General features: G+C 66.0%; 47 protein-coding genes and 1 pseudogene. 25 read left to right on the top strand and 23 right to left on the bottom strand.

Annotated features, from left to right (window positions below; genetic code table 11):
• Positions 1-91: 91 nt before the first annotated feature.
• Together AB0F70_RS13425 and AB0F70_RS13420 are read right to left on the bottom strand one after the other, a co-directional pair.
• Complete coding sequence (locus tag AB0F70_RS13425) at positions 92-973, bottom strand: LLM class flavin-dependent oxidoreductase (RefSeq protein ID WP_357448659.1); 882 nt, start codon at positions 971-973, stop codon at positions 92-94.
• Between the two features lie 71 nt (positions 974-1,044).
• Positions 1,045-1,500: an Lrp/AsnC family transcriptional regulator gene (locus AB0F70_RS13420; RefSeq protein ID WP_357448656.1), complete on the bottom strand. Its 456-nt coding sequence runs from the start codon at positions 1,498-1,500 to the stop codon at positions 1,045-1,047.
• A 64-nt stretch (positions 1,501-1,564) separates the two neighbouring features.
• On the opposite strand from AB0F70_RS13420, the gene AB0F70_RS13415 reads away from it, so the two are divergent.
• The 4 genes from AB0F70_RS13415 (at position 1,565) to AB0F70_RS13400 (ending at position 5,960) form a co-directional block, all read left to right on the top strand.
• Positions 1,565-2,482, top strand: a complete 918-nt coding sequence (locus AB0F70_RS13415; RefSeq protein ID WP_357448654.1) for an SMP-30/gluconolactonase/LRE family protein — start codon at positions 1,565-1,567, stop codon at positions 2,480-2,482.
• A 52-nt stretch (positions 2,483-2,534) separates the two neighbouring features.
• Positions 2,535-2,954: a ribonuclease HI gene (gene rnhA / locus AB0F70_RS13410; RefSeq protein ID WP_357448667.1), complete on the top strand. Its 420-nt coding sequence runs from the start codon at positions 2,535-2,537 to the stop codon at positions 2,952-2,954.
• Positions 2,955-3,057: 103 nt separating this feature from the next.
• Positions 3,058-4,461: a dihydrolipoyl dehydrogenase gene (lpdA, locus tag AB0F70_RS13405; RefSeq protein WP_357448652.1), complete on the top strand. Its 1,404-nt coding sequence runs from the start codon at positions 3,058-3,060 to the stop codon at positions 4,459-4,461.
• 191 nt (positions 4,462-4,652) lie between these two features.
• Positions 4,653-5,960: a site-specific integrase gene (locus AB0F70_RS13400; protein ID WP_357448650.1), complete on the top strand. Its 1,308-nt coding sequence runs from the start codon at positions 4,653-4,655 to the stop codon at positions 5,958-5,960.
• An 82-nt stretch (positions 5,961-6,042) separates the two neighbouring features.
• Here AB0F70_RS13400 and AB0F70_RS13395 read toward each other — a convergent pair whose 3' ends face one another.
• A complete protein-coding gene (locus tag AB0F70_RS13395; RefSeq protein ID WP_357448648.1) occupies positions 6,043-6,255 on the bottom strand; it encodes a helix-turn-helix domain-containing protein in 213 nt (70 codons plus the stop codon).
• Positions 6,256-6,758: 503 nt separating this feature from the next.
• On the opposite strand from AB0F70_RS13395, the gene AB0F70_RS13390 reads away from it, so the two are divergent.
• Complete coding sequence (locus tag AB0F70_RS13390) at positions 6,759-7,070, top strand: hypothetical protein (RefSeq protein ID WP_357448646.1); 312 nt, start codon at positions 6,759-6,761, stop codon at positions 7,068-7,070.
• Between the two features lie 117 nt (positions 7,071-7,187).
• On the opposite strand, the gene AB0F70_RS13385 is transcribed toward AB0F70_RS13390, so the two are convergent.
• Complete coding sequence (locus AB0F70_RS13385; RefSeq protein ID WP_357448644.1) at positions 7,188-8,141, bottom strand: hypothetical protein; 954 nt, start codon at positions 8,139-8,141, stop codon at positions 7,188-7,190.
• Positions 8,142-8,765: 624 nt separating this feature from the next.
• Here AB0F70_RS13385 and AB0F70_RS13380 point away from each other — a divergent pair.
• Positions 8,766-9,251 (top strand): hypothetical protein, encoded by a 486-nt coding sequence (locus tag AB0F70_RS13380; protein ID WP_357448642.1) that lies wholly within the window; start codon positions 8,766-8,768, stop codon positions 9,249-9,251.
• 72 nt (positions 9,252-9,323) lie between these two features.
• On the opposite strand, the gene AB0F70_RS13375 is transcribed toward AB0F70_RS13380, so the two are convergent.
• Positions 9,324-9,479: a hypothetical protein gene (locus AB0F70_RS13375; protein WP_357448640.1), complete on the bottom strand. Its 156-nt coding sequence runs from the start codon at positions 9,477-9,479 to the stop codon at positions 9,324-9,326.
• Between the two features lie 59 nt (positions 9,480-9,538).
• Between AB0F70_RS13375 and AB0F70_RS13370 the strand changes: the two genes are divergently transcribed.
• The 3 genes from AB0F70_RS13370 (at position 9,539) to AB0F70_RS13360 (ending at position 11,174) form a co-directional block, all read left to right on the top strand.
• Positions 9,539-9,718 carry a hypothetical protein gene (locus AB0F70_RS13370; protein ID WP_357448638.1) on the top strand — a complete coding sequence of 60 codons (180 nt, stop codon included), beginning with the start codon at positions 9,539-9,541 and terminating at the stop codon, positions 9,716-9,718.
• Between the two features lie 46 nt (positions 9,719-9,764).
• Positions 9,765-10,121: a hypothetical protein gene (locus AB0F70_RS13365; RefSeq protein ID WP_357448636.1), complete on the top strand. Its 357-nt coding sequence runs from the start codon at positions 9,765-9,767 to the stop codon at positions 10,119-10,121.
• A gap of 438 nt (positions 10,122-10,559) precedes the next feature.
• The gene (locus AB0F70_RS13360; RefSeq protein WP_357448634.1) at positions 10,560-11,174 is read left to right on the top strand and encodes a hypothetical protein; all 615 of its coding nucleotides are present in this window, start codon (positions 10,560-10,562) and stop codon (positions 11,172-11,174) included.
• 230 nt (positions 11,175-11,404) lie between these two features.
• On the opposite strand, the gene AB0F70_RS13355 is transcribed toward AB0F70_RS13360, so the two are convergent.
• Positions 11,405-12,547: a ParB N-terminal domain-containing protein gene (locus AB0F70_RS13355; protein WP_357448632.1), complete on the bottom strand. Its 1,143-nt coding sequence runs from the start codon at positions 12,545-12,547 to the stop codon at positions 11,405-11,407.
• On the bottom strand, positions 12,540-13,607 hold the full coding sequence (locus tag AB0F70_RS13350; RefSeq protein WP_357448630.1) for a hypothetical protein: 1,068 nt from the start codon (positions 13,605-13,607) through the stop codon (positions 12,540-12,542). The genes AB0F70_RS13355 and AB0F70_RS13350 overlap by 8 nt, the downstream gene beginning before the upstream one ends.
• A 421-nt stretch (positions 13,608-14,028) precedes the next feature.
• Here AB0F70_RS13350 and AB0F70_RS13345 point away from each other — a divergent pair, with 421 nt between their 5' ends.
• Both AB0F70_RS13345 and AB0F70_RS13340 read left to right on the top strand, forming a co-directional pair.
• A complete protein-coding gene (locus AB0F70_RS13345) occupies positions 14,029-14,520 on the top strand; it encodes a GNAT family N-acetyltransferase (RefSeq protein WP_357448628.1) in 492 nt (163 codons plus the stop codon).
• 343 nt (positions 14,521-14,863) lie between these two features.
• On the top strand, positions 14,864-15,151 hold the full coding sequence (locus AB0F70_RS13340) for a DUF1330 domain-containing protein (RefSeq protein ID WP_357448625.1): 288 nt from the start codon (positions 14,864-14,866) through the stop codon (positions 15,149-15,151).
• A 123-nt stretch (positions 15,152-15,274) separates the two neighbouring features.
• Here AB0F70_RS13340 and AB0F70_RS13335 read toward each other — a convergent pair.
• Positions 15,275-15,367 (bottom strand): annotated as a pseudogene (locus tag AB0F70_RS13335) (DALR anticodon-binding domain-containing protein); the annotation flags it as partial.
• Positions 15,368-15,382: 15 nt separating this feature from the next.
• Positions 15,383-16,603, bottom strand: coding sequence for a helix-turn-helix domain-containing protein (locus AB0F70_RS13330; RefSeq protein ID WP_357448623.1), 1,221 nt, complete (start codon positions 16,601-16,603; stop codon positions 15,383-15,385).
• A 311-nt stretch (positions 16,604-16,914) separates the two neighbouring features.
• Between AB0F70_RS13330 and AB0F70_RS13325 the strand changes: the two genes are divergently transcribed.
• The 3 genes from AB0F70_RS13325 to AB0F70_RS13315 are packed head-to-tail and all read left to right on the top strand — an operon-like array spanning position 16,915 to position 18,715.
• The gene (locus AB0F70_RS13325; RefSeq protein ID WP_357448621.1) at positions 16,915-17,226 is read left to right on the top strand and encodes a hypothetical protein; all 312 of its coding nucleotides are present in this window, start codon (positions 16,915-16,917) and stop codon (positions 17,224-17,226) included.
• 32 nt (positions 17,227-17,258) lie between these two features.
• Entirely contained in the window at positions 17,259-18,386 is a 1,128-nt protein-coding gene (locus AB0F70_RS13320; RefSeq protein ID WP_357448619.1) for an HAD family hydrolase, read from the top strand.
• Complete coding sequence (locus AB0F70_RS13315) at positions 18,383-18,715, top strand: hypothetical protein (RefSeq protein ID WP_357448617.1); 333 nt, start codon at positions 18,383-18,385, stop codon at positions 18,713-18,715. The genes AB0F70_RS13320 and AB0F70_RS13315 overlap by 4 nt, the downstream gene beginning before the upstream one ends.
• Here the strand turns inward: AB0F70_RS13315 and AB0F70_RS13310 are convergent.
• From AB0F70_RS13310 to AB0F70_RS13275, 8 genes are read right to left on the bottom strand one after another with little or no spacing between them, the layout of a single operon-like run.
• On the bottom strand, positions 18,702-19,688 hold the full coding sequence (locus AB0F70_RS13310; RefSeq protein WP_357448615.1) for an alcohol dehydrogenase catalytic domain-containing protein: 987 nt from the start codon (positions 19,686-19,688) through the stop codon (positions 18,702-18,704). The two genes, AB0F70_RS13315 and AB0F70_RS13310, sit on opposite strands and share 14 nt — an antisense overlap.
• Positions 19,685-20,395: an HAD family hydrolase gene (locus AB0F70_RS13305; protein WP_357448613.1), complete on the bottom strand. Its 711-nt coding sequence runs from the start codon at positions 20,393-20,395 to the stop codon at positions 19,685-19,687. The genes AB0F70_RS13310 and AB0F70_RS13305 overlap by 4 nt, the downstream gene beginning before the upstream one ends.
• A gap of 4 nt (positions 20,396-20,399) precedes the next feature.
• A complete protein-coding gene (gene tyrS, locus AB0F70_RS13300; protein ID WP_357448611.1) occupies positions 20,400-21,875 on the bottom strand; it encodes a tyrosine--tRNA ligase in 1,476 nt (491 codons plus the stop codon).
• An 11-nt stretch (positions 21,876-21,886) separates the two neighbouring features.
• A complete protein-coding gene (locus AB0F70_RS13295; RefSeq protein WP_357448609.1) occupies positions 21,887-22,918 on the bottom strand; it encodes a hypothetical protein in 1,032 nt (343 codons plus the stop codon).
• The gene (locus AB0F70_RS13290; protein ID WP_357448607.1) at positions 22,915-23,682 is read right to left on the bottom strand and encodes a glycosyltransferase family A protein; all 768 of its coding nucleotides are present in this window, start codon (positions 23,680-23,682) and stop codon (positions 22,915-22,917) included. Before AB0F70_RS13290 ends, AB0F70_RS13295 begins: the two co-directional genes overlap by 4 nt.
• Positions 23,679-24,743 carry a hypothetical protein gene (locus AB0F70_RS13285; RefSeq protein ID WP_357448605.1) on the bottom strand — a complete coding sequence of 355 codons (1,065 nt, stop codon included), beginning with the start codon at positions 24,741-24,743 and terminating at the stop codon, positions 23,679-23,681. The genes AB0F70_RS13290 and AB0F70_RS13285 overlap by 4 nt, the downstream gene beginning before the upstream one ends.
• Positions 24,740-25,411 (bottom strand): methyltransferase domain-containing protein, encoded by a 672-nt coding sequence (locus tag AB0F70_RS13280; RefSeq protein ID WP_357448603.1) that lies wholly within the window; start codon positions 25,409-25,411, stop codon positions 24,740-24,742. The genes AB0F70_RS13285 and AB0F70_RS13280 overlap by 4 nt, the downstream gene beginning before the upstream one ends.
• Before the next feature lie 2 nt (positions 25,412-25,413).
• On the bottom strand, positions 25,414-26,493 hold the full coding sequence (locus tag AB0F70_RS13275) for a hypothetical protein (RefSeq protein ID WP_357448601.1): 1,080 nt from the start codon (positions 26,491-26,493) through the stop codon (positions 25,414-25,416).
• Positions 26,494-26,760: 267 nt separating this feature from the next.
• Between AB0F70_RS13275 and AB0F70_RS13270 the strand changes: the two genes are divergently transcribed.
• The 7 genes from AB0F70_RS13270 (at position 26,761) to AB0F70_RS13240 (ending at position 32,478) form a co-directional block, all read left to right on the top strand.
• Complete coding sequence (locus AB0F70_RS13270; protein WP_357448599.1) at positions 26,761-27,945, top strand: helix-turn-helix transcriptional regulator; 1,185 nt, start codon at positions 26,761-26,763, stop codon at positions 27,943-27,945.
• Entirely contained in the window at positions 27,942-28,790 is an 849-nt protein-coding gene (locus tag AB0F70_RS13265) for a competence/damage-inducible protein A (protein WP_357448596.1), read from the top strand. The genes AB0F70_RS13270 and AB0F70_RS13265 overlap by 4 nt, the downstream gene beginning before the upstream one ends.
• Positions 28,791-28,955: 165 nt before the next feature.
• Positions 28,956-29,846 (top strand): aminoglycoside phosphotransferase family protein, encoded by an 891-nt coding sequence (locus AB0F70_RS13260; RefSeq protein WP_357448594.1) that lies wholly within the window; start codon positions 28,956-28,958, stop codon positions 29,844-29,846.
• A 240-nt stretch (positions 29,847-30,086) separates the two neighbouring features.
• Positions 30,087-30,857, top strand: a complete 771-nt coding sequence (locus AB0F70_RS13255) for a sulfotransferase (RefSeq protein ID WP_357448592.1) — start codon at positions 30,087-30,089, stop codon at positions 30,855-30,857.
• Positions 30,858-30,973: 116 nt separating this feature from the next.
• Entirely contained in the window at positions 30,974-31,315 is a 342-nt protein-coding gene (locus tag AB0F70_RS13250; protein WP_357448590.1) for a hypothetical protein, read from the top strand.
• Between the two features lie 140 nt (positions 31,316-31,455).
• Positions 31,456-31,887, top strand: a complete 432-nt coding sequence (locus AB0F70_RS13245; protein WP_357448588.1) for a hypothetical protein — start codon at positions 31,456-31,458, stop codon at positions 31,885-31,887.
• A gap of 219 nt (positions 31,888-32,106) precedes the next feature.
• Positions 32,107-32,478, top strand: coding sequence for a hypothetical protein (locus AB0F70_RS13240; RefSeq protein ID WP_357448586.1), 372 nt, complete (start codon positions 32,107-32,109; stop codon positions 32,476-32,478).
• A 22-nt stretch (positions 32,479-32,500) separates the two neighbouring features.
• On the opposite strand, the gene AB0F70_RS13235 is transcribed toward AB0F70_RS13240, so the two are convergent.
• From AB0F70_RS13235 to AB0F70_RS13215, 5 genes are read right to left on the bottom strand one after another with little or no spacing between them, the layout of a single operon-like run.
• On the bottom strand, positions 32,501-32,929 hold the full coding sequence (locus AB0F70_RS13235; RefSeq protein WP_357448584.1) for a very short patch repair endonuclease: 429 nt from the start codon (positions 32,927-32,929) through the stop codon (positions 32,501-32,503).
• Between the two features lie 9 nt (positions 32,930-32,938).
• Positions 32,939-33,157: a hypothetical protein gene (locus AB0F70_RS13230; protein ID WP_357448582.1), complete on the bottom strand. Its 219-nt coding sequence runs from the start codon at positions 33,155-33,157 to the stop codon at positions 32,939-32,941.
• 23 nt (positions 33,158-33,180) lie between these two features.
• Positions 33,181-38,139: an FtsK/SpoIIIE domain-containing protein gene (locus AB0F70_RS13225; RefSeq protein WP_357448580.1), complete on the bottom strand. Its 4,959-nt coding sequence runs from the start codon at positions 38,137-38,139 to the stop codon at positions 33,181-33,183.
• Complete coding sequence (locus AB0F70_RS13220) at positions 38,136-39,482, bottom strand: hypothetical protein (protein ID WP_357448578.1); 1,347 nt, start codon at positions 39,480-39,482, stop codon at positions 38,136-38,138. Before AB0F70_RS13220 ends, AB0F70_RS13225 begins: the two co-directional genes overlap by 4 nt.
• Entirely contained in the window at positions 39,482-41,263 is a 1,782-nt protein-coding gene (locus AB0F70_RS13215) for a hypothetical protein (protein ID WP_357448576.1), read from the bottom strand. Before AB0F70_RS13215 ends, AB0F70_RS13220 begins: the two co-directional genes overlap by 1 nt.
• Positions 41,264-41,465: 202 nt before the next feature.
• On the opposite strand from AB0F70_RS13215, the gene AB0F70_RS13210 reads away from it, so the two are divergent.
• Together AB0F70_RS13210 and AB0F70_RS13205 are read left to right on the top strand one after the other, a co-directional pair.
• Entirely contained in the window at positions 41,466-42,632 is a 1,167-nt protein-coding gene (locus AB0F70_RS13210) for a DNA cytosine methyltransferase (protein ID WP_357448574.1), read from the top strand.
• 441 nt (positions 42,633-43,073) lie between these two features.
• Positions 43,074-45,110 carry an ATP-binding protein gene (locus AB0F70_RS13205; RefSeq protein ID WP_357448572.1) on the top strand — a complete coding sequence of 679 codons (2,037 nt, stop codon included), beginning with the start codon at positions 43,074-43,076 and terminating at the stop codon, positions 45,108-45,110.
• A 137-nt stretch (positions 45,111-45,247) separates the two neighbouring features.
• Here the strand turns inward: AB0F70_RS13205 and AB0F70_RS13200 are convergent, their stop codons facing one another.
• The gene (locus tag AB0F70_RS13200; protein WP_357448570.1) at positions 45,248-47,824 is read right to left on the bottom strand and encodes an AIPR family protein; all 2,577 of its coding nucleotides are present in this window, start codon (positions 47,822-47,824) and stop codon (positions 45,248-45,250) included.
• Positions 47,825-48,263: 439 nt separating this feature from the next.
• On the opposite strand from AB0F70_RS13200, the gene AB0F70_RS13195 reads away from it, so the two are divergent.
• Entirely contained in the window at positions 48,264-51,896 is a 3,633-nt protein-coding gene (locus AB0F70_RS13195; protein WP_357448568.1) for an AAA domain-containing protein, read from the top strand.
• Positions 51,893-53,386 carry a hypothetical protein gene (locus AB0F70_RS13190; RefSeq protein WP_357448566.1) on the top strand — a complete coding sequence of 498 codons (1,494 nt, stop codon included), beginning with the start codon at positions 51,893-51,895 and terminating at the stop codon, positions 53,384-53,386. Before AB0F70_RS13195 ends, AB0F70_RS13190 begins: the two co-directional genes overlap by 4 nt.
• Positions 53,387-53,890: the final 504 nt, after the last annotated feature.

The following is a 53,890-nucleotide window of genomic DNA, read 5'->3' as shown; positions in this document are numbered from 1 at the left end:
CATCTCGTCGGACAGGTCATGGCGTCGCGCATCGCTCACGACCCCGCATCATGCCGAACCAGCAGGTCAGGACCACAATCCCAAACAGGCCCTAGATGGCTGGCGGGCCCTGGCGCACCTTCTCCAGGAGCAGCTCCGGTGTGACCGTGGCCGGGTCCCACCACGAGTCGATCCACCAGGTGACGCCCGCGTCGGCCATCACGCGGGCCTGCTCGGCGGCCTCGGCAGGATCGGGCGAGAGCTTGCCCTGCAGGACTACCTCGAACGGCCGGTCGCTCCGGGCGCCCTCCGTGCCGTCCCCCTCGGTCCCATCCGACCGGTGCGCCGTGAGCCAGTCGGTCAGACCGGTGATGTGCTCCGGCGTCAGATCGTCCGTCGTGCCGCGCAGCTGCGGGACGATCCCGTCCCAGCGCAGCGTGCGCCTCAGGTTCTTGGCGGGCGGCCGCTCGGCGTCCCAGACGCCGACCGGCCACACCGGGATCCGGCCGTTCACCGGCTGCTCGGGGAAGCGGAACGGGCCGGTGGTGATGTGTTCCCCGTGGAACTCGAAGCCCTCTCCGGACCAGGACTGCTCGAGCCAGGCCAGCGTCTCGTCCAGCAGCGCTGCCCGCTCCTTCAGGCCCTTCGCCTGATCCGGAGCAGAGGTGAAGCCACGGTCGTCGGCCACCCCGACACCCACGGGCAGGACCAGGCGACCGCCGGACAGGCGGTCCACGGTGAGTGCGCGCTGCGCGAGCTCCCACGGGCGGTGTCGCGGTACGGCGAACACCATCGCGCCGAGCGTGATGCGCTCCGTCACCGTGGCAGCGGCGGCGAGCACGGCGAACGGGTCGTAGACCGGCATCGCCCACTCGCCGTCCAGGCTGATCGCGTCCCAGGTGAAGAAGCCGTCCCAACCATGCTCCTCGCTCTCGCGCGCCAGAGCGATGTGCTGGTCGATCGTGCCGAAGCTGCTGATGAATCCGAACTTCATACCGTTCCTCCGGGTGGCCGAGGTGCTTGTCCGACGTCACCGATCACGCTACGCCGCGCCTCTGACACTCCTCAGACCGGGTGGGGCGCGATGTGGACGGGGCGCTCGAAGAACGTCTCCAGGACCACTATCGCGTCGGTCCCGGTGACACCGTCGACGCCGAAGATCCGGCGTAGTGCCTGCTGCAGCTCTTCGGTGGACGCGGTGCGCACCTTCACGAGGACCGAGGCCGAACCGGCGACGATGTGCGCCTCCTCGATCTCCGCGATCTGGGCGAGCGCCTCGCGGGTGGACGGGTCGCCCATCCAGGCGTTCGCGTCGACCATGACAAAGGCGAGCACGCCGCGGCCGACGGCACTGGGGTCGATCTCGATGGTCGTCCGGCGGATCACCCCGCGTTCTCGGAGCTTGCGCACGCGGTCGTGAGCAGCCCCGGCGGAGAGGCCCACGGCCTTGCCCAGTGCTGTGTACGGCATGCCCGCGTCCTGCTGCAGCAGCTTCAGGAGCTCCCGGTCGACGTCATCCATGGCAGGGACTATACCGATGGCGCTCGCTGTACAGGAATCGGCTGTTTGATCTACTCTCCGAACTGTGTTCACCTCTGAGAGGGTTTCTGCCGAGTTTGTCGTTCTGGACGAGCGGTTCGCCGGATGTGACGGCGACTTCGTCGTCAAGCGGCACTTCTCCGACGCGCGGAAGACCGAGGGCCCCGCGTACTTCGCGGGCGGGCAGTACCTCGTCTTCAGCGACATCCCGAACGACCGGCTGCTGCGCTACGACGAGACGACGGGCGCCGTCGGCGTCCTGCGGCACGGCTCCGGATACGCCAACGGGAACACCGTGGACCGGCAGGGACGCCTCGTCACCTGCGAGCAGGGCAACCGGCGCGTGACGCGTACCGAGCACGACGGCTCGGTGACCGTCCTGGCCGACAGCTACCGCGGCAAGCGGCTGAACAGCCCGAACGACGTCGTGGTGCGCGCGGACGGTTCGGTGTGGTTCACGGACCCCACCTACGGCATCACCGGGGACTACGAGGGCAACGCGGGTGACTCCGACTTCGGCGGCGCCTGCTACGTGTTCCGCATCGACCCCGTCGACGGGGAGGTCACCATCGTCGCGGACGGCTTCGTCCGGCCCAACGGGCTGGCGTTCTCGCCGGACGAGCAGCGGCTGTTCGTCGTCGACACCCGTCAGGACCCGAGCCACATCCGCGTCTTCGACGTCACGGACGACGGGCGCCTGACCGGCGGCGCGATCCACGCCACGTGCGACGCCGGCCGCTTCGACGGGATGCGTCTCGACACCGAGGGCCGCATCTGGGCCGCCGCCTGGGACGGCGTGCACTGCTTCGCTCCCGACGGCGACCTGATCGGCAAGCTGCTCCTGCCCGAGTCGGTAGCGAACCTCACCTTCGGCGGGCAGAAGCGGAACCACCTCTACATCACGGCGGGCACCTCGCTGTACTCGCTGCGGGTCACCTTCAACGGTGCCTCGTACCCCCGCTGACCACCGGCGAAGCTAGGGTTGCGCCGTGACGCAGACGCAACCCGTGGTGGAGATGTGGACCGATGGCGCCTGCAAGGGCAACCCCGGCCTGGGCGGCTGGGGTGCGCTCCTGAAGGCGGGGGAGCACTCCAAGGAGCTGTTCGGCGGGGAGAAGCTCACCACGAACAACCGCATGGAGCTCAAGGCAGTGGTCGAGGCCCTGCGGGCGCTCAAGCAGCCGAGCGAGGTCACCATCCACGTCGACTCGTCGTACGTGATGAACGGTATGAAGACCTGGATCGTGGGCTGGAAGCGCAACGGGTGGAAGACCGCGAGCAAGCAGCCGGTGAAGAACGTCGACCTGTGGCAGGAGCTCGACGCCGAGGTCGCCAAGCACACGGTGCGCTGGGTCTGGGTCAAGGGCCACGCCGGCGACCCGGGCAACGAGGCGGCGGACGTGCTGGCGAACAAGGGCGTCGACAGCGTGCGCTGACGGCCTGCGCCGACGGCCTGCGCTGATGGGCTGCCGGAAGCCGTAGTGGTAACGAGACCGATGTCACGTCACCACGATTCGCGCACCCTAATACCCTTGTCCCATGGCTTCCCACTACGACGTCGTACTCCTCGGTGCGGGCCCTGGCGGCTACGTCGCCGCGATCCGCGCTGCCCAGCTCGGTAAGTCCGTTGCGATCATCGAGGAGAAGTATTGGGGTGGTGTCTGCCTCAACGTGGGCTGCATCCCTTCCAAGGCTCTGCTCCGCAACGCCGAGCTGGCCCACATCTTCAACCACCAGAAGGACCTCTTCGGCATGACCGGGGACGTCACCTTCGACTTCGGCAAGGCGTTCGACCGCTCGCGTGACGTGGCCGGCGGCCGCGTCAAGGGCGTCCACTTCCTGATGAAGAAGAACAAGATCGCGGAGCTCGACGGCCGCGGCACGTTCCGCGACGCGAACACCATCGAGGTGGCCCTCAACAAGGGCGGCACCGAGACCGTGACCTTCGACAACGCGATCATCGCCACCGGCTCCGAGGTGCGCCTGCTGCCCGGCGTCGAGCTGTCCTCGAACATCGTGACCTACGAGGAGCAGATCCTCACGCGGGAGCTGCCCAAGTCGATCGCGATCGTCGGCGCCGGCGCCATCGGCATGGAGTTCGGCTACGTCCTGAAGAACTACGGCGTGGACGTCACGATCATCGAGTTCCTCGACCGTGCGCTGCCGAACGAGGACGCCGACGTCTCCAAGGAGATCGCCAAGCAGTACAAGAAGCTGGGCGTCAACCTGCTGACCTCGACCGCGGTCCAGACCGTCAAGGACGACGGTTCGTCGGTCACCGTCACCTACAAGGGCGTCAAGGACGACAAGCCCGGCGAGCTCGTCGTCGACAAGGTCCTCATGGCGGTCGGCTTCGCGCCCAACGTCAGCGGGTTCGGCCTCGAGAACACGGGTGTGCAGCTCACCGAGCGCGGCGCCATCGCCATCGACGACCACATGCGCACCAACGTGCCGCACATCTACGCCATCGGTGACGTCACCGCCAAGCTCATGCTGGCGCACGTCGCCGAGGCGCAGGGCGTCGTCGCGTCGGAGACCATCGCCGGGGCCGAGACCCAGACCCTCGGCGACTACCGCATGATGCCGCGTGCGACCTTCTGCTCCCCGCAGGTCGCGTCCTTCGGCCTCACCGAGCAGCAGGCTCGCGACGAGGGCTACGACGTCAAGGTGTCGTCCTTCCCGACGATGGCCAACGGCAAGGCGCACGGCCTCGGCGACACCACGGGCTTCGTCAAGCTCGTCGCCGACGCCAAGTACAACGAGATCCTGGGCGCCCACATGATCGGCCCGGACGTCTCCGAGCTGCTGCCGGAGCTGACGCTCGCGCAGAAGTGGGACCTGACCGCTGACGAGGTGGCGCGGAACGTGCACACGCACCCGACGCTGTCGGAGTCGGTGCAGGAGACGGTGCACGGTATTGCTGGGCACATGATCAACTTCTAGTTGGTCGCTCGGCCGCCTCACGGCGGTCGGCCTGGTCAGAGGCTCGGATCCGCGGAATTCCGCGGATCCGGGCCTCTTTGCGTCCTGGGGTGTCGTGGACACCTATGGACGTGAACGGTCCGGAATTGCCGCCACTTATGGCACGGGGGTGGCACGACGACGGACACCAACCAGGAGGTTGACCGATGGGAATGACCAGGAACGATACGACGGCCAGGCAGCGTCGCGAGGCGTGGGGGAGCCTGCGAAAGCTGCCCTCGAAGCGCTGGCAGGCTCGCTACACCGGGCCGGACGACAAGACCTACTCGGCGCGGACCGAGGACGACAAGCCACTGACGTTCCTCACTAAGGGCGACGCTCGCGAGTGGCTCAACGGGGTGCACGCGGCGATCAGCCGAGGGGAGTGGCTTCCGCCCGCCGAGGCTGTCCGGCGGCGTCGGGCCGACGCCGAGGCTGCAGCCGCGCGGGACGTGACGTTCCGCGAGTACAGCGAGCGGTGGCTGGAGCGCATCGCGACCGAGCCCGGCAAGGGCGGCAAGCTCCGCCGGCCGGGGACCGTGCTCGCGTACCGGGGGCGGGTGCGCAACTACCTCATGGCCCCGCTCGGGGAGGTGAAGGTCCGGGAGATCGACACCGAGCGGGTGCGTGCGCTCGTGATCAAGCTCGTCTCCATGCCCTCGGTGCTCAAGGAGGACGCCAAGCACAACGGGATCGCGGGCGACGCCGTCGATGTGCTGAAGATGATCCTCCGGGCGGCGGTGCGTGACGGGCTGCTCGGGAAGATGCCGGACGTGCCGACACCGACCCGGAAGTCCGTGCGGCACGACGACGCCCACACACCCGAGGACGACGTCGCCACGCCTACCCAGGTCGACGCGCTCTACGCGGCCGTGCCGGAGCTCTGGCGGATCGCCGTGCTGTTCGCGGCGTGGTGCCAGCTCCGGCGGGGGGAGGTGCTCGGGCTGCAGCGGCACGACATCGTCTGGAACGGCGACCGGACCGCGGCGACGCTGTTCGTGCGGCGGCAGAAGAACGGGAGCACGGGCAAGCTCACGGATCCGAAGTCGGACAGCGGCCTTCGGTCGATGTCGATCCCGCCGCTCATGATCGAGCGGCTGCGCGAGCACCTCGACCAGAACGTGGGGCGAGCACGGACGTCGCCGGTGGTGCCTGGTGAAGCGCGGGGTAACCAGTACCTGTCGGCGTCGCGATGGAACGGCATCTGGGCGGCCGCTCGGGGCGCGGTGGCGGGACTTCCGGACGGCTACCGGTTCCACGACCTGAGGCACACGGGGCTGACCCGGATCGCGCAGGAGGGGGCGACCCTGGCCGAGCTCATGCGTCGTGGCGGGCACTCCGACGTGACCGTGGTGCTGCGGTACCAGAAGGCGACGATGGCTCGGGACATCGAGCTCGCCGCGCGTATGAGCGTGACAGCGGGGGAGGAGATCCGGCTGGAGATGGAGCGTGCAAAGTCCGAAAGGGACAGGGCTGCTTGATGCTCGAGTGGCTGGACCTCCCTCGGAAGGAGGTCCAGCCGCCGTGGTCGCAAGGTGCGCGCTGCCGCGATCCGTCCGGGGCTTACACCGAACGCGCTGATGGGATCGCGACAACAAGGCTCTGCGTCAGTTCATCGAGGTCGACCCGGATGAGCCGGCCTACTCGGTAGCCAGCGATGGTGCCGTCTGCGATTCGGCGACGCAGCGTTTTGACGGACACGTGAAAGTGCTCGGCGGCGTCGGCCAGCGGGACCAGGTGGGTGGGGCGGGCGGGGGGTGGGCTGGTGTGCGGCATGACGGCTCCTTTCGGGAGTTCCGGCTCTATGCCACAGGTGAGCAGCGAACTCCGGCGACGATGCACCCGGTGAAGTAGCCCGGGCGCGACCGACGGCGCAGCCGTCGACAAGTAATTCGCTCCGGGTGATTGCGCAGGCAGGGGCTGTTCTGCGACTCTGGTCTCACGGCGTAGGGTGCAATAGGTCCAGATCATGACCACTAATGGCCACCATCGCTATCCTTGTCGCGCTCGCTCCCCTCGTTGCTGCCGTGAGCCGTTTGGCGCTCGCATGGCTGGCCCTGCGCGGATCGGAGCCCGCCGATCGACCGGCCATCCTCAGGGCGCTGGCCCTGTGCCTCTACCGCCCCTGGCGAGGCCGACGCCCCTAGCGGGCGACTGCGGGGTGCAGGGAGGTCTTCACCGTCAAATGGTGTCCCAAAGAGCGGCATGGAGACAGGCGGAGCCGCCAGCCGGAGCCTTGCGGAACACACAGACGGGGGCCGACTGGAAGGATCGGCGTTATGAGCGACACGGAGCCCCTGAGGTCGGGCGGTACCCCGCAGCGGCTCGGCTGCCTCGGGCGGTTCGCGATCGTCGCCGCTGGGGTCTTTGTGCTCCTGGCCCTTGGCGTGGTCGGTGAGGCGGTCTGGGAGCGGTACCGACCTATCACCGATGCGGACCTCATGAGCGCGTGCAAACAGATCGTCTCCGACAACGCCACCGACTGGCACACCGGCACACGGACCTACGTCAACGGGATCTGCGAGGACCGGCTCCAAGACCCCACCCTGCGGGAGCAGATACGCAACTACCTCGAGGACAGGCGCAGGTGAGAGCCCGGCCGCACGGCGCCCACAAACTAGACACCCGAACAGGGGCGGGTGCGATGGCGACGCATCAGCCCTGGAAACCGGCCGTCGCGCACCGGCTCGAGCAGCCCGAACGGCGCGCTAGTGAGCACACCATGAGCGGGGCACACACTCGGGCACCGTCGATGGCACCGGAAAGGGCGGCTCATCTAGGCATCCGGGCGGGGGTAGCGGCGGGTCATCTGTCGGCGTCTGGCTCGGCAGGTGGTCGAGAGCCTGCCCTTCGACGACGAAGACGTTGATGTTCTGTTCCACCTCGGCCGGCGCGCCGAAGCCGAGCATGGTTGCCACCCCCACGAGAAGGGTCGCCCACGTGGCGATTTCCATCCGGACCGCGGATGCCCGGCTCCAGCGCCCGTCGGCGCGCTGCTCGTTGAAACCCGCTTTGATCGCGACCAGGTGCCGGTTCATCTCCGCCTGGCCGGCGGCGGTGGCCGTGCCGCCGGCGGGCACGTGCCGGTTGGCTGCCGCCGGGCGGGCGGCGACGCTCGGGCCGCGGGGCGTCTGGGCGACCAGGTCGGCGAGTCCTACGAGCGGGTCGGGAGCGGGCCGGGTGAGCCCGAAGGGATCGCGCACCGAGCCGCCGAGCCGCGCGGTCGAGATGCCCGGCGGCGGCTCCATCGCGACCAACTTCGTCATCAGCGCAGCGTTGCGCTGGGCAAGGCGCGAGGACCGCATCGAGTCCGCGGCGATCTGCTGGCCGAGCGTGTTGAGGACCGGCGCGATCGCGGCCAGCTCGCGCCGGACCGCCTCGACGCCGGGCAGCGCCGCAGCGGCGAGGTACTTCCCGACGATGCCCATGGACCGCGGCATCTCCGCGGCCGCCTGCGACCTCATGAGGCCGTTCAACACCCGGGACACCCGGTCGACCATCGGGCGCAGTGCCAGGTTCAGGAGCCGGCGGTGTTCGACAGCGGCCGCATGCAGGGGGTGGTCGACGTCGCGCAGGATGGCCTCAACCTCGCTGCGGGGCAACTGGCCGATGGCGTTGACCTCGGGGTCGTCGCTGCGCGGCTCGGCATGCAGCCTGTCCATAACAACATCACCGATGGACTGCTGTCCTGCTTCTTCTATCTCTTTCATAATGCCTCCTAATGGCTATAAATGAATACTTGGTGTAACGCGTCTAGTATATCATTAAATATTGGCATGATAGCGGCACTCCGGAATGCGCCTCCGAGTATCGACTAACGCACGTATGGGCTTTGTAGTCTGGTCAATGTCTGGCCAGCGGGCGGGGGTGCGCTCCGCCAGCGGCGTGCCGGTCAAGCTGTCCTACGTGCGGGATCCCGTGGCCGTGCACGGGCGCGACGCACGCCTGAGCGGGGTCCGGCGTTCGCGCGCCGTCCCGCGGCCGCCACTTCGACGTCCTGCCGCCAGGAGACGCTCTTCCGACCGCCACCGCCGCGCACGCCGCGTCCGCGCAGCTCACCGGATAGCGTGCCGCCCATGACTGAGACACCGGACAAGAACAGCAACGACAAGCGCATCCTGCAGATCATCCCCGCCGACGGGTGGGTCGCCGTACGTCGAGTATCGGTTAGGAACAGCGCGGGTTGTATCTGATGCACCTTGCAATGCGGTCGACGCCCTACCTCGCGCGTCGTACGGTGACCTCGACACCGACGCTGAAGGCGCCGCCGAGGCAGGGAACTCACGATGCAGCAGCACGAACACCCGCAGAACCTCACGATTAACGCCGACGGCTCTGAGACCTACGCCGAGACGACCGTCATCGACGGTGATGGGATGCTCACCGGCATGCACTCTGGGAGCACCTGTGTGCACGAGCCCGCGCGGTACACGATCTCGCGCGGCGCGACCCACGACGGGTCACTCGAGTTCCAGCCAGGCACCGCGGGGAGTATCGACGGCGCGAACAACGGATCACTCCACGTCGCGGACGACGCGGTCGTGGAGATCCGCGGGGCGCAGAACGGCTCCACCCACGTCGCGGCCGGCGGGATCGTCCGCGTCGCGCCCACCGGCCGCCTGGCAGGATCGCTGCACGTCGACGGACTGGTCGAGAACCGCGGGGTCCGCGCCGGCACCGTGTACCCCACCGACGCCGACATCCGGGACCTCGACGGCGGCACCGTGAAGCAGCCGCAGATGCGTGACGGGACGGCGCGTTACACCTGGTGACCGGCTAGACGTGACCGGTCAGAGGTGGGGGTCGGTGCGACGCACGGCGTCGACACGCGAGGTGGTGTCGATCTACCACCCCAGCCGCGGCTCGACGAGCTCGGCGAGCGAGCTGATCCCGTGGTACTCGTGCGCGATGTCTAGGGCGAGCAACGGCTCGTGGCGCGCGATCCGGTTGCGCAGGTCGCTGTGGCCCTCGCGGCCTAACTGGCCCCGGATAATCGCCAATTATCTGGGGGAGGCATGCCTTTGAGCCGCAGCCTGCCGCGGACCGCGACGCTGACCGCATGCACGAACCGACCCGATATCCGGGACAAGGAGACGAAGTGCAACTGCGCACCGACGAACAGGTCTGGGCTGTCATGGCCAAGTCAGGGCACCGCAAGCTCGGCTCGCTGGCTCAGTACGTACACGCCTTGGGAGCCGTCGTGGGCGAGATCACCGACCGCAGCCTCGCCCCGCACTGAATCCATGCCTACTGAGACCGGCAAATGGTGCAGGTGGTGTGGCTCGGTGATCGGGTGGAACACCCGTCGTGACGCCAAGTACTGCAAAAGAGCGTGCCGTCAGGCCTACCACCGCCTCAGAACCAGATACGGCGACGCCTTCGAAGAAGCCGTCCTGGCCGTACACGACCGTGCTCTCGTCAGCGCCGACGAGTACTCGGATTTTCCAGAGCCGTTCGCCGAACGGCCGGTGTACTGGGGAACCTCCACGGCGACGGCCAAGTGCCTTCACTGCCGCATCCAGGTCCTCAGCGGAACCGAGGTGATGGTCCTCGGGCCTGGGTCGATCTTCAGGGGAGAGGCAGGTCCCTTCTGCGACGACGACTGCTTGCTCGACTTTGTCTTCAGCCGCCCGCCGGAGTGACCCGATTTGTTACGGCTCTGGCGCGCTGACCTGCAGCAATACGGTTCAAAGTCCGCGCGGTGTCATTGCCCTCATCTAGGATTTCGTCCGGCAGAGTTGATGAGTTTGATCTCACTGCAACCAACTTGTCGAGCACTTCGCAGGCCCCGGTGGAAGCCGGGGCCATAGAGCTCCTCACCAGGGTTGTCGGTGGGCTGTTCTAGACTTCTGCCTGTCGGTGACGGACGCACTCACATGGGTGTAGTTCGCCCCGACAGCACGAAGGGCCAGGCGTTGGCGCGCCCAGCCCAAGTGCGACTTCCGAGCAGGATCACGAGACCGCGCCGCCCAGGACGTCAGAGGTTCTTCTTCCGGAGAACTCTGAACATCCTGCCATGCCTTGATGTGCTGATCTAGTCAGTAGGCGGCACGGTCGTTACCGAAAGTGGGACGACCGCCTTGAGCAACACGTACATCAGCATGTTCACGAAGTACCTCGCAGCCACGCCGGCCGGCGCAGCCAACGTGGGCGGGAGGATCGCCCGCGAATCGGGTGGCTCCTATGCCTACTGGGCCGACTTCTGGCGGCCCCTCCGCAACGCATTCACGGCTGACCGTCGCACGACCCGCGACGGCCAGGCACTGGAAGCCGCCACCGCGAACGTCTCCGACGTCAAGAAGAAGGGGCCGTACGCCGCCGCCGCACGCAACTGGGCCGAGCTGGCTCCCCAGTGGGACGGGCTGGAGCACGAGCAGATGCCCGCCGCGTCGGTGACGATCGGGGGCCTGACCGTGAAGGTCCCTGCCCAGTGCGCCGAGCGTTACCCTGACGGAGAGCTCGAGGTCCTGTACGCCAGGTTCAACCTCGACCAGCTCCCCGACGACGTCGTGCACGGCGTGCTGCGTGTCCTGCAGCGCGCCTTCCCGACCGCGACGTCGATCACGTTCATCGACGTGGCTCGCACTAGGACGTACACGACGCGTGGCCTGGACCTGACCGGTTACGACGCCTGGCTCGACCAGGCTGGGACCGAGCTCGACCAGTACTTCAGGGACGAGAACGAGGCAGCCTGATCGCTCCGCGGGTGAGGTGACTTGGTTTCGGGAACTTCCCGTGGCCCAGTCATCGGCCACCCGGGTTTAAGCAGCCTTATGATTCGGCCCGTCGGCGTCAGCCGGCGGGCCGGATGCATGGACCTAGTGAAAGCCTGAACCTGCATAGCCCGGATGTCTCGCTCGGACGCAGGCCCTGCAGAACCGGTACCGTAGGTCAGCGCGCGGACGCTGTCGAAGGCGCCGGGTGCTCAGCCTTCCCCGGTCTCGGTGAAGTTCGTGGCGTCGAAGAGAGTCTGGTCGCTGTCGTCGCCCGCATTGGGCAACGGCTGGTTCGCCTTCCTCGCCGCTTGCACGCGCCGCCCGAAGGCGTTGGTCTCGGCGAGCACCTCGCGGAATGTAGTCCAGTCCCCCTCGGAGGCGGTGGTGGCGATGACCGTGGGGTCGTACTGCGTTGTCCACCCTTTGAGGCCCGACCAGATCGAGGCCCACCGTCGCAGGCTGGCCGACGGGACAGCGCGTCGCGCGCCGTCGGTGTGACTGTTCACGCGGTCCCCGGCCCTGTCGTTGCCGGACGCGTGGCGGCGGTTCTCGTTCTTCCTGACCGTGGCCAGTAGCTCCTGAACATCCGCGGCGGTCACAGGTTCGATGGTCTGCTGGTCGGGATCACTGGCGGCGAGAGCTGCCCGTACGGCCTCGTACTCGGGATAGACCGCGTTCCCGCCTTCGATCCGTGACAGAGCCTCGGCGGCGAGGCTGCGGATGGGGTCAGGCTGGGTAGCGTCTCGGGTGAGGTCGACGAGCATGCTGAGGCGTTCAAGGGTGTTCTGCGACTTGTGGCCGGTGACGATCAGCGCCGCCTGCTCCCGGACCTTGCCCTGCCTAGCGCGATCCTGCGCGCCCTCCATCGGGCTGTCGGGTCGTGCCGGTGAGGTCCGGTGGACTCCACCGTCGGCGTCTATCTCGCCAGTCTTCTTGGTCTCGTTGCGCCGTGCACCCCCAAACCGGGTCTCGGCCTGACGACGTGCGGCGTCTTCGCGGAGTAGCTCCTTGATCTCGCGGTAGAGGGCTTCCCTCTCCAGCGGTGTGTAGTCCTTGCGTTGGGTGTTCTCGTCGCGTTCGGCCAGCAGAGCCGTGACCGGGTCGGAGATCCCGGAGCGCACCCAGATCTTGATCGACTTCCAGCCCAGGTGCTTGACGGCTTCCAGACGCCGCCACCCGCACACCAGCACGCGGTCCGGCGTGACGGTCACGGGCTGCAACAGCCCGAGCTGGTCGATCGACGCGGCCAACGCATCCAGATCGCCGGCGTACTTGCGATGCCGGGCACCGACGACGATCGAGTCGACAGTCACAGTGAGAGCCCCAGCTGGGGTGCTGGTTTCGTCAGGCATTGCGCACCTTCCTCGTCGTGATCGGTTGATCTGCTGCGGGGTCCGCAGCCCCGTGTCCTGGAGGCGCTGAACGGACGACTTGGCTCACGAGCTGCCGATCCGTCAGCAGAGCCGAGATCGGTTCACCGGAGAGGACGCGGCGAAGGAGACCGGTGACGTGACCGAGGCCGTCGTCTGGTCCCAGGACGACGCGGCACAGGGCCGTCCACGAGCGGTGCGGAATGTCGAGCAGGGTCAACGGCGTCAGGTCGCGACGTAGGTACTCGAACGCGGTGGCAGGGTTGCCGGCCTCGGCCAGGCGGGAGCAGACGTAGTCCAAGCCGTTGGTGGCGACGGTTCGAGGCCAGCCGAGCGCAACGAGCAACTCGACGATGTTCGCCACGGCCACCGGAACCTCCCCGGGAGCAACACCGTTCACAGACCTCGCGCGGGTAGATGAGTCATCGGGCGGTCGACGTCCAACAGCAGTGACCGTGTCGAGGTAGTCCGTCCATGAGCGGTCGCCGTCGTCACGTTCGCCGAACCGGACCACGTCATGGTGCCCGCCGGACATCAGGCGCCGAGCCTTGCCGGTGGAGCACAGCAGAGCGTCTGCGCGTTCGTTCGCCTGCACGGTCAGCTCCACCGCTCTGGTCACCACCGCCCACGGGTCGACGGCACGCACTGTCGCGGCGGCGCGCAGCACCTCGAACGCGGCCACGGCTGCGTCGTGCGAGGTCTGTCGGTAGCGACGGGCCAGCGCACCGAACCGGCGGGCGCAGTGGTCGAGCAGAGCCTCGGCCTCCGGGTCGGTAGCCCAGGCATCCGGACCTGAATCACGCAGCCGGAACAGGAGCTGACGTAGGCCTTCCGGCGAAGCGAATCCCCGTGGCACGGCCGGTCGATCCGGTGGGACCGTCGGGATCGTGAGATCGGTGGCGTTCATGTCGTGCACCGTGACATACGCCTGTACCTGTCGAGGTACCCCGTGACGTCCACCCGAGCGCGAATTCTGCGGCTCCGACAACCGGGGGAGATGGCGTTTGCGCAGGTTGGTGCACGGGTCATTGATGTCCCCCAACTCGTGCAAATTGGTTGCGGAGGCCGGCGATCGTGGGCCGTGCGGAGTGCCCGGGTCGCAGGGCAGAGCGGGACCGTCAGGGGAGCGCGCGTCTTCTTCATAGGGGCGACTGTGTCGATCGAGCGCACGCTTTCCGCACACCCTGGAGCGCACACCAGGCCGCACACCTGCCGTGTGCGGCGCGTACGTCCTGGTCAGGGTCTGCACACCAATTCGTCGGCGCGGGGCCCGCTGCGTGGTCCTGTGCCATGGCCCGCGAGATCAGCGGCGCGCCAGATGAGGTGTGCAGTGGGTGGTCGACGAGGCAGGCCGCGGGACTGGTCGGTGTCGATGCAGGCCGCGCTGATCCGCACGTTGAGAACCTAGGGGGCGCTCCCGAAAAGCCTCGCGGGCACGGGCAATCGGGTGCCATCGTGAGCCGATGAGCGAGCCCCAGTTGCGACCCGCGGTCCTCGACGACGCCGAGGCGATTGCCGTCGTGCACCACACGTCCTGGATGCAGACGTACTCCGATTTGCTCCCGGCCGAGCACTGGGAGAGCGACACCGTCGAGCGACGCGCGCAGCGGTGGCACGAACGGCTGTCCGACGGTCCGGGGAACCTCGCGGTCGCCGTCGTCGATGAACAGGTGGTGGGCTTCGCCAAGGCTGGCCCCACGCGGAGCAAGAAGAGCGTCCCGTCGCCAGTTCGATCCGATGAGCTGTGGGCGCTCTACGTGCTCGGCGAGCGTCACGGGACCGGGATCGGCGCGCTCTTGCTCAAGACCGTCCTACCGCCAGCTCGGCCCGCTGAACTCTGGGTCGCCGATGCCAACCCACGTGCCCGAAGGTTCTATGAGAAGCACGGCTTCACGCCGGACGGTGCCCAGTTCACCGATGACCTCAACTTCGCCTTGATCCGCATGGTCCGATAGCCACATTGGGCCTACGACTGGGCCGACGACGTGCTCTCCGTCGGTACGACGCGGAGGGAGCGTCAAGAGCCACCGGTGCGCACACCATGGTGTGCGCACCGACCGGGCTCGCCCGCCTTGGCGATGCGATGCCTACGAGTGTGCTCACAGCGACCAGGCGACGCGGGAGTCATTGCGTTGATGTGCTGGCCAGTCGGCGGGCTCCAGGTCGAGGAGCGTCAGCAGGTTGGCATCAGCAGATACAGGTCGTGGTGGGGCATTATTCTCAGGGCCGAGGATGAATTTGCGACCCAACTGCTATCACCCGCGCACCTCGCTGGACATAGTTTCTAAGGAGCCCGTCATGAGTGCATACATCGTGTTCTTCAAAGAGAGCACGCACGACCAGGCTGAAGTTGACGCCTATCTGGCGAGTGTCGGAGAGACATTTGAAGGGCATCCAGCGAAGATCCTTGCCGCCTATGGCGAGCAGCAGGTGCTCGAGGGCGCTGCACCCGAGGGCGTGGTAGTGATCGAGTTCCCGACGGCAGCCGACGCGCGAAAGTGGTACGACAGCCCCGCGTATCAAGCCGCGGCCGCGCATCGCTTCAAGGGCGCAACCTTCCGCGTCGTTCTCGTGGAAGGGACCTGAGAGCAGATCGGTCAGCACCGTTCGCCCCGTTGGGTGCGGACATGCCCACACGCGACGGGGTCACGGACGCGAAGCCCAAAAGCCGGCATGGCGGCGTTCAGAGCGGTTCTGGCTACGGACACGTCACATGCTCTTGGGGGTGTGGATGCCGAGGATGCCCCGGCCTGCTGCGAGGGTCTGACCGGTGAGATCGCACAGCACGAGCCGGTTGGCGCGTACGGCGTTAGGTGGTCACCACTCGGTGTCGGGTCCGAGCCAGGCCCGGAACCGTGCGAGCGGCTCGTTGGATCGACGGTGTGCACGCACGAGGAGGTTGGTCACATCGCGTACGGCGGGGTGGTGCCGGGTCTGCTGGGGCGCTGCCTTCTTCGCCACCATCAGGCTCTGCAAGGCCTTGTCGTGCTTGCCCTGCCAGAAGTACGCGCGTGCAAGGTCGGTGTTGTGATGCGCGACGCGCGTGGGGAGCCGGGTGAGCATGTGGTCCGGCAGGCGGGTCTCGTCGGCCAGAGCGAGTGCTCGTGGCCCGTCTCCGGACTCGACTGCGGAGGCCACCCGGTAGATCGCGACGTTCGACGGACCGAACGCCATGTGCCGCCAGTCGTTGTCCGTGTCCGTGGTCAGGTGCGTCGAGATCTGCCGGGCCTCTTCGACGTGGTCCATCGCCAGTGCCAGGTCGCCAGCACGGCCAGCGAGAAGTGACGAGCGCAGGTGCAGTGACCCGGTCGCGAGGAGGGCGGCGTCGTTCTCCCGGCCGCCTGGTTCGATCTGCGCGCGGACGGAGTCAAGGAGTCGAAGTCCGGGTTCGTAGAGCGCGTCGCGCATGATCGAGGTCGTGCGCATCCACGCGGCGAACCCCTTGGCAGCGGGGTCGTTCGTGAAGGAGGCGATCCACTGGATGCGGTCCTCGACGCTGGCGGCGAGATCTTCGTAGCCGGTCTGGTGCGCGACGGTGTGGGCGGCGTGCGCGTATGCGAGGAGCACCCGGCCGAGCGTGTCGCGTTCCCGCTCGTCATCGGTCGCGTGGACCATCGCGAATGCCTCGGAAAGTAACGGCGGCAGCATCTCCGCGAGCCGTCGGTTGCGCCCGAGCTGAAGCTGGTGCGCGACGTTCTTCGCGTCCGCCTCCAGATCACTCAGCGGCCGGGGTCGGTGGCCCAGGTCGATCGAGAGATCCCACGAGTTGAGGGCGCGGCGTAGTTCCGGGATGTACTTGTGGATGCGGTCCTTCTGCGGCTCTTCTGTGTCGTACGGCTGCCCGGTGAGCACCCCGGTGTCGACCCGCAACGCTCGGGCGACGGAGGCCAGCGTGGACTGGGAGCAGTCACGATCGCCCTGCTCCACCTTGCGGAGCAACGACAGGCTGATCGTCGCATCGTGCGCGAGGGCGATCTGGGTCATACCGCGTTGCTTGCGGTGCGCCGCGATTCGCTTGCCGATCAGCTCGTCGTCCATCGAAAAGTCCCCGCGATAGCAGTCAGTAGGCATCCACACCCTACGCCTGCGGGTGCATCGTCATCGAGGGGGCGGGTGCCACAGAACTGTGGCACCTGGGGCCTTGACTTCGCGGCTGCGGACCCTCTCGGATCCGGCGCTCCGGCTTCGATTCGGGCACAGGCCGCGACAAGGTGTGTTTCACGTGTCAGTGCCACATGAATGTGGCACTGGGCGCGTTGCCCCGCATTGAAAGTTGATCCTGGCCAGTCCGCGACCCATCTGGACTCGCCACCGAGGACGACTGACTACGCGTGGGTAAAGGGGCTGTGATGGGACTTGAACTGCACCATCGACATGAGGTTTCGGGTGTTCCCGATCCGCTGACCCGTGCGATGGGCGTCGCATTCCAGACTGTCGAGACGGTAGGTCCGGAGCGCATCGAGATCGTCACATTGACCCGGGGCCGGATCTGCCTGCAGCCGGTCGACTTGAACGAGGGCGAGCAGATCGCACACGTCCTGGGATGTGATCTTCCGCTGGATCACCGCATGTTCGTACCTGGGCACACGCTGTGGGCTGCTGAACGGGACGGCCTGGAGATCCAGATCCGGTCGGTGCTGCGTCGACTGGTTGCTCGATGAGTGCCGCCGTTGCCACATCCACTCGGATGCTCGTGGCGCTCGACATCGATGGGACGCTCGTGGACAGCGAGAGCAGGATCCCGCCGGGGACGGTCGAGGTGTTGGACTTGGTCCGCGCCGCCGGGCACAAGGTGGTGCTTGCGACGGGGCGGTCGCTGGCTGGACTGCTGCCGATTGCGCTTCGGCTAGGGCTTACGGACGGCTTGGCGGTGTGCTCCAACGGTTCCGTCACCGTCCGTCTGGACCGATCCGCACCGTCGGGCTACGACATCATTGCTGCCCGGACATTCAACCCGGGTGCCGTGATCGGCCGTGCGGTAGATCTGATCCCCGGCTTGCGGATCGCGGTGGAGGAGGTCGGATGGGGCTGGCGGACGAGCACTCCTTTTGAACCGAGGGAACTCAACGGGCAGCAGAAGCTCGCATCGCTGGATGACCTGACGGCACAGTCCGCGACGCGAGTCGTGCTCTCCGGCCCTGGCATCCGCCGATACGCCGGGGTGCTGGCTGAGACCGGAGCCGTGGTCGTCCCGATGGGTTCGGACTGGGCCGACGTCACCGCTCTGGACGTGAACAAGGCGGCCGCGCTCGACGGCGTCCGCGAACATCTTCACATCCCGTCCGAGCACACCTTGGCGGTGGGGGACGGCGTCAACGATCTGGACATGCTGGCCTGGGCCGGGCGCTCCATCGCGATGGGCCACGCGCCGGCGATCGTTCGTAGCGCTGCCGACGAGACGACGGGCAGCATCACAGAGGCCGGCGTCCTACCCGTGCTGCGCTCGATCGTCCCGGTCGTGGATGGTTCTCTCTCGTCGCTGGCCCGACAGATAGTCGTAGCCGAGCAGACCGCACTGGGCCCGGTGGCCCTGCGGGTGTGGCATGGCACCGGACCGGATCTGTCCCGGTGCGAGGTCTGGACGCTCCAGAGCGGCCAGTGGGTACGGCACGCGCCAATCCCGTCAGGTGCCAGGACCACGATGCGTGCGATCGAGTCCGCCACGCTGGAGGCGGGCTTGTCCTTTCCTCGCGGGGATGAAGGCCGACGTCGCGCTCAGTGGCGCAGCGTCGCCCCGGGTAACGGTCCGGCTGGGTTCGCCCTCCCCGTCACCAACCTTCAGCCAACCCCCTGGTCGACAGATCGAGGAAAGACGACATGACCACGCTCGCGAACAGAGCCCTACCCGACACCGCCCTGACGATCGTCGTGACTTGGGTGCCGTCCGGCAGCCCGACGACAGTCGAACGCTCGGCGGAGTCGCTGCGTGCGGCGGTGCAGGCACGGGGAATCGAACCTGTCGACGACGTCGTAGACACCGGCCGCGTCCTGGCCCTTGGGCCGCTCCTGCGTAGGGTCCTGCAGCACGGCGCCACGAGGGTGCTCCTAGGTGTGGGCGGTGGCCCCGTGATCGGGAATCCCGCCTGGCACGGCATGCAGAGAGTCTTCGCCGCCCGTGCGGGAGCAACCGTCGAGTTCATCCGCCTGTAGCCCGGTCCCTACGTAGGTGCACCACGAGTCGACGCCGTTCCTCGGCACGATCCACGGTTGACTCGAGGGCCTCAAGTCCTCCAACACCCACGAGCAGCGGCCCAAAGAATGCGCCAGAGCTCGCGAGGGCGGCGAGGGCAAGACCGAAGTCATTCCCGCCACGGCGGCAGAACGAGAACGAGCCGACGAGGCGCACGGATCGTCGGAAGACGTCACGCAGCGGCGTCTCGAGACGAACGCCCGGATGGTAGGCGTTCTGGACAACGACGGCGCCTCCGTCACGTACGAGTTCCAATGCGAGAGCCAGTGGGGCAGGCGACGATCCGGAAGCGGCATCCACAACCACGTCGTAGGGAGTCGACGTCGTGGCCTCGCCGAGAGAGACGAGCCGCGCGTCGACGCTAGCAGCGCGTTCGTTGAGACCGGTCCCTCGGTAGACGACGGTGACGTCCCAGCCGATCGACGCGCCGTACGCCGCCGTCAGCAACCCGACCGTCCCCGCACCCACGACCGCGAGTCGACCTGGTCGCCCCAAGCCAGAACAACGCAGGCCGTGGATCGCGACGGCCATCGGGTCGGCGAGCACGGCCACTGACGCATCCTCGGGAGCGATCGAGTGGAGGTTCCCCACCGGGGCCACGACCTGTTCGGCTAGTCCTCCGGGGAGATCCCATCCGATCCGCCGAAGGCCCGCGCACAAGTGCGTACGGCCATCGGGGCAGGCCTCGCAGAGTCCGCACGGCACAAGCGGGTCAACCGCGACGAGAGTTCCACCGGCGACCGTTCCGACGATCTCGTGGCCGGGCCGCCACCGCTGCGGAAGGTCGAACGAGCGCGGGGCACGCAGCTTCGGCAGGTCAGATCCACACACTCCGGCCTGACTTACTGTGACGACACTCTCTCCTGGTCTCGCGGCGACGTCGGGCACGTCCCGAACTGCAAGAACGCCGTCGTAGACTTCCCACGCTCTCATCGTTGCACTCCAATCCAGGCGGAGACGGCCTCGACGTCCGGGAAGGTCTGGCCGTTCCACCCGTCGTGCTCTCCGAAGGAGAGAGCAGCTTCGCCTCCCCGGCGTTGAACGCGCACTGCCGTCAACCCGAGACGTTCTGCGCCCCGAAGCTCGTCGCCGCCACCGTCGCCGACATAGAGCACGGTGTCGGCGGCGACGACGTCGAGCTCGCTCAGTGCCCGTCGGTAAAGAGACTCGTTGGGTTTGATCGCACCGGCAGCACACGAGAAGACAGCGCTGCCGAAGCGCGATGCGAGGTCACTCGGAGCCCACGCTTCGACGATCTCCGCGCTCGCATCGCTGAGCAGCCCGACCGCAAAGCCAGCGCCCGACAGCGCATCGAGAGAAGTGAGCACGGCCAGATCGGCACTCAACCGTCGAGGAGCAAGGTGTCTCCACGCCTCCACGACCGCGCCCAGGCTCAGTGCCTCGCCACCGACCTCGGCCAGCAGATGAGCACTCAGCTGCTCGACCGTCGTCAGGGTGCCGTCGTGACGAATCTGCCAGGACGCTCGGAGATAGCCCGCGACGTCCGCCACCGGACGCTCGGCGGCAGCCGCGAGAACGGCTGCCGCCGAGGAACGGTCGGCGGCGGTCGGCGCTGCGACCAGAGTTCCGAAAAGGTCGAAGATGACGGCCCGAAACTTCCCCTCGGCACCGCCGACCATGGAATCAGCCGGCGATCTTGGCCAGCTTGCGTCCGACCTTGAGGAAGACCTCGCCAGCTGTCGTGTCGATCCCCGCGAGCACCGTCGCCAGGCTCCCGAGGGCATCGTCCAGGGTCAGTGTCGTCTGCTCTTGCCCACCATCGGTCTCGACGACGATCCGCAGACCGTTCTGCTCTGCGACGCGACGGACGTCGCCGTTCGACTTCGCGAAACCGAGGCTCTTCACGGCCTCGATGACCGGGAGGTCAAGGTCAGCCACGACGGGGAGGTCGGAGACGTCGCTGAAGGTGCGCTTCGAGAACCGGGCGGCGAACTCCTCGCGGGCCTTCATCGCGGCGTCCACGCCGTGGATCGCAGCGGTGACCTCGCCCGCAAGGATCTTCTTTAGGTCCATCGGGTGCAGGGTGCCGGCCTCGAGCCGCTCGGTGACGACGGCGAGCTCGGTATCGGTCCACTCCGACAGTGCGCGGAAGTACGGCTCGACAAGCCGGTCCGGCACAGACATGAGCTTGCCGAAGATCTCGCCGGCCGGGGCCGCGACAGGCACGTAATTGCCCAGCGACTTGGACATCTTCGCCCCTGTGCCGTCGGTGCCCTCGATGAGCGAGGTCGCCGCGACGATCTCGGGGGTCTGGCCGCTGATCTCCATGACCTTGCGGCCCATCTGCATGTTGAGGAACTGGTCGATCCCGCCGATCTCCACGTCACTGTTGATCTCGACCGAGTCCAAGGCCATGACGACGGAGTAGATCAGCTCGGCCATCGACAGCCCCTGGCCAGCCTCGAGCCGCTTGCGGAAGTCCTCGCGCTGCAGCGGCATCGAGACCGGGATCTTCGCGAGGATCTCGATGATCTGTGGAAGCTTCACGTCGCGCAGCCAGTCGCCGTTGTAGCGGAACTGGGCGTGAGAGAAGTCGAAGAATGGGGTGACCTGATCCTTGTAGGTCGTCAGGTTCCGGGCGATGTCCTCGTCGGTCAGCGCGGGACGCTCGTCGGATCGCCCCGAGGGGTCGCCGATCTTCGCGGTGACGTCGCCGACGATGAAGACGACCTGGTGCCCCATCCGCTGGAAGCGGGACAGCAGCATCATCGGCACGGCGTGGCCGAGATGGACCTCGGAGCCAGTCGGGTCGATGCCGAACTTTGCGATGAACTTCCGGTCCTCGGCAGCGGCCTTGGCGACGCGCTCGGCAAGCGCGGCTGTGGACGGCTGGAGCTGCTGGGTACGGACCGCGATCAACTCGGCCTGCTCGGTCGGCGAGAGGTCCGACAGGTCCATCGTGCGGCGGGCCGTGGTCTCGGTGAGCAGGTCGGTGACCGCCTGATAGTCGGCCAGGTCCGCTCCGCGCAGTAGCGTGGTGGCGGTCTGGACGGACTGGGCGAGGCGGGTCATGGTCGTCTGCTCCTGAAAATAGGTGATGAGTTCGTGCTGGTAGAGCGTATCGGTGGGGCGGCTCGGCCGAGGTTTGAGATCGATCATGGGGAGCCTCGTCATCGTGGCCACAAGTCGATGAGGGACGTGAGATAGTCGGCCAGCTCGTCGACCTCACGCCGCCACTGCGGCCCGCCTTCGAGGCAGTGTCCGTGCAGCACCGCGAGCCGGCCGGCGTCGTAACGGGGTAGCTGGCACATGAGCTGGTAGGTGACGCTCGCCTCCGGGAGGAGCGGTTCGTCCTGCAGCAGCCGACGGACCTGGATGCCCGGCGTGTCCACGTCGATCGACGAGCCAGCGATGGACTTGGAGAACTTCGGGTGCCCGCCGAACCCGTTCACCATGCGCGTGTAGACGGCGCTCAGGAAGAAGTCCGCACGTAGCGGCGCGTCCGGGTCGATACGCCGCCGGGCCTCCTCAGCGAAGCGGACGTACTTGTGCTCGTCGAGCCCGAGCAGCACCAGCACGGCGTCGTACTCCTGGCCGAGCACGACGAAGTCGGCGGTCATGAGCGCGAGTGACATGCTGCGGCGAAACGTCACCGTGTCGTCCACCAGGCCGCGCGACGCGTAGTAGGAGTGGTTGGCCTCCTCGGCAGCGTCGAAGTCGGGCTGATCGACGTACCGGGCCAGGAGGTACATGGACTCGAGCGTCGGAAGGTGCCCGACCTGGGTGCGAAGCGCGCCCCGCCGCGGGTCGAAACCGAGCCGCACCGCGTACTCGCGGAACTGCGTGGCCAGCTCGGTGACGTGGGAAAAGGTACGGGCTTTGCCGTTGTAGGCGTCGAGGTCGCCCAGGACGATCTGGCAGGTCTCGCCGCCGTGTTGGAGCTCGACCATCTTCAGGATGTGCGAGACGGTCGCCATGTGCGGGGCACCGGACATACCGAAGCCGGTGGTCACGGCCCGGCGTTCGACGGGCGCCGCGGCGAACCGCTCGCCCTGGTGGTGGCACAGGTAGCGAGCATTCAGCGTGGCAGGGTCGAGCCCGGCAAGGGCGAAGCCGAACTGGTCGAGGTCGAGCGTCGTATAGCCGTGCTCGGCGACCACGTCGCGGTAGTACGGCTCGGAGAAGAGGACGGCGTTCGTCATCGCAGGACCCCTCGTTCGATCTGCTTGATGGCATCGGCTCGGTACGTGGCGGCTCGGTCGCGGTAGGTGCTCCGGAGCCGGTCGAGCTCTGCCGCCTGCACCCAGGCCGGCGGGCTGCTCGTGAGCGCATCGAGGCGCGCGGCGACGTCGTCGCAGACATGCGCCATGTACTCGGCGAAGACGCCGGGCGTGATGCGGTCGGTCATGCTCCCGGCGTGGACGCGGTATCGGGTCAGCGGGTCGTTCAGGACCGCACCGCGCCCGAGGTCGGCAAGGACGTGGAAGAAGAGCTCGTTCGTCACGGGCAGCAGGTCACGGGCATGTGCGGTACGCATGAGGAGCGTGCTCGTGGCACCGCCAGGATGCGCGCCCTCGGCGAAGAGCCGGCCGCGGAAGTCGACGACGCGCTCAGCGTGCTGGATGAAGGAGATCTCCTGACGGTTTAGTACGGGTGCGAGGGTGCGGAGCTTGTGCGGCTCGAAGGCGTCGTCCGCGTCGCACAGCGCCACCCACTCGCCGGAGGCCTCCGTGATGGCCCGGGTTAGCGCGGCGGGGAAGCCGAGATGCGGCTGCCGGACCACACGCGCAGCAGGGAACGTCGCGTAGACGTTCTCGCTGCCATCGGTCGAGCCGTCGTCCACGACGACGACGTCGGTGAGCCGGTACCCGCCCGGTTCCTGTGTGATGGCGGACCGGATCGCCTCCCCGACGTAGCGCTCGTAGTCGTGGTTGATGACGACGATCGTGATGCTCGGGGCGCTCATGCCGGCACCTCATAGACCGCGACGTGCGCAGCGAGGATCTCTTCATGCTCGGAGCGCCGGAACTCGGCGAACGCCCGGTGGTCCCATGGGGACCGCTGCTCGGCCCGATCCGGGACGGCCTGAAGCGCCTTCACAAAGCGCTCACCGAACGCGTAGGGGTTGCCGTCGGTCCAGTTGAACCAGACTGGCTCTTCAACGAGATCTCGGATCCGCTCGTGTTGCTGGTGCAGATATCCGACGCGCGAAACGACGGGCAGCAGCCCGAGGTCGAAGGCCAGTTCAAGCTGACCGGAATGTGTTCCCCACAGGTACGGCAGCAGGAGCACGTCGGCGGCGTGGGCCGCCGTCATGATCTCCGTGTCAGTCGGGTAGCCGCGCATGGTGACGTCGATCCGGGAGTCGTTGCGCGTCGTGTCGATGACCCGATATACGTCATCGCGGTCCGCGAGGTGGGCTGGGCTGATTCCGCGCATCAGCAGGTGCAGGCTGTCCTCAGGCCGGGTCGCCAGGGACCAGTTCACGACGGTCGCGAGCTGTTCGCGATTGGGTCGCGTGGCCCCGAAGAGGAGGTATCGCGTCCGTGCCTCGTGGGGGCGGGCAGCCGACACGACGTCGTCGGGGTGTACGACGAAGCCATGCGGGATCACGGTCGCGCGACAAGGGCTGCCGACGACGCGGTCCACCTCAGATGCAGCCCCAGGAGTCAGCGCCACCCACGACGCGTCGGCCTTCGCGAGCATCCTGAAGCGCTCCTCCAGCGCCTCCTGCGACCCGAACATCGCACGCAGGTCGTGCACTGTGTGGACCACGTGAACTCCGGCGTCATGGCATTCGGAGAGGAGTCGTTCGAGATCGTCGATCGCCTCGAACTCCACGTGGTGCAGATGAACGACGTCGACCCAGTTCAACGGGCGGTGTTCCACCAGCCAGCGCGCCGACACCGCGGCGGGCACCGTGGCGCCGTCGGGCAGGGTCTGCCCATTGACGGCCTCGATGCCTCCGCCATCGAGCTTTCGTGCGTAAGGGGTGCTCGCGGGGAGATGCACGACACGGATGCTCATCGCGCTGCCCCAGCATCCCGAACGACAACGAGCTGTGTGGTGAGTCCGCCACCCGCGTCGTCGCTGCGGGTCAACTCCGCACGCTCGACGTCCAGGGGGAAGCCCTCGACGAACGCCCGGAACTCGTCCTGCGCCCACTCGCGTACGTGCGCGGTGTTCCTCGGCTGCGCGAGGTTGCCGGTGCCCGAACGGCGGTCCCTGGCGGGGGTCGACAGGACGGCGCAGGCGGCGCCATGGTCCAGGAGTCCTTGGATGAGCCGCATCGTGGGGCGTGGGTCGACAAGGTGTTCCAGGACGTCGCAGCAAACGATCACGGATCGCGCCGCGGTCTCCGGGGCGAGATCGAGGCTCGTGGCCGTTTCGAGGTCTGTCTCGATCCATCGGCCTATCTCGTAGTTGTCGCGGCACCAGGCGATGTTGGAGCCGTAGTCCACCCCGACAATCTCGATCGTGGGATCCGCGGCGGTGAGGGCAACGAGTTTCGCGGCTCTACCGCAGCCCAGGTCGATGACGGTGTCCCGCCCGTGGGCCCTGGCCAGAGCAAGCGTCTCTGGGTAGACGTCGGGCTGCCAGGTGACGCCGTCGTCGTCGACGTCGGTGAAGTACTCCGGTGGGAATCGCTGCTCGTAGCCGGTACGCAGGAAGTGGAGGTTTGGGTCCAGGGTCATGGTCAGGCTCCTGTCGTCAAGCGCATCGCTGCACCACTGCTGAGGACTTCTTCGGCAAGGACCGTCGCGCGGCGCCGCGACTGCGTTACCCCGCTGGTCAGGAGAAGGTGGGCGGCGTTGCGCACCACGAGGGCACGGTGCGAGGGCATCCCGGCACCGGCCAAGAGATCGAGCGTCCTGTGGATCGCCTCGTCGGCGTCGGTGGGCGTCGGCAGAGACATGCCCGGTGTCGGGACGAGCGGAATCGACTCGACGCTGCCACCGCCACCTGGTTCCCCGCGGGCCCGCAGGAGGTCGCCATCGAGCCCGATCTCGTCGAGGTAGAGGCCGCCGGGGAGCCGAGTCCCGATGACTTCGACGGAGCTCTCGCCGAGCCTCGCTAGGACACGAGCGGCGACGTCGACCCGAGGGTGTGCCAGGCCGAAGAGCGTGACATCCCCTCGGACAGGGCTGGCGAGCGCCGCCAGGCCGAACGAGAAGAGGTTGGGAGCGTGGAAACGTCCGCCGTAGAGCCGGTCGAGGGTTGGGATGTGCGTCTCTACGGCGAGGAAGGAGAAGCCGTGGAGGGCGACGTCTTCGCGGACCTCGTCCACCGTGGTGCGTTCACGCAGACCGAGAGCCTGCGCTAGGTCGCGTGAACCCAGGGCGGAGGACGTCGCCCGCGACCCGATCTTGATGATTGTCGCGCCGGCCGCTGCGGCGACCAGGGCGGCCGGTGTCGAGATGTTGAGGGTGCGCACGCCCTTCTTGCCACTCCCAGCGAGCAAGACCACGCGGGTGCTCTCCGCTGTCACCGGCGCAGGCGGACGTCGGCCGTCCAGGTCGAGGGCGACGGCGATCGCCTCGGCAGCGACGTCCACCGTGGGGCCAGCGGCCATTGCCTCGGCCATGATGGTGCCCAGCGCGACGTCTCGTGCGGGGGAAGGCATGGCGAAAACGGCGCGGAGAGAAGCCGCGATCGTGGCAGGCCCCACGGGACGTCCGACGGCGATCGCGTTGAGCACCGAGCGGAGATCCCCGTCAACGTCCAGCGCCGGCACGGAACCGGCGTCGGGCGGGCGGAGATCGAGGTCTGCGGTCACAGGCTTCTCCTTGATGTCGAGGCGGACCGTGCTGATGCCCTCAACCTCTCGTGGGCAGCCACTTCGCGGAACGTCCTGACGACGAACCGGGACCGCACTTCTCCCGCACTCGCGAGGGCAGGTCAGAACCGGGCGCACGGCGAATCTCGTGCAGTTCGTGTCGCTCCCGCCACGGAGGCGCTGCATACGGAACTATCGCCGTACCCGCACCGAACTGGTGCTGAACTCCGGACTCGGATCGACCCGACATCGCAGGCAGGGGGAACGGTGGGCGATACCGTCCAACGGTGGTCAGGCCATGAGGCACGGCTGCTCCGAACAGCGATGCGTCTGACGCAACGGCAGTTCGCCGAGCTGCTAGACGTCAGCGAGCGCGCCATCGCCAAGTGGGAGCGTGGCGGACGCGAGTACGAGCAACGGTCGCTGACCCAAGGGCTGCTCGACACGGCGCTGGCGCGGGCCGACGACGATGCTCGAACCCGCTTCGTCACAGCGCTCGGGACTGAGCGCCCGGTGGACGGCACGGCACTGGAGCCGACGGGTGGTCTCCAGGTGGAGTCGCACAAGTTCCTGCCCGTGTTCCTCGGAGCCGAGAGAGTTGCTCGCCTCGTCGACCTGGTCGGCGCGCCTGCGACGGACTCATGGCTTGACCTGTCGGTCGCCCCGGTCTGGCACGAGGGAGCCGATGCGTGCTCGCTCTACCTATCGGCATGCGGTGTCGCCCTGGTCCACCTCGTCCAGACGCCCGAGGTCTCTTCCCTTGGCGAGCTGGCGCACTGGAGGCACCGCTCACACCGCAACGACCCCGACTGGGTCGCGGAGACCCTCGGGGAGCTCCTCGGCGAGGCCGAAATGGCCAACCTACGCCCCGGCTACGTCTTGTCTGGCTACTGGTTGCACCAACTCCCATGGGAGGAAGGCCACCGGGACACAGGAGTGCGGCTTGCCGCGCATCTCTCGACGATGCTCGACCGGACGGGCACCAAGATCCGACCGGTGAGTCCCGTGGTCGAGCGTGACATGGTGGCGTCCGGGTTCGAGCAGCCCGAGGTGATCTCGATCGGTTTGGCCGGCATCGCGACCGGATACGCGTCCTGGTCGGGAGTGGCCTACCACCCCCTGGACGCCACCCGGAGCCTGACCGTCGAGAGTTTCGTTGAGCTTGAGGTCTCCGCGCAGATCATGTGGTGCTATGCCCGCCACATCCAGGAAGCCACCGAGGAGGGTCGCGACCCCGGCATCACTGACGTCTACGGATGGCGCTTCCTCCGAGCTGCTCGCACCCGCATGACCACCGCTCGCGCCAACGAGTGGGCTCAGGTCCGGATGCTGCGCGAAGCGATCGTCACCACCAGCGGCCTCGACGCACTCCTGCTCGGCGCGCAGAACGCGTTGCGTGAAGACACCGACCAGCCCTCCACCTACCTTCTCGTCAGGAGAGATGACACGTGAATGTCGCCCTGCTCATCGTCGGCAACGAGATCCTCGACGGCTCCACCACCGACACCAACAGCGGGTGGGTCGCCCGTCAGATCCAGGGACGCGGTTCCCAGGTCGTGCGCACCGCCGTCGTTCCCGACGACCGTGCGGAGATCGCCGCCGGGCTCGACTTCCTCCTCGCCGCCCGGCCGCGACTCGTCGTGACGCTCGGCGGGCTCGGACCCACCCGCGACGACCTGACCGTCGAGGCCGTCGCCGCCCATCTCGGGCTGCCGGTCGAGGAGAACGCGGCCGGCGCTGCGATCGTGGCCGACCGGTACGCGACCCTGGCCGCGCAGGGCCGCGTCTCGGACACGACAAGCCCCGCAGCACAGGAGGCACGCGCGAAGATGGCGCGGCTGCCCGTAGGAGCGCATGCCCTGGACAACCAGGTCGGTGCGGCACCCGGCGTCTGGCTCGACCACACCCTGCCCGACGGCGGCGCCCTGTCGGTGCTGAACCTTCCCGGCGTGCCCTCAGAACTGAAGTGGATCGTGACGAACGCCGCGGGCGAGCACCTTCAGCGCGTGCTGGGCACGGGTTTCTTCCGCTCCGCGACGATAGTGACCTCGACGAACGACGAGTCCGAGCTTTCCGGAACCCTGGCCGCGTTCGACGCCGCCCACTCGGGTCTTGATGTCTACCTCAAGTCCCGCGCCAAGCGCTTCGGGCCCGACGTGCGAATGCAGGCGACGATATCGACGCACGGCGCCTACCTCGACGACGTCACGGCACGCATCGACGAGGCGATCGACGGCTTCCGCTCGCTGCTCGCCGACGCGTCCATCGAGGTGCTCTCCGTCGACTACGACGAGTAGGCGCCGTCCCGGGCCGCCACCGCTCGGGTACCAGACTGTCGGAGTTCAGGACAGGTTCGGTCCCGGTTCGGAGCCAGGACGTCGTGCAACCGACCCCCGGTCCCTACGGTCTTGTGTGAGCGGCGACGAACACGCCGTCGCCCACGCCGATCGAGGGAAACGATGATGGAACTCGTGCGCCCGTCCGACACCGCGCTGCGCGCTGCCGCCGGCCTCAGCGTCCATCAACGGGAGCTGCTCGACGAGTGGCTGCCCGCAGCCATCATCACGCATGACCGCAGCTCGGGTCTTAAAGCCTCGGTCGTCTTCGAGGTCGCGACAGATGAAGGCGGCTTCGTGGTCAAGGCCGGGAAGGACGCCGACCGCAGTGTCCGTCGCGAGATCCGCGCTCACCAGCAGTGGACCGCACCGTGGACGGCCAACGGCCTCGCACCCCGACTTGAGTATGCCGACGTCGGAGCGAAGCTCCTGGTCACCCGATACCTCGACGGCGACCCGATCCTCGATACACCCCACGAGGACGATCCGGTGATCCACCAGCAGGCCGGCGCGATGCTCCGGGAGCTTCACGCTCAGTACGCCTCCGTCGATTCGGACTGGGAGGCCAAGGAGAACGCGATGGTCGCCGAGCGGCTCGACCATCCCCACCGGATAGCACCCGACGTCGTCGCCCGCCTCCGCGAGCTCCTGGAAACCTTGGAGACCTCGCCCGTGACGGTCGTCCCGACCCACGGCGACTGGCAGCCGCGCAACTGGATCCTCCGGGAGGGCAGGGTCGCCGGGATCGACTTCGGCCGAGCCATGCTGCGCCCAGCCTGGACCGACTTCTGGTTCCTCCATACCAAGTACTTCAGCCGTGACCGTCGGCTCGAAGAAGCCTTCCTTGACGGATACGGCTCCGACCCACGGCAGGAAGCAGGGTGGTTCGGCGCCCGCGTCCGCGAAGCGATCGGCCCGGCGGCCTGGGGCTTCCAGATCCAGCATGAGGAGTACGAGCAGCTTGGGCACGACCTGATCGCAGAGGTACTGGGCGAGAGTCGCGGCCGATTCTCCTGACAGGAGCGTGTCACTTCGAAAGGGGTAGACCGTCCACCGTGGACACGGGGGTGCCCAACGCCCCGCGCACCAGGAAAGCCGACGCCACCGGCTTAGGCCAACCCGGCACCCGGCTGACGAATCGAGACCAACGACCCGTCACCAAATGAGGCGAGAAGACCTCAGTGATTTAACAGGTTGGCTGGCGGGTAGAACTGCCAATTCCTGCAATTGCCCGTAGGTCCGTCCAAGAGGAGCGCAATGCGGCCGTCTACACCGATCTTCGTCCTAGGAAGCCCGCGATCTGGTACCTCGATGATGGGCGCCGTGCTCGGGAGCTCACCTGAAGTTCACCATCTTGACGAACTGGCTGGCTTCTACTTGGTGTGGAGGGACTTGCGTTGGGGCCGCGCGCTCGCGTCACACAAGAGGGACTACCAACATTTCCTTGCTCAAGCTACTGGCAACTACTATAGAACGGCACACGACGCCCCTTTCAGTTGTGATTCTTCCCCGTTAAACCTTCTTGTCGTCGAGGAGATTCGGGAGGCCCTCCCGGAGGCGCAGTTCATCTTGTGCTTTCGAGATGTGTCCGGAGTGTCAGCGAGTTTGAAAAGATCGTATGACCAAGGTTTCGAGTGGGCTGGGAGCGACATTTTTGAGCGTGTCGAACTGTGGCTCCGCTTCTATCGAAACATCGCCCGGCTGCCAGCCAGGAGCACGCGTGTGTTCCGCTACGACGAATTTGCATCTGATCCACGGAGCCGTTGGGCAGCACTGGCGTCTTCGCTCGAGTCCCTCGGGATTCCCTCCGTGGACCCGGCCGTTCTCTCTGTCTCGCATGCCTCCGGTGCAACACCGCGGCCAACCTTCGCCGAGCAGGACACCTCCGGGGGCTTGACGCTCAGTTCAGGACCGAGTGGCTCCGAGCCATGGCTGGATCTGCGAGGGGATCAGGAGGAGGCGGTTTCGGAAGTCCTCACCATGCTGGCAGCGCTTGAAGCAGACGGTGCGACGAACTTGTCCGGTTAGGTGTGATGTCCGGGAAGGTTGCGTGGAGTGGCATCCGCTTACCTTGCACACCCGGCCAGCTCCCTAGGACGATTAGGCTGCCGCCCACCCGTGTAACCACCATTGAAGGAGCTCTCGTGTACGAGCGCGCGCATCACGTTAACGTGTCGGGCAACGGGAACGCGGTCAACGTCGGCGGGTTGAGCAACTCTGCGACGGTGCACAACAATCACGGGACCCAGAGCGCAGTCGATGCGGCGGTCCATGCAATCCGTGCACTCGCGGCCGACGTCGACGGACCCGCAAAGATCGCTCTGGAGTTCGGCGCCGAAGACATCGAGTCGACCTCCGACAGGTCCCACCTGGCCGCATCGCTCCAGCGAGTTGAAGAGGTGGTCAAGAGTGTGAGCTCCACCGTCAGCACAGCGGCGGCCGCAACGTCGGCCGTGGGCGCCGCGATGAGAGCACTGGGCCTGTGACTGCCCCTCAGCCTATCCAGCAGCAGACAGTCCGGGTCGAGAAGGGGCAGCTCTTCGCCGCGAGCGGTGTATTCCAAGTCTCCCGCATCGATGGAACCCAGGTGATGGACCGGTGGTTCCGGTCGGCAGGTCCTGGATGCGTGTTCGTCGTTCTCGGCCTGGCCTGCTCCGCCCTGACGTTGGTGTTCTTATTCGCGGGGCTCTCCGTGGCGACCGCTGAACCGGGGACTACGGAATGGTTCGGGCAGATGGTCGCCGCATCGATGTTTGTTGGCCCGTGTCTCGTCATGGCGATCGTCTTCTTCGTGAACCATGTGAAGGCGCGGCCCAAGACCACGCACTGGCACGAGCTGGAGATCTGGATCAGCGGGACCCGGCACGTAATAGCGGCGTGGCATACGGACCCGTTGTGGGCGATCCAGAGCGAGATCGCCGCCGCGCAGCGGGACCTCGAGTACGTTGGGCCGCCGATCTATATCGGCCACGTGAACCAGGTGTCCGGGAACAACAATGCGATAAACTTCGGCGGTCACGGCAACAGTGTCCAGACGGGCGGCGGCGCAGAGACGTGATGTCCAGGGAGGTTGCGGATCGGGCTCGTTGTCGGCGCAAAATCCGCACGGTCGCGACCGTATCCGGGCACGGCTGACCGGCAGACAGCGCTTAGCCTGGTAGCGCTCGCCGCTTGGAGCTAGAGCCAGGAGGCCGTCTGGCTGAACCGGCAGGCCGACCTCATCTCCGCCCGCCTGGACCGTCTGGTCGAGCAGGCGCTCCTTGAGCCGGAATTGTGGATGGAGAGCATCACGCCCCCACCTCCACCAGGCACCGCACGGGAAGGCTGGGCGGCGGCGCTGCGACAGGTGCTGGCGTACCGCGACCGCTACCAGATCGACGACGCCACCGACCCGCTCGGGTCCGAAGCTGAGGGTGAACGCGGGGAGGCGTACTCGGTGGCCGCCAGAGGATTGCATACCATCACCCCGCCCGAGTCCGGCCGAAGCACGCCGACAGTCCCGCGTGGGCCGAGGCGCATCGAACGCGTGCCTACCGTTCTGGCCGAGGCCCGGAGCCGAAGCGAATACGTGCGCCGCCAGGCCGAGGAACGCGCCCGGCCAGACCAGACAGACCGGCAACGCGGCCACGAGACCAGCCGCGGCTGGTAGGCCTGGTCACCTAGTTCCGCCGTCAGGGTGTGGGCATTACAGCCGTCTGGACGCGGTCCGCGACTGACGCCGGCTCCTCGTGCTCCCAGAATCGCAGCACAGTCCAGCCCTGTTCTGAGAGAAACCGGCTCGTGTCGGTGTCACGGGCCATGTTTGTCTTGAGCTTTCGTATCCACCACTCCGAGTTCGCCCGCGGCTGCGTGGCATGGTCGGGACAGCCGTGCCAGAAGCAGCCGTCGATGAAGATCGCCACTTTTGCCCGTGTGAAGGCAACGTCGATTGTTCGTCGAGGAAGGCCGGGCACGGGGTAGGTAACCCGGTAGCGTAAGCCACGGGCGTGCAGGATGCGACGCAGGTCGAGCTCTGGCTTGGTGTCCTTGCGGCGTGCGACGCTCATGCGGCGGCTTGCGTCTGGGGTGGATGCACCGGGGTGCGGGTCGACGCGTGCCATGCAGCAACGCTATCGAGCGAGCGCATCCAGCGCGGGAGTCGAGCCTCGTAATCGAGCAAGTGGATTGGTCTGCAACTCGGCGACCGCTGGGCACGTGGTGCGCCGCAGTTCCCCGGCAAGGCCATCGTCGTCGAGTGCGTTCATGAACAGGCTGACGCGATGCAAGGACAACGAGCGTGCCGCGGGCGTATCTACGTTCGCCATGAGCGGCGGTGCGTCGAGCACCATGCCCACCCTGCCTGAAAGAAGTACTACGCCAATGCGACCTGCAGTCGCCGAAGTCCCTGTGCGGTACGGAGAAGGGCGTCGCCCTGACCGGCGAGGGACTCTGCGCCATTTTCATCGAGGATGATCCGACTATCGGTCGACGACTTGACGCGCAGAGCCAGCTGTGCCGGGAAATTTGAGCGGATCGTTGTCGAGATGACGTCGGCGCTGGGACGCTGGGTCGCTGCAATTACGTGGATGCCAGCGGCCCTTGCCTTCTGTGTCAGCCGCCTCAGCAGTTCCTCGATCCGCTTCTTGTCGTCCGGGTCGCTTGTGAGATCGGCGTACTCGTCGAGTACGACGACGATCCACGGCCACCGGTCGGACTCACTGACCTTCTCGTTGTACTCGACGAGCTTGCGGGCGCGTACGTCGCGCATCGCGCGGTAACGGCCTTCCATTTCTTCGACGCACTTCTCAAGGATCTCGATGGCGTCCTCGGGAAAGGTCCCGATCTGACCGTCGAGGTGCGGGGCGCGCTCGAAGTCGACGAGCTCGGTGCCCTTCGGGTCAACCAACCGGAGCCGGAGTGACCTCTGGTCGTACCGGGTCAACCCGCGCAGCATTGTCTCGAGCGCGACTGACTTTCCCGAACCGGTCGTTCCCGCGACGAGCAGGTGCGGTGAGTCCGCTGACGAGAAGTCGATGCTGACGAGTCCGCCAGAGATATCCCGGCCGATGGGCGCAATCAGGCGCCCCATGTCGATCGGGAGTTCGTCCCAAAGCCCTGCTGCATGGACGGGGTACTTCTCGTCGCCGATCTTGGGCACCTCGAACAGGATGGAGCCGCCGTCCCGCCTCCATCGGATGTTGTACTCGCCGGGGAGTTTCAGCGCTAGCGAGATCTCCGGGATCCGGCTGGTCACCTTGTCGAGCGTTACACCCGGCTGCGGGACCACGCGCAGCACGTAGAACCCGGGACCTTCGTCCCAAGCATCCGACTCTGGCTCACGGACCCGGACGCCGTGCTGGCCGAGCACGTCGAGAACCACCTCGTACCGCCGACGGAGGGTGTCGTCGCCGATTCCCAATGACTCGGGAGCGTCCGCGGGCAGGTGTCCGCCGGCCCCAGGCTCGACAGGATCGCTTGCTGCCGTCGCGTCGCCTACGCCGTGAGCGAGCGTAAAGGGTGCAACGACGGGTATCGGCTCGGCGATGCCGGAGGAGCCGACGTCGTTCGGAATTCCCACGATCGGGTCGGAGCTTGCGGAGCCAGAGGGGTCGGCTTCGGCGATCAGGAGTGAGATGAGGCGCTGCAGCTCCGGCTTGTGCAGCCGAAGCAGGTCGTGCGCACCGAGCGCGGCCAGTCCCGGTGCAGGCGTCTCCTGCGCGGAGGCGATCGCGACAGCAACGCCTCGCACTTCTGTGAGCCTAACTTGACCACTGCGAAGTGCGCCGAGAATCAGCTCGTCGACCTGGGAGAAGTCGGGCCCGAGTCGCCTCCGCGCAGGCAGGTCGGCTGCACGGATCACTCGATGACTCGTCTGTTCAATCGCCGCTGCAAGTTCCTGAAGCCAGAACGTTCGGTCGTCCGGGGCGTCGTCGCCCGAACGGAAAGCAGCAGCACACAGGTCCGTCGTCCGATCGAGCTGCGCCTTCGCCGACCCGAGGTCGTAGTCCTGCCGGAACTTTGACTCTGCAACGAGGATCTGCATATCGACGGTTCGGTCGTCACAGACCGTCAGCACGAAGCGCCCGAGGTCGGCGCGATCCCCCCGACCGAACCAATGCTGGTGCTCGTCGAAGCTGATCCACGCCTCGATGCCTGAGTGATCGTGGGGGACGGGGAACCGTTGTGAGAGCGCGAACCGTGTCGCTACGAGGCCAACGATCTCGTTCACCGTCGTGCCAATGCCCAGCGAGCGCAGTACCGCACCAGGAGCGACGTTCCTACCGACGTCGTAGAGACGCCGGGCGACGTCCTCGGCTTCCCGTTCAGCCACGACGCCGATCTCGAGAAGCCGACGCCGGAGGCGCTGGACGACCAGCTTCCTCCCCGACTCCGAGCTGACGATGAGCGTGTAGGCCTCGTTCTTGCCGACCGCCGGCTTCACCAGGATCACGTCGGGCCGGTTGTCGAGGGCGTCGATCTGATCCCGTCCAATGAACGAGTCGAGCGTCACGACCCAGTGGGCAACCTCATGCAGGGAGCTGAACAGTTGCTGGTGCCGGTCGAACTTGACCTGCATTTCGAAGTAGTCGGTGTTTGAGGTCCTGGCCCGGTCGACGGCCGACTGCGTCTCGTGGCGGACGCAAAGCGTCGACCAGGTCTCAAGGACCCGGTCCGCGTTGGCTGGTCCGGGTAGCAGCTCCCGCACGACGTTAGTGCTTGACTCATCGAGCTCGTGCGTCGACTTGTCGATCCAGGCGTCGTAATTCCTGGGCCGGGGGCTGTCAGACTCTCGCGTGCGGATGTTCAGGCTTGTGCGTGTACCGAAGAGCGCCGGCGCCAGTGCGACATCGACCTCGTCCTTGAGAGCCTCAAGGTTGGCTTGCTCGTCGGGGTGCCATGACTGCAGGACGAGCTGGACGTCGGGCAGGAAACGCTCGTCGGCGACGTCGTCGGTCGCGAGCTCCGCATCGAACGCCTGGATGATCTCGTGGTGCGCAAGCTCGGGAGCCAGGACGATGAGGTTGAGCCTAAGTCTTGGGCTGCGCGCCCGAACACGCTTCGCAACGCGAATCGGAAGACGTGGATCTCCGTTCCCGTCCAGGAGCAGCACGGACAGGCCGTCGAGCTTGTGCGGGTAGGTGTCTATGTACGACTGGATGACGCGGATCATCTCGTCGATCGCCGCGTCGTCCACTGCCGCGAGCCACTCTCGCGACTCCTGTCCGGCATGCCGCACAGGCACGTACTCCTCGTGACCGGCGGACTCACGGACGGGGATCGCAACGGTCTCGTTCGGACCAACGGTGAGCGGGGGAGTCCCATGGGGCGAGACCCGGTCGAGCGACTGGAAAAACAGGTCGGAGTTCTCGGGGTTAAGAACCAGCTTCGACGCGAGCGCGTTGCTGAGGTGCTGCGACATCTCCTCGTAGTGGCGTGCGAGCCAGCGCAGTCGCAGCGGGTGAGTCGCGAGCATCAAGAGACGATTGCCGGAGATCTGCACGATGTCGCTCAGGACGACCTGCGCGAGATCCTTGTTGGGCGCGTTGGCGGGAATGAGATCGGTTCGGGCCCGATCGATCACGTCACTCCACTCACGGAAGTAGTGGTCGAGTGCGGAAACGGTCAGACCGTTCGACCACCGCTTGAAGTGGGTTAGCCGGAGACCGCGCAACGCCGCGCTAACGTCTCCGAGATCGAGCACCGTGGCTTGTCGGTCCCATGTGTCGGGGTCAGTGAACCTGTCGAACCACGAGTCGAAGTCGTCCTCGGAGTCCTCACCTGGGGCTGTCTCGTAACCATTAGTCAGGGCGGCGACGGCTATCTGACCGGTGGTGTTCCGGGGATCCCACCGGAACCGGCGGAAACCAGAGCCTTCCATCTCGACGACGAATCGGAGCGGAGCCCACGCGGCTTCGACGTCGAAGGGGTCTCCGTCGGCGGGAGGGGCGGGCCGCGTCGTGCTGGTGAGTTCCGTGGGAAGTTCGAGGGCGAGGCGCCCGCCGCATGCCGACTCCTGGATGTCTTGGAGGACGCCGCCATAGAGGAAGGCGAACAGCCATCGAGTCCACGTACCGGTCTCGACGGTGCCCTCGAGGCGGATGCTGACGGTCCCGCTGTCCTCGTCATCGAAGATGATGAGGGCATGGAGAAGTGCGCGAAGCGGGTCGTCGGTTACCTGCGCATCGGGGACTGCAACCTTTTCAACGCGTCGCCTCAGAGGCTTCCCGAGCAGGTCGGCTAATCGGGGTGAATCGCCCGGCGTCTCAGCGTTCAGTAGCCGTTCAGCTGCACCTTGGTCGCTCTGGTCCAGCTCGACCTCGACGTCGAGGGAGTCGAACTCACCGATACGTTCAGGTGCGGACTTCTCCAGCATCGCTCGGACCTGGCCACCAAGGCCGACGCGGGCAGTTTCCCGCTCGAACAGTTCAAGCCAGAGTCCATAGTCGAGTCGGCGTCGCGCTACGTCGCTCTTCTGCATGACGAGCTCGCTCATCAGGGCGCGTGTTTCGCCCTGGTCGGCTCCTAGGCGTGACAGGTGCTCGTCGGAGAACGCCGCTGCGCCGATCCGAGCGAGGAGATCGTCCTCAGAGATGGTGGCGCCGGTTGGCTGCTCGTTCAGCGTACTCATGCGGGCGTTTCGCTTGATCCGCAGTTCAAGACTGTTCGGGTTCGCGAACAGGTCCCTGTCCGGGAAGAGCTCGAGTCCAGGCAACGCCTCCGCGATCGCTCGCTCGACGACCGCAGGCGTGCGGACCTCGGCCGCGACCAGGGCCTCGGCCACTTCGATGACGAAGAGCATCCACCGCCGCACGGCGGGCTGCCCCTCCTCGGATAGGGCGCTCCAAACGCGAGCAAGATAGTCGTGGAGGGTCTCCAGGGGCGCCCCAGTGCCGCCAACTACTTCCCAAGCGGTGCGCGTCAGCCGCCGTAGGCGGAGACCGGCTTCCTCCTCGACGTCGGGTGCGAGCAGATTGGCGCCGTCGAGCGTGCTGAACGCCGCGAGGCCTTCGCGGTCCCGGGGCACGTCCCAGTCGAAGACCAGCAGAGCGCCGACACGCTCGTTCCGCCAATATGTCAGCGTCTCGCCGGGGCCCAGGAGAAAACTCTCCGGGACGCCTTCGATCGGATCGCTGGTGCCGACCTTGACCACGATGCTCTGTGAGGGTGACGACGCAAGACTCGCCGCGATCTCGCACAGGGCAGCCTGGACCACGGCTTGATCAAAGCCAGCGACGCGGAGCGCGTGGCGTGCCCCGTCGGCCTGCTCTTGGACGGATTCGAGAGCAACCTGCGCGACGGCTCGTCCCAGGGCAACGTTTGCGGGGCTCATCGGTGTTCTCCGTGGACGATGCTCGTGGCGTCCGAATAGTGCGTGAGTAGGCCGGTCGCGAGTAGCCGATCGCGGAACGCCAACGCGTTCCGACCGAACTCTGAGCCATCGACATCGATTGTCAGGTCATGCTCACTGGCGGTGCGTTCGTCGATGACGATCCCGTACTCCTCGAAGACCCGGCGGCAGAAAGCATAGAATTCGACCTCGACTCCTGGCTTCAATGTTGCGGCGACCAGGGCCTCGAGCATTGGCGGCTTGAACGTGAAGTGTCGTTTGCCTGCAGTGGAGTTGAGTGCGCCGACGGCGGCCAGGGACTCGGAAAAGAACGACCGGGGTGAGCCTGTGCTCGACGTGCCCGGCCGGGCAAGGCGCTCGTACCTCTCACGTTCTACATCATTCTGGGCCTCGGAAGCTTTGAGCTTCGCGCGTTCGATGAGTGCGTTGACGATGTCCTTGCGGAATCCGTCAAGCGCGTTCTGCGATCGTCGACGGAGAGCGGAGGCGTCGCGGTTGAAGTCGACGAACACAACCTCACGGTCGAGGCCGAGAGAGTGGCGAGCGAGGTGTAGTTGATGCCGGGCAAGGCAGTAGGGGACCCAGTGCATCAGGCTTTCGATGCGAGTCGCCTTCGGGACACTCCCGCGGGTAACGATGTAATTGACGCCCCGCCGCAGATGCTCCGGCCATGGACTGAGGTGGTCAAATACAAGCGTCTCGCCCTCAGACTCGTCGGTGTAGACCTCATTGCTGTTCGGGGCGGAGTCGTGGGATTTCAGAGAGTCCGCTACACGCCCGAGGGGCGTCCGACTGTCACCAACCAGCTCGCGAAGACCAGCCGCCGTCGACTCCCGCCGCTCACCGTTGGAGTCGTTCCGAAGCACGTTGTAGGCCCAGCCGCCGCCATCCCGGAACGTGTAGCGCTCGATCCACGGGCCCGCCTTCCCGCGCCGGTAAACGGCGTCATAGTGGATTAGCTCGCCGACAAACGGGTAGAGATGTGCGTTGAACCACGTCGGAGCGTTCCGCCGTCCAGGGATCTCGACGAGCAGCGACGACGTGAGTGCATGCAGAGTGTCGAGTGCTTCGTCGCCGTCGACAGCGCCGGCGAGCGAGGATCTCTCAATTTCGGCACCGACCGCGATGCGGCGCGCGAGGTCGTGGGAAGAGCGCTTGTATTGCACGGGTTTGACGTCGGGGTCTAGCAGCTGGTCGGGGTCGAACTCAACAACGCCGCGGACGATCGCAAGTAGTTCCAGTGGCACGTAGAACCCACGCCCTTGTTGGGCAATGTTGACGCCGAAGAGATCCCAGACGACTTCTGCCTTGGCCCTGTCTGCCATCAGGCGTCACCAGACCGAATCAGATCGCCAACGTCGATCATCAAGGTGGACAGCTTCCCACCCACGAGGACTCGGATGTCCTCATCGTCGTCGGATGCGGACGTGAGTCCAGCGAGGGTGCCGGTGATGCCCCGGATCTCTGCCTCGTGCTGGTTCCCGCTTCGCAGACCGGCGGCCCAACGCTTCAACAGCTCGAAGCGGAGCATGCTGAGCGCCACGGAGACGGTCGTGCCGTCTGGGCCGGGGAGCCGGACGAAGACGGTCCTGTTGAGCCATTCGACCGCCTCGTTCAGCTCAGGGGTCGCCCCTTCGAGCGCCTCTATGTCCCACTGGGTGACCTGGTCAACGACGTCGACGGTCCGGTTCTTGATGCGGAGTGAGATGACTGCAGCGCGCGTTCGGTGCGAGAAAAAGGCAGGGTCGAGCACGAGGAACTCGGGAGCTTTCCCAGGGCGGTGGATGCCCTGAACAGCTTCAAGACCCTTCAGGACCTCGTCTCGTACGGAGGTGGGTGTCGCAGCTCGGCCACCACCGATCGCGACGAACGCGTCGCCAGCTGTGAGCCCGAGCCTTGCGAGTCGTCCGGTCGGCGGTGAATCGAAATAGTCGGTGCGTCGGAGAAAAACCATGAGGCTGCGGAGGCGCACGGCATCTCGCTGTGCTTCCTTGCGGCTAGTGGTGCGAGGCTGCCCATCCGAGCCAGGGACGTATGGCTTGAAGGCGACGTCGGCGATCTCAGGGTCGAGAGAGTCGTCGACCTTTCGGCGCGAGACGTGTCCGGGGTCGAGGCGTCGCAGCGCCGACATGGTGGGCAGCTTCTGCCGCTTCTGTCCGCTGAGCAGGTCGCCAAACAGCGCCTGGTGGTACAGGTACGGAGCTTGCCACGTGGAGTCTCGGTGGGAGTTGCTGTACCGACGCTCCACGTCCGCGCAGACAAGGCCACCAGTGATGGCGTACGACACTACGTTCAGGACCTGGCGAGTCGTGATGACTTCGCCTGTGCGTTCGGCTGTGCGGAAGAGGTCACGCACGGCGTTCCGCCTGTTCGTTCCCCGGACAGGGTCGGACAGTGCTGCGTGGTTGGCGAAGATCGGGCAAATCGCCTGCGCGTCGCATTCCTTGCAGATCTGCCACGAGCGCCTGTCCGAAGCCCAGGTGCGCACCGCCCAGTCGACGAGTCCTCCCGACTCACGCTCGGGAGCGACGGACTGGTAGTTAAGGTTGATCACGTAGAGCGCGCCGTCTGGGCTGCGCACGGCGCCCTGGTCGATGCCGCGAGCCAGAGTGTCCAGGATCGCTTTCGTCGCGTTCGACGTGTCGATCGAGATGGCGCTGCGCAACTGTCCTTCGTTCGCGCAGAGGATCGCGACGCCAGCATCAGGAGGGGAAAGCAGCTCGACGAGCCGGGCGGATGCGGCCTCTGGGGTGGAGGCGCTCAGGTCCTTGAGCACGTACAGCGGGCGGCCCTCACCGACTTTTGCGACAGGCTCTGTGCCGCCCCCGTGTTCAAGGACCTTCTGCCGTGCAACAGAACGGCTGTCACCGAGCTGCTCGAGCAGGCTCGCGCAGAGGCTCGTCTTGCCGTGCCCCGCGTCACCGGTGAGGACAACGGTACGTGTCTCGGGGAGAGCGACGACCTTCGCTAGGTAGTCGAGCGTCGCGACACGGAATGTTGGATGACTCTCGTCGGTGTGCTCAAAGACCCCCTCCTCGCCGCGACCGGCGTGAATGGGCTGGAAGCTCCGCAGCCGGGTGACAAGTTGGTTCCTCTTTACCGCCATAGCGTGCACATCCTTGGACCGGTCACCTCGGGCAACATTGAGATGCTAGCGGCAGGACCGGTGTAATCGTCGGAGTTCGTCCTCCACCTGGTGGGTGAAGTGTACGGAATCAGCCCGGCGGGGGAGGTCTAGCAGAGCGGGTATGCAACAGGCCCACGAAAGCTGCCTACCAGCCCAATTCCTCGAGTAGGCTGGCTCCTCGATGGCTACGAACACTCCCCACCCGCTGCGCGTCCGCAAGCGCCCCGACTTCGAGCAGGGGGGCGGGCGGCTGCGGGTAGTCGACCTGTTCGCGGGCTGCGGTGGGCTGACGCTGGGAGCTGCGCAAGCTGCCCACGAACGCGGCGTCGCGCTCGATGTGCCGCTTGCCGTGGACTTCGAGCAAGCACCGATCGACGTTTTCTCTGCCAACTTCCCCAAGGCACACGCGCAGCGCGCGGCGGTCGAGACGTTCTTCGACGGGGATGTTGGCGCACCTTTGACGGTCGTGGAGACGCAGACGGCCGAGACCGTCGGCGAGCTGGACCTTCTGATCGGTGGTCCGCCGTGCCAAGGGCACAGCAACCTCAACAACCACACCCGGCGTGACGACCCGAAGAACCGGCTGTACCTGAGGATGGCGCGCGCCGCGGAAGTGCTGCGACCACGCGTGCTGGTAGTGGAGAACGTTCCAGCGGTGGTTCACGACCGGCAGCAGGTTGTCGAAGTGGCGAGGGAGCACCTCACGTCGATTGGATACACCGTGGCTACAGCCGTGGTGGAACTGGTGCGCCTCGGGATCCCGCAAACGCGACGGCGCCACATCATGCTGGCGGTGCGCGCGGACGCGCTCCCCCAGGGAGAGTCGGTCGACACAATCCTCCAGCTCGGCGAAGGTGCCGTCCACGATCTTCGATGGGCAATCCAGGATCTGGAGAACGTTCCTCCTGAGCACTGGTTCGACAAGCCCTCGCGCGCGAACAGTGAGAACCAGGCTCGGATCGACTGGCTGCACGACAACGGTCAGTTCAACCTGCCCAACGCACGCCGGCCGGTTTGCCACCAGGGGAAGCACTCGTACGTGTCGATGTATGGACGCTTGAGCTGGGATCAGCCTGCTCAGACGATGACAAGCGGGTTCGGGAGCATGGGGCAAGGGCGGTATGTCCACCCGTCCCAGCGTCGCACCCTGACACCTCACGAGGCAGCACGCATCCAGGGCTTCCCGGACTACTTCCGGTTCGATTCGACGGTGACGCGGACGCAACTGTCGGTCATCATCGGCAACGCAGTACCGCCCGCGCTGAGTCGTGTCCTCGCTTCGCGCTTGTTTGATGCGGGCGTGCTGGATGAAGGCGCTCGCGTGACGGAGCGGCAGGTCGCCGTGTGAGTCGCGTACCGCACGCTGGTGTCGATCATGTGTTTCGGTTCATTCGGCCCACCGGGGAGACTTCCAGGACTTTCGCAGTCCCCGGTCCCCTGGCGTAGGCACGCAACCATAGACGTCTATGGAGCCCCCTCAAGGAACGTCGCGACGTACCTCGTGTCCCAGGGATCGGGCTTGCCGGGGTCGTCTCGCTACGACCGCTACTTCGACAAGCGTCTGCAGGGCTGGCTGAGCCGGCCACGGGATCAATCTCCGAGGCGACTGGACCTCGGGCTATGAGGGCTACATCGCGATCCTGACCGACTGGAGCGAAGCGACCGGGTGGACGGCACACGTACTGCGGGCGGCTCTAGTAGACCCCAGCGCTGTCTACACGCGGCAATGAACCGCAGTTTCACCTAGGAGGGCCCTTGAATGTTGCCTACAGCGGGCTAGCCTATCCAGGTGACAGCATCCGCGGGGCGACTGGACCAGAATCACGATGTCACTTACGAGATGAAACTGAGCATGAATGTGCTCAATCATCTCGGCATCAACCTATATACGAACCTGCCCGCCGTTCTGTCAGAAGCCGTTGCAAACTCGTGGGACGCGGACGCGACAAGGGTCGAAATTGACATCGATCCCGTAGCGAATACCGTGACAATAACCGACAACGGAGTCGGTATGACCCCGGAAGCAATCAACAAGCGCTACCTAACGGTCGGCTACCAGCGGCGCCAGGATGCCGATAATCCTAACGGCGCGGTGACAGCGCGGGGCCGAAAGGTTATGGGTCGAAAGGGTATTGGAAAACTTTCACTGTTTTCCATTGCAAAGAAGATCGAAGTATATTCTTTGGCCGAAACGGACGAGGGTCCAATTTATTCGGCACTGGAGCTTGATCTTGACGTCATCATGGAGCACATCCGCGAGGACGGCGACACGACCTACAAGCCTCCTCCGATCCCCTATGACGAATCAATCGCACCTAACGACGGCTCTGGGACCGTACTGGTTCTCCGTGATCCACGGAAGGACCTTCGGCGCACAGCCAGCCATCTCCGACGCAGGCTTGCTCGGCGATTCGCGGTGGCGGCTCGCGATTTCGAGATTCGTGTCGACGGTGAAGCAATTGGACCAGCCGATCGCGACCTGGCGAAGCGGGCGCAATATCTTTGGGTTTACGGTCCAGAAGACTACAGGAAAGATATCGCGAAGATCGCCCCTGCAGGGGCCCGGATCAAACAGAATAGCGGCATAACGCCGCGCGGAGACCAGGTTCAGGGATGGATTGGCTCGGCCTTGGCGTCTACGGACCTTAAGCCAGACGGGCCCAATGACGAGAGCCTCAATAGGATCGCCATCCTCGTGAGGAGCAAGCTTGCTCAAGAGGACGTCCTTGAAGCAGCGGCGCTGGGGGGAATGTTCACCAAGTACCTAAGTGGTGAAATCAATGCTGACTTCCTAGATGACGATCTTCAGGCGGACATCGCGACGAGCAGTCGTCAAGGGATCGTCGAGGACGATCCCAGGTACGAAGACCTCCGAGAGTTCCTAACCAGTCAGATTCGTTCTATCGGCACGGACTGGAGCAAGTACCGTGTCGAAGATGGCGCGGCTGCCGCAGTGCGCAGCGTGCCTGCGATTGACGATTGGCTAAAGACATTACGTGGCGACACGAAGAAGGCTGCGGTAGGATTTGTTGGCAGGATCTACGCGGCTTCTCTCGATAGCGAAAGCGCGGTGCAACTGCTAAGTAGTGGCGTAATTGCGTTCGAGCAGCTTCAGCGATCAAACCGCTTGAGTGTGATCGAAACCACGGATGACGCGAATCTCCCTGCTCTCGTCGCTGCATTTTCCAGCATCGACGATATCGAAGCGGCACAGTACTACTCAATCGTTTCTCAACGGCTGCAGATCATCGAAAAATTCGAGGAACTCACTGCCGATAACGCGCTTGAGAAGGTTCTGCAGGATTACCTATTCGATCACCTGTGGCTTCTTGATCCTGGCTGGGATAGAGCGACCGTTCCAATCATGGAAAAGTCCATCGCGAAACTGATCAAACAAGGGAAACAGTCCGATCGAGTTGACATCAAGTATCGGACGAGTGGCTCCGCTCACGTGATCGTTGAACTTAAGCGAGCAAAGCGGACTGTAACGACGCTTGAGCTTGCGGCTCAGATTGAAAAATATCGCGTTCCGGTACTTAAGGAACTGCAACGGGCGGATCCAGGTGTCGAGCTCCAAGTCGTTTGCGTTCTAGGCAGGGAGCCATCCGACTGGGCAAACCCAGGGGGGCGACAGACTTCCAAGTCAATCCTGCTCGCTCAAAACGCACGCATCGTGCTCTATCAACAGCTGATTGCCAATGCCAAGAGCTCTTACGCCCAGTATCTGGAGGTCAATCAGGGCATTGGAAAGGTGCGCGAGATCCTACAGCGCATCGAGGACCAGATGACCGCGGCGATCTCTGCCGCGGATGGAGCGGTGGGTTAGCTCGCCGGACTGCCGAATCTGAGAGGTGAGAAATCCGCAGATCGGGGAACTTGGAGGAGTCCTCGACTTCAATCGAGTGATGATGGCCCACCGACTTCTAAGTAGCAGGACCGTCTAGGTCAAGGTCAAGGTCAGCATCAATGCGTTTCCGTGTCATCGGACGCGTCAAGTTCGCGAAGTGCGCGCCTCGCGAGGTCGGCGAGGGACTCGCCAGTTTGCGTCCGCCACTGTGCGGTTCCTTGAACCGCGACGGGACGGTCGCTCCAGCGGGCGGTCTCCCAAATGTGTGTGATGAGACCTGAGGGCGAGTAGGTCTTGCCGTCGGCCACCCAGAGGATGGGCTTCTTTCGGTCGGCGACCCATGTGGCGTGGCTTCGCCGAGGATCTTCTGTGAGCCACTCCTGTAGTGCCTCGGCCTCGGCGGCGGAGCCATGTGTCAGAGTCAGTGGGTCGCCCTCGGCGAGTACCGCTTTGTCGATGAGGATCTGGACTGCGGGAGGACGGCGTGTTTGCTGCGGCCTTGGCCGGCGGTACTTGTCATGGACCGAAGCGCTGCTCGAGCTGCTGAGTACACGGTTCACCAGATCACGGCAGCGATCGGCGTCCGAGCAGATCGACCGGATCTGGGAGCGCTCGCCGTATAGGTTGTCTATCTCAGCGGCAAGCGCGGGTAGCAGCTGGCCGACCAGCGGACCGATCTGGTTGTCCGCTTGCTTCCACCACTCGTCTTCGAAGTCAGGCTCTTCCATCATCTCAAGTTCGAGGCGCCGGAAGACCAGGTGACCGAGTAGGTAGGCCCCATTGTCGATGAGAGCAGCCCCACGCCCGCCGTAGTGTCGGTGCAACTCGTGGAGGCAGCGTCGCACGGATCGAATAACCCGCACTGCGTTCCACAACCGGTACACACTCGGTTGCGGGCGGAACAGCGCGTCGTACACGCCCTGTGGCCCGCGTTCCCACAGTGCGTCGAGCGTGGTGGCGATCTGGGCGGCGTACCGGGCGTCAGGGTGCAGACAGGCAAGCGCCGAAGCGGCTTCGACGACGGAGCACCCGGTGTCGGCCTGGGGTTCCAGCTCGCCACGTCGGATGCTGTATTCGAGACCGAGCTCGGTGCGCATATCTTCGGCGATGGAGGCCTGAACCGGATCCAGGGTGATGAAATCGCGTGCCTCGACACGGTTCTGGCGGTTGCTGCTCTGGGTGGCCTGTTTGGCGAACTGCTCCGCGCTGCCCGTCACAATGATACGGACGCTGACCTGGGCTGACCTGGCTTCCGGATCGGCCGCGACCGCCTCTGCTACGGACATTACGGTCTGGACTCCATTGACCACTCTGGCGCTGCGCAGGGTCAGCTCGATGGGGTTGCCCTCGGGTGACCGTATTGAACGCCGGCCAACTTCGGCCGACTCGCAGAGAATCGTGACGCCGTTGTTGAAATACCAGAAGTGCGCAGGCTCGCCGGTGAGGGTTTCGATTAGCTCATCGTTAATCGAGGTCCTGCCTAGCGGGTTGCGTATGCCCAGGTTGAACAAGCTTGAGCCGTGGGCGCGCCACTCGGCGACCTGAGAAGCGGAGATGACACCCTGGTACGACTGGTAAGGCGCGTTGACCGAGTACCACGGGAAGAGCTCGAGCTTGAGCTCGATTGGCGGCGGAGCGGTGTCGCTCCGGACCGACTCCCAAACGTCGCGAGCCAGAATGATCTTATGGTCGAGCACCTCACCGAACCGGTTGAACTCCCGTTGCTCGCCAACGAGTGCATCGGTGAATCCGTCGGTCACGTCGTCGGTCCGCATGAGGATGTAGACCTGGGTGACCGGAACCGCGCCCGATCGCAGAACGGTTGAAACTTGCGCAGCCAGCTGCTGGCCGCGCGGATTGAAGCCCGCGAAGTCCTGCTCGTCGATCAGCCGAAGGCCCGCACCGAGTTCGTGAACAGCCCCCCGATCACTGCGAGCCCGCCCGTCCTTGCTCCACTTGCTCTGAACCAAGTACACGTGCGGATCCGGTTCCTTCACCACCGCGATCGCGTCAATACCCTGGTCGCCCACACCGTCGATGACAGTCAACGCAGCGTCAGCGTGGCTGAATCCGGTGACCATGCGAACGGCTTGGGCGGTGAGCGCCCGCGACAGCAACCGTAGGTCGCGCTCTTCGGCGGGCCGGCCGTCAAGGTCGCTGGCCTCAATCAAGCCGGTGTCCAAGTAGAAGCGGCGCAATAGTTTCTCGACCTGGCGGACTTGCAGGTGAGCGTCGCCGGTCCCACCGTGGACCATCTTCGTCCATGTCGCATCCGGTTGGGTTTTCTCGCGAGACGTGCCGACTGGCATGGAACCAGTGCCCTTCCGCACCGTCTCGACAAACCGGTCCGGAGGCATCTGGCCACCGGTGACGTCCTCGTGCTGGACGTTGTGAATCCTCAGGGGAAGCCGGTGGCACCACTCGCGCATGAGAGGCAAGATCTGGCGGTCATGACCGTCGGCGTAGCTGAGCTCTCGGGCGACCCATTTGGACTCCACCGCTGCGGGCGTCAGCACGACAATGAACACGGCACACGTCACGATCCGTTCCGCGAGCTCCTCGTCGAACGAACGGCCGGTGGTGAGGTCGCCGTCATACCAGGTGTCGATCCCACGCGCGCGGAGGTACTCCGCCAGGCGGCGAACGTAGTCGACATCCGTGCGGCTGTAGCTGAGAAATGCGAACCCGGACACGGGGCCACGCTAGCAAGTCTGACCTGCATGGAAGCCGTGAACTGACGACGTGGAAGGAGGCGTTCGCAGGTGCCATCGCCAGAGCTGACGTGGAGCCGAGCAAGGCCACACGCTTCTCAACCGGGTGCATGGCTCGCGGCAGGAACCGGTACTGACCTGGCGTGCTCCTTGGCGACGTCGTCCAGCCTGCCTCAAGATGGCGACGACAATCGAGTCGTCTGCACGGGCTTGGGCAGTAATCGCGCGTACGTTGCCGGGCGGGAACAGGAAGCCGTAGAGCTTGAGGTCTGGATGTCGTTCCGCACGGCGCCGACCGTCTGCTGTCCTCGGCACGGCTCGATCTTCGTTTCCAAGGCCATGAGCATCCAGAGAACCCAATGTGGTTCATCCTGGCCGCCCAGGTGCTCGTGGCTTAGAGTTTCGGCGACGAAGGAGTCACATGCCGCTTGACCAGGGGGCAGCCCTGCTGCGTGGTCGCTACGAGCTGGGCACGCGCACGTCGGGCGCCGGAGACGCTGAAGCGTGGACCGCGTACGACGAGGACGGCGTGCGATACCTTGCCCGCACGTGGACTTACGACGGCGACGAGCCTGACCCTGTTCAGCGGGCGCTCTGGGATGCCGAGTTGCGCACTCTCTACAGGGTCGGCAGCAGCCCTGGTGCTGATGACACGCTGGCCGTCCTCAAGGACGCGGGTCTCGACCGCGACGCGCAGTGCTTCGTCATGGTCCTGCACGCGCCTGGCTACGACAGCGTTGCGGACGCCCTCGCAGTTCGGGGCGAGCATGGCTGGCTCTCCTCCCATAACCCAGCCGATCGGCGGGAGCTTTGGCAGGCCGCTGGCCGCGTCGCCGCTGGACTGGCTGTGCTTCATTCCCAAGACGTCCTGCATCGCGACGTCGGTGCGGAAGCGCTGCTGTACTTGCCCGACGAGCCCGCCAAGTCCATCCGGCTCGGTGGCTTCGAGTGGTCCGTTCGGCTCGGCCGCCCCCTGGATGCCGATCCGCCTGTCAGCTGGTCCTCGCCGCCCGAGCGCCTTGCCGGTGACACGGCCGCATGGCGGCCTGACGACGACTGGTTTGGCTTTGGCATGCTGTGCGCGCGCCTGGTGCTCAACCTCGAGCGGTACGCGAACAACGCTCCGACCGAGCGGTACACCCGTGTGGTCAAGGCCATCGAGGCCGCTACGACCAAGCTCACCGAGCCTGAGCGGCTACTGCTCCTCCGCCTGATCGATCCCGACCCGCTCGAGCGGATGACCCGCCCGCACGACGTCCAGCTTTCCATCCGCGAGATCGCCGCGCTGCTCGCGGCCCCACCGGCGGCCCGCGCGGACGATCAGCCCTTCACGCTCATCGTCAACCCAAAGCAGGCTCAGCTCTACGACTACCTGCTCGATCGAGGGCTACGGGAGCACCTCGGCTTAGATGACGGCCAGCCCTACGACCCACGGGACATCGCCCACACCGACGGCTTGACGGTGTTTCTGCGCCGCGACCTAGACGGCGGAACCCTGCACGCCGTGCCGAATCAGGAGACCGTCATACTGGTTGGCCGTCACACTGTGGTTCGGCTCCGCAAGTACTCCCACCGCGACGAGGCGCCCACTTGGCAGATTGCGTTCTGTCTTGGACCCGCCCAGCTCACGAACAGCGAGGGTGGGCCGGCCCGCGTTCGACTGCCGGCCGGCCGCCTCGTGGTCAGGCCGACGAGGGCCGCACACAACGACCGCGGCCTGGCCCTAGCGTCCGCGACATGGGACACGGTGCTGCCCCGCATCGAGCGCGGCGCCGACTTAGCTCGCGACCTCACCCAATTCCACCAGTTCGTCCGCGCCACTCACCAGATCGAGCTGCTCATGCTCGACGCGACGATCTTCCCCATCGAGCTGGTAGCCGGGCCGGACACCGCCGACGAACCCGGCTTCGAACAAATCACCGTTCGTGAACGGCCACGCCCCGAGAGCAGGCAGGTCCTCGCGTTCCTGCACAACGACGGCCTTGCCGGTTTCCTACAGCGCGAGCTTGAGGCCGGCAAGCCTGACAGCGGCAGCGTCATCCTGTCCGGTGAGCATGGGGACGCCCTGGCGTTGCCCTCGGGTGGTAAAGACAACCAGTGGCGCGTCCACGCCGTGGACGACGCCGCAGGGACCGCGACACTCAAGCGCCAGACTTTCGACGCCGGCCGTCCGCCGCCGCCCGAAAACGGATACCTGCGCGGCGCGGGCATGCCCGGTCAGCTCAAGCTCATCCGACGCCGCAAGCAGGCCATCGACGCCCTCGACCGCCACAGCTATCTGCTCCGCAGCCTGGCCGCGCCCGGCCAGGTGTACATCGACACCGGCGCGGCCGACCTGCCTGTCCAGCTCGCTCCCCAGACCGTCGACGAAGCGAAGCGCCGCGCTATTGAGGACATCCTGCGGGTCAGGCCAATCTATGCCCTGCAGGGCCCGCCCGGCACCGGGAAGACCACGCTGGTCGCCTGGCTTCTGCGCGAGATCCTCCATGACGACCCGGTCGCGCAGGTCCTTGTCACAGCCCAGGCGCATGGCGCCGTAGACGTTCTCCGGGCACGGGTTACTGAGGCATTCGAGGGCGTTGCACCGGAGCGCAGGCCCCTCGCGGTCAGGCTCGGGTCCCGTAACAAAGGCGACGACAGCGTCCAAGACACCGTCGAGGATGTCGCCCTACAGGTCCTACGCGACAGCAGCAGCACCCTCGCCAACCTGTCTGACCGCACCCCCGCCCAACAGGACTGGCTCAACCACGCCACAGCAATGGCCGACGAACTCGCCAGCCGCGAGGCACGAGGCACCGGTGCCGCCGATTTCGTCGAACTGGTCAAGCGTGGCGCGAACCTGACCTACTGCACGACGAGCGCCGGCGAACTTGAGGCCATTGCCGGCGACCAGTCCTTCGACTGGTCCATCGTCGAGGAAGCCGGGAAGGCGCACGGCTTTGACCTCGCGCTGCCCCTGCAGGCGGGCCACCGGTGGCTGCTGATCGGCGACCACAACCAGCTCCCGCCATACCGATACGAGGACTACCTGCGCGGCGTCGACGACCTCGACGCGGTTGTTGACGCACTGCAAGCTCTGCCCAATCCCGGGGGCCTCCTGGACTGGGAGTGGGTCTCGTCGTGGAGGTACAAGACCACGGAAGATCGTGCCGCATTCCAGGGCTACGCCAAAGACTGGCTGAAGACCTTCAAGCGCACGTTCGAGCACTGCCAGGTCGCCGTCGGCCAAGGTGACGCCGGTCAGCGCTTGACCGATGACCCGGCGGGCGGCGCCGCTGCGGGCGTACTCATCGAGCAGCACCGCATGCATCCCGACATCGGCGAGCTGATCTCGCGCGCGTACTACGACGATCGGCTCGTAAACAGGACCACGCACGAGGGCAAGCCCGTTGCCCGCGTGCTACACGGCTTCGCCAAGCCACTCGAGATCAGTGGGAAGGCGATCGTCTGGCTCGATGTCCCGTGGTGCCGCGACGACCCCAGGACCGCCGAGACCGGCCCGGCCCAGGGCAAGGCGCGATACACCAATGACGCCGAGGCGACGGCCCTGGCCAACTTCTTAGCGTCGCTGAGGCGAGAGGGAACCGGCGCCGCGGAGCTTGCCGTCCTGTCGCCATACAACCAGCAGGCGTCTGTGCTGCGGCGCCGGATGAGGAAAGCCGCGCTCCCGGAAGGGCTTGAGCTCAAGCCCGCCCTAAACGCTCGTCCAGGCGCTGCCGGCGGTGCCAGCGGCGTCCACACCGTCGACTCCTTCCAGGGCAACCAGGCCGACGTTATTGCGGTGAGCCTGGTGCGCAACAACCTTCAGGATCCGGGACATGGCCTGGGGTTCCTCGACGACGCGAGTCGGCTCAATGTGCTGCTGTCCCGCGCAGAGCGGCTGCTCGTACTTGTCGGTTCCTGGGACTTCTTCCGAGAGCAGGTTCGCACTGTCGAGCTCGACGACTCGGCAAACCCCCTGTGGCATCTCAAGCGGATTGTTACTGACCTCAGCGATTGGTTCGACTCCGGCCGTGCCACTCGGCTCCGCGCCGACCTTGGTGGCCTGTCATGATCGTCCTCTTGCCAGTGAGCCGGTTTCGCGTCCCATACGACCTCGCCCGCGGCAAGCCGTACAGCCGGCTTGAGCACATGGTGCTCAACACCGTCGCCGACGACGGCGCGACCCTGCGGTCGCTGGCCAAGGCTTTCCGCGTGCACGACAGGCTTCTGGTCCAGGCTGTCGTGACCCTCGTCAACGCTGGCTGGGTCGCCGTCCAAGGAGGGGCGCAAGCCTCGTTCGTGCTCACCGGGGCCGGATACGAGGCCGTCAGCGGAGACCGCGAGCCCGTGTCGGTGGTCGTCGAGGCCGCCCGGCCCGGCATCGTGGTGATGGAGCGTCACTCCGGCCAGATCGCCCGGCTGTCCGAGGCACGGAACTACCGCCGAGAGGACCTGAGTGATGTTTGGGACACTGCCCCCAGGATTCGTACGAGGGTGGTGCGCGACTCGGTTGACGAGGCTCAGGTCCAGAAGCTCCTGCACCGAGAAGCCGGTCAATGGGTGCGCAGGATCGGCCGAATCGAGGAGATCAGCCGCGACGCTCACTGGCTCCCTCTCGACGTTGATGTTGACGCTAAGCAGGTGCTCGGCCTGCCGCCGCCCTGGCGCCAAGCTCTTACTGGTCCGGCCCTGGCAGCCGCCACAGCGGCTGGCGGTTCCTCGCGCTCCACTGCAACGTCTCGCGGCGCGGCCCGTCTTGCTCGGCGTCGCATCTCGGGTGTGACTGACGAAGACCGGGTACACCGGCGCGGCACCGCCGTGCTGCTCACCGCCGCCGATGTGCTGCGCGGCGAGCAGGCGCACGCCGACGCACTGGCCGAGGCGCTCCAGTCGGCACAGACCAGCGTCGCTTTGGCCATTCCCCGTCTCGACGGGTCGGATGCGTTCGAGACCATGGCTGCCAGCTGCGCCGACGCCGTGGCCCGGGGCGTCCGCGTGGACCTGCTGGTCGGCTCTACGGACGTGGACCCGACCGCTTTGAAGGCCATCGCGAACCGCATCGGCTACGGTGCCGACGCCGGCCGCGGCCGGGCGCTGCTGCGGACCCGCGTCACGGGCAGTGGTGCCAACCTGCTGCTGTGGGACAGCGCGCCAGGACAGCTCGTCGGCATCGTTACCGGCCACGCGTGGGCCGACGGGACGGTAGCAAGCCCTCACGCCACCGGCGTCAGGATCCTTGCGCCGGCGTTATGTGCCGACCTCGCTCGCGCCGTCGCCTCACTGTGGACTGGCCGCAGTGGTGACGAGTTCCCGGGAGAGCCGATCAGATGGCGGCGCCTTGCTGAGGACATCGAAGAAGCCGCTGCTCGGTCCCTGGACGACGCCACGGATGGTACGGACACCACAGCCGAGCTGCTCGTCGACGAAGAGTGTCTAGCTGTAACCGACGTACCAGCCGGCGCCGCCGCTGTCGGCGTGCACGCGCCTGACCCGGCGGGCGGCGACGTCGAGCGTAGAGGCGTCCAGCTGATCGTGCGTGGCCCTAGCGCCCGGTTCGTCTAACTCGTTCCAGACGCGCTCGGATAGCGTCCGTCAGCAAAACTTGAGCCTGGGTCAGCATGCTCTCAACCGGGCCAGAACATTATGGCCTTGCTCGAGACCCACTCGACGGTGTTCTGGTAGGGCCGAGGCTCTGGCTCAACGACGATGTGCGGGGTAGGGACCCCCAGATTCAAGGCCGACGCCGAACGCAAGCGATGTCTTGAAGGCCAGCGCCGACTTGCTGTGCTGAGTGGCACGCAGCAGGCACGGCGTTCCGCTGCTAGCCTAGAAACCGCAGAATTCCAACGATCCAACGCCTCCAAACCACATGATCAACTTTTGTTGATCCCCATCTGGTTGCGGCTCAGGTGCGCCCGGTGTGCTGAGTCGACCTCGTAAGGTTCTCCCGCTCGGCCGAGCACCCGCACTCCTTGAGTTGCAGCGCCACGGGTCCAGGGGATGCAGCTTGCGCCGAACAGCTTTGCCTGTGGGACTGATTGACCGGTCAGCCCAGCGGACATCGGG

The sequence above is a fragment of the Promicromonospora sp. NPDC023805 genome (assembly GCF_040639635.1).
Taxonomy (GTDB): Bacteria; Actinomycetota; Actinomycetes; order Actinomycetales; family Cellulomonadaceae; genus Promicromonospora.
The sequence above is the reverse complement of the archived record's forward strand: the minus strand, read 5'-3'. Positions and strand labels throughout refer to the sequence as shown.

Excerpts from the sequence above, each read along its gene's own strand:
- AB0F70_RS13425 (WP_357448659.1), bottom strand. The coding sequence starts at position 973 with ATGAAGTTCGGATTCATCAGCAGCTTCGGCACGATCGACCAGCACATC.
- AB0F70_RS13420 (WP_357448656.1), bottom strand. The coding sequence starts at position 1,500 with ATGGATGACGTCGACCGGGAGCTCCTGAAGCTGCTGCAGCAGGACGCG.
- rnhA (WP_357448667.1), top strand. The coding sequence starts at position 2,535 with ATGTGGACCGATGGCGCCTGCAAGGGCAACCCCGGCCTGGGCGGCTGG.
- lpdA (WP_357448652.1), top strand. The coding sequence starts at position 3,058 with ATGGCTTCCCACTACGACGTCGTACTCCTCGGTGCGGGCCCTGGCGGC.
- AB0F70_RS13400 (WP_357448650.1), top strand. The coding sequence starts at position 4,653 with ATGACCAGGAACGATACGACGGCCAGGCAGCGTCGCGAGGCGTGGGGG.
- AB0F70_RS13395 (WP_357448648.1), bottom strand. The coding sequence starts at position 6,255 with ATGCCGCACACCAGCCCACCCCCCGCCCGCCCCACCCACCTGGTCCCG.
- AB0F70_RS13390 (WP_357448646.1), top strand. The coding sequence starts at position 6,759 with ATGAGCGACACGGAGCCCCTGAGGTCGGGCGGTACCCCGCAGCGGCTC.
- AB0F70_RS13385 (WP_357448644.1), bottom strand. The coding sequence starts at position 8,141 with ATGGACAGGCTGCATGCCGAGCCGCGCAGCGACGACCCCGAGGTCAAC.
- AB0F70_RS13380 (WP_357448642.1), top strand. The coding sequence starts at position 8,766 with ATGCAGCAGCACGAACACCCGCAGAACCTCACGATTAACGCCGACGGC.
- AB0F70_RS13370 (WP_357448638.1), top strand. The coding sequence starts at position 9,539 with ATGCACGAACCGACCCGATATCCGGGACAAGGAGACGAAGTGCAACTG.
- AB0F70_RS13355 (WP_357448632.1), bottom strand. The coding sequence starts at position 12,547 with ATGCCTGACGAAACCAGCACCCCAGCTGGGGCTCTCACTGTGACTGTC.
- AB0F70_RS13345 (WP_357448628.1), top strand. The coding sequence starts at position 14,029 with ATGAGCGAGCCCCAGTTGCGACCCGCGGTCCTCGACGACGCCGAGGCG.
- AB0F70_RS13340 (WP_357448625.1), top strand. The coding sequence starts at position 14,864 with ATGAGTGCATACATCGTGTTCTTCAAAGAGAGCACGCACGACCAGGCT.
- AB0F70_RS13330 (WP_357448623.1), bottom strand. The coding sequence starts at position 16,603 with ATGGACGACGAGCTGATCGGCAAGCGAATCGCGGCGCACCGCAAGCAA.
- AB0F70_RS13325 (WP_357448621.1), top strand. The coding sequence starts at position 16,915 with ATGGGACTTGAACTGCACCATCGACATGAGGTTTCGGGTGTTCCCGAT.
- AB0F70_RS13315 (WP_357448617.1), top strand. The coding sequence starts at position 18,383 with ATGACCACGCTCGCGAACAGAGCCCTACCCGACACCGCCCTGACGATC.
- AB0F70_RS13310 (WP_357448615.1), bottom strand. The coding sequence starts at position 19,688 with ATGAGAGCGTGGGAAGTCTACGACGGCGTTCTTGCAGTTCGGGACGTG.
- AB0F70_RS13305 (WP_357448613.1), bottom strand. The coding sequence starts at position 20,395 with ATGGTCGGCGGTGCCGAGGGGAAGTTTCGGGCCGTCATCTTCGACCTT.
- tyrS (WP_357448611.1), bottom strand. The coding sequence starts at position 21,875 with ATGATCGATCTCAAACCTCGGCCGAGCCGCCCCACCGATACGCTCTAC.
- AB0F70_RS13295 (WP_357448609.1), bottom strand. The coding sequence starts at position 22,918 with ATGACGAACGCCGTCCTCTTCTCCGAGCCGTACTACCGCGACGTGGTC.
- AB0F70_RS13290 (WP_357448607.1), bottom strand. The coding sequence starts at position 23,682 with ATGAGCGCCCCGAGCATCACGATCGTCGTCATCAACCACGACTACGAG.
- AB0F70_RS13285 (WP_357448605.1), bottom strand. The coding sequence starts at position 24,743 with ATGAGCATCCGTGTCGTGCATCTCCCCGCGAGCACCCCTTACGCACGA.
- AB0F70_RS13280 (WP_357448603.1), bottom strand. The coding sequence starts at position 25,411 with ATGACCCTGGACCCAAACCTCCACTTCCTGCGTACCGGCTACGAGCAG.
- AB0F70_RS13260 (WP_357448594.1), top strand. The coding sequence starts at position 28,956 with ATGGAACTCGTGCGCCCGTCCGACACCGCGCTGCGCGCTGCCGCCGGC.
- AB0F70_RS13255 (WP_357448592.1), top strand. The coding sequence starts at position 30,087 with ATGCGGCCGTCTACACCGATCTTCGTCCTAGGAAGCCCGCGATCTGGT.
- AB0F70_RS13240 (WP_357448586.1), top strand. The coding sequence starts at position 32,107 with ATGGAGAGCATCACGCCCCCACCTCCACCAGGCACCGCACGGGAAGGC.
- AB0F70_RS13235 (WP_357448584.1), bottom strand. The coding sequence starts at position 32,929 with ATGGCACGCGTCGACCCGCACCCCGGTGCATCCACCCCAGACGCAAGC.
- AB0F70_RS13230 (WP_357448582.1), bottom strand. The coding sequence starts at position 33,157 with ATGGTGCTCGACGCACCGCCGCTCATGGCGAACGTAGATACGCCCGCG.
- AB0F70_RS13225 (WP_357448580.1), bottom strand. The coding sequence starts at position 38,139 with ATGAGCCCCGCAAACGTTGCCCTGGGACGAGCCGTCGCGCAGGTTGCT.
- AB0F70_RS13220 (WP_357448578.1), bottom strand. The coding sequence starts at position 39,482 with ATGGCAGACAGGGCCAAGGCAGAAGTCGTCTGGGATCTCTTCGGCGTC.
- AB0F70_RS13215 (WP_357448576.1), bottom strand. The coding sequence starts at position 41,263 with ATGGCGGTAAAGAGGAACCAACTTGTCACCCGGCTGCGGAGCTTCCAG.
- AB0F70_RS13210 (WP_357448574.1), top strand. The coding sequence starts at position 41,466 with ATGGCTACGAACACTCCCCACCCGCTGCGCGTCCGCAAGCGCCCCGAC.
- AB0F70_RS13195 (WP_357448568.1), top strand. The coding sequence starts at position 48,264 with ATGCCGCTTGACCAGGGGGCAGCCCTGCTGCGTGGTCGCTACGAGCTG.
- AB0F70_RS13190 (WP_357448566.1), top strand. The coding sequence starts at position 51,893 with ATGATCGTCCTCTTGCCAGTGAGCCGGTTTCGCGTCCCATACGACCTC.